At 57.9% G+C, this 55,883-nt stretch carries 53 protein-coding genes and 1 pseudogene (1 of these 54 running past the window's edge); 25 read left to right on the plus strand and 29 right to left on the minus strand.

The window, feature by feature from the left end:
- Nucleotides 1–634, plus strand: a 634-nt coding sequence (locus ACIPLA_RS16445; protein ID WP_401174199.1) for a ribonucleotide-diphosphate reductase subunit beta, incomplete at its 5' end; no start/stop codon positions are given.
- A 162-nt stretch (nt 635–796) separates the two neighbouring features.
- Here the strand turns inward: ACIPLA_RS16445 and ACIPLA_RS16450 are convergent.
- A complete protein-coding gene (locus tag ACIPLA_RS16450) occupies nt 797–2,446 on the minus strand; it encodes a DUF6119 family protein (RefSeq protein ID WP_401174202.1) in 1,650 nt (549 codons plus the stop codon).
- A 506-nt stretch (nt 2,447–2,952) separates the two neighbouring features.
- Between ACIPLA_RS16450 and ACIPLA_RS16455 the strand changes: the two genes are divergently transcribed.
- Nucleotides 2,953–3,489: a Bro-N domain-containing protein gene (locus ACIPLA_RS16455; RefSeq protein WP_401174205.1), complete on the plus strand. Its 537-nt coding sequence runs from the start codon at nt 2,953–2,955 to the stop codon at nt 3,487–3,489.
- Nucleotides 3,490–3,622: 133 nt separating this feature from the next.
- On the opposite strand, the gene ACIPLA_RS16460 is transcribed toward ACIPLA_RS16455, so the two are convergent.
- Nucleotides 3,623–4,717, minus strand: a complete 1,095-nt coding sequence (locus ACIPLA_RS16460; protein ID WP_401174208.1) for an HNH endonuclease — start codon at nt 4,715–4,717, stop codon at nt 3,623–3,625.
- Nucleotides 4,718–4,839: 122 nt separating this feature from the next.
- Here ACIPLA_RS16460 and ACIPLA_RS16465 point away from each other — a divergent pair.
- Nucleotides 4,840–5,166, plus strand: a pseudogene (locus ACIPLA_RS16465) (phage antirepressor protein); the annotation flags it as partial.
- Nucleotides 5,167–5,236: 70 nt separating this feature from the next.
- Here the strand turns inward: ACIPLA_RS16465 and ACIPLA_RS16470 are convergent.
- Both ACIPLA_RS16470 and ACIPLA_RS16475 read right to left on the minus strand, forming a co-directional pair.
- Nucleotides 5,237–5,650, minus strand: coding sequence for a helix-turn-helix domain-containing protein (locus ACIPLA_RS16470; RefSeq protein ID WP_401174211.1), 414 nt, complete (start codon nt 5,648–5,650; stop codon nt 5,237–5,239).
- Entirely contained in the window at nt 5,647–6,963 is a 1,317-nt protein-coding gene (locus tag ACIPLA_RS16475) for a type II toxin-antitoxin system HipA family toxin (protein WP_401174214.1), read from the minus strand. Before ACIPLA_RS16475 ends, ACIPLA_RS16470 begins: the two co-directional genes overlap by 4 nt.
- Nucleotides 6,964–7,223: 260 nt before the next feature.
- Here ACIPLA_RS16475 and ACIPLA_RS16480 point away from each other — a divergent pair, with 260 nt between their 5' ends.
- Nucleotides 7,224–8,213 (plus strand): hypothetical protein, encoded by a 990-nt coding sequence (locus ACIPLA_RS16480; protein WP_401174217.1) that lies wholly within the window; start codon nt 7,224–7,226, stop codon nt 8,211–8,213.
- A gap of 7 nt (nt 8,214–8,220) precedes the next feature.
- Here ACIPLA_RS16480 and ACIPLA_RS16485 read toward each other — a convergent pair whose 3' ends face one another.
- Nucleotides 8,221–9,387: a hypothetical protein gene (locus ACIPLA_RS16485; RefSeq protein WP_218398072.1), complete on the minus strand. Its 1,167-nt coding sequence runs from the start codon at nt 9,385–9,387 to the stop codon at nt 8,221–8,223.
- Between the two features lie 114 nt (nt 9,388–9,501).
- Entirely contained in the window at nt 9,502–10,320 is an 819-nt protein-coding gene (locus ACIPLA_RS16490; RefSeq protein WP_401174220.1) for a sulfite exporter TauE/SafE family protein, read from the minus strand.
- 271 nt (nt 10,321–10,591) lie between these two features.
- Here ACIPLA_RS16490 and ACIPLA_RS16495 point away from each other — a divergent pair, with 271 nt between their 5' ends.
- Nucleotides 10,592–11,359, plus strand: a complete 768-nt coding sequence (locus tag ACIPLA_RS16495) for an AraC family transcriptional regulator (protein ID WP_401174223.1) — start codon at nt 10,592–10,594, stop codon at nt 11,357–11,359.
- A gap of 131 nt (nt 11,360–11,490) precedes the next feature.
- Here the strand turns inward: ACIPLA_RS16495 and bglX are convergent, their stop codons facing one another.
- Nucleotides 11,491–13,719, minus strand: coding sequence for a beta-glucosidase BglX (bglX, locus tag ACIPLA_RS16500; RefSeq protein WP_401174353.1), 2,229 nt, complete (start codon nt 13,717–13,719; stop codon nt 11,491–11,493).
- Nucleotides 13,720–14,057: 338 nt separating this feature from the next.
- On the opposite strand from bglX, the gene ACIPLA_RS16505 reads away from it, so the two are divergent.
- Complete coding sequence (locus tag ACIPLA_RS16505; protein WP_123495775.1) at nt 14,058–14,375, plus strand: helix-turn-helix transcriptional regulator; 318 nt, start codon at nt 14,058–14,060, stop codon at nt 14,373–14,375.
- A gap of 11 nt (nt 14,376–14,386) precedes the next feature.
- Entirely contained in the window at nt 14,387–14,641 is a 255-nt protein-coding gene (locus tag ACIPLA_RS16510; protein ID WP_192344413.1) for an XRE family transcriptional regulator, read from the plus strand.
- Between the two features lie 215 nt (nt 14,642–14,856).
- On the opposite strand, the gene ACIPLA_RS16515 is transcribed toward ACIPLA_RS16510, so the two are convergent.
- On the minus strand, nt 14,857–15,915 hold the full coding sequence (locus tag ACIPLA_RS16515; protein WP_401174227.1) for an MBL fold metallo-hydrolase: 1,059 nt from the start codon (nt 15,913–15,915) through the stop codon (nt 14,857–14,859).
- 216 nt (nt 15,916–16,131) lie between these two features.
- Between ACIPLA_RS16515 and ACIPLA_RS16520 the strand changes: the two genes are divergently transcribed.
- Both ACIPLA_RS16520 and ACIPLA_RS16525 read left to right on the plus strand, forming a co-directional pair.
- A complete protein-coding gene (locus ACIPLA_RS16520; RefSeq protein ID WP_192344412.1) occupies nt 16,132–16,740 on the plus strand; it encodes a TetR/AcrR family transcriptional regulator in 609 nt (202 codons plus the stop codon).
- 140 nt (nt 16,741–16,880) lie between these two features.
- Nucleotides 16,881–17,426, plus strand: a complete 546-nt coding sequence (locus tag ACIPLA_RS16525; RefSeq protein ID WP_192344411.1) for a DUF1003 domain-containing protein — start codon at nt 16,881–16,883, stop codon at nt 17,424–17,426.
- Here the strand turns inward: ACIPLA_RS16525 and ACIPLA_RS16530 are convergent.
- Nucleotides 17,390–18,373, minus strand: a complete 984-nt coding sequence (locus ACIPLA_RS16530; RefSeq protein WP_401174232.1) for a LysR family transcriptional regulator — start codon at nt 18,371–18,373, stop codon at nt 17,390–17,392. The two genes, ACIPLA_RS16525 and ACIPLA_RS16530, sit on opposite strands and share 37 nt — an antisense overlap.
- Before the next feature lie 15 nt (nt 18,374–18,388).
- Between ACIPLA_RS16530 and ACIPLA_RS16535 the strand changes: the two genes are divergently transcribed.
- Together ACIPLA_RS16535 and ACIPLA_RS16540 are read left to right on the plus strand one after the other, a co-directional pair.
- Nucleotides 18,389–19,096, plus strand: coding sequence for a CTP synthase (locus ACIPLA_RS16535; RefSeq protein WP_401174235.1), 708 nt, complete (start codon nt 18,389–18,391; stop codon nt 19,094–19,096).
- Entirely contained in the window at nt 19,093–19,416 is a 324-nt protein-coding gene (locus ACIPLA_RS16540) for an antibiotic biosynthesis monooxygenase family protein (protein WP_401174238.1), read from the plus strand. Before ACIPLA_RS16535 ends, ACIPLA_RS16540 begins: the two co-directional genes overlap by 4 nt.
- Nucleotides 19,417–19,562: 146 nt before the next feature.
- On the opposite strand, the gene ACIPLA_RS16545 is transcribed toward ACIPLA_RS16540, so the two are convergent.
- The gene (locus tag ACIPLA_RS16545; RefSeq protein ID WP_030132586.1) at nt 19,563–19,889 is read right to left on the minus strand and encodes a DUF2025 family protein; all 327 of its coding nucleotides are present in this window, start codon (nt 19,887–19,889) and stop codon (nt 19,563–19,565) included.
- Nucleotides 19,890–20,124: 235 nt separating this feature from the next.
- Between ACIPLA_RS16545 and ACIPLA_RS16550 the strand changes: the two genes are divergently transcribed.
- Together ACIPLA_RS16550 and ACIPLA_RS16555 are read left to right on the plus strand one after the other, a co-directional pair.
- A complete protein-coding gene (locus ACIPLA_RS16550; protein ID WP_401174241.1) occupies nt 20,125–21,252 on the plus strand; it encodes a glycerophosphodiester phosphodiesterase in 1,128 nt (375 codons plus the stop codon).
- Nucleotides 21,253–21,936, plus strand: a complete 684-nt coding sequence (locus ACIPLA_RS16555) for a helix-turn-helix domain-containing protein (protein ID WP_401174244.1) — start codon at nt 21,253–21,255, stop codon at nt 21,934–21,936.
- 1 nt (nt 21,937) lies between these two features.
- On the opposite strand, the gene ACIPLA_RS16560 is transcribed toward ACIPLA_RS16555, so the two are convergent.
- The gene (locus ACIPLA_RS16560) at nt 21,938–22,825 is read right to left on the minus strand and encodes a sterol desaturase family protein (protein WP_401174247.1); all 888 of its coding nucleotides are present in this window, start codon (nt 22,823–22,825) and stop codon (nt 21,938–21,940) included.
- Nucleotides 22,826–22,983: 158 nt separating this feature from the next.
- Between ACIPLA_RS16560 and ACIPLA_RS16565 the strand changes: the two genes are divergently transcribed.
- Nucleotides 22,984–23,289: a PepSY domain-containing protein gene (locus ACIPLA_RS16565; protein ID WP_123495750.1), complete on the plus strand. Its 306-nt coding sequence runs from the start codon at nt 22,984–22,986 to the stop codon at nt 23,287–23,289.
- A 159-nt stretch (nt 23,290–23,448) separates the two neighbouring features.
- Nucleotides 23,449–24,624 (plus strand): ATP-binding protein, encoded by a 1,176-nt coding sequence (locus tag ACIPLA_RS16570; protein ID WP_401174251.1) that lies wholly within the window; start codon nt 23,449–23,451, stop codon nt 24,622–24,624.
- 86 nt (nt 24,625–24,710) lie between these two features.
- On the opposite strand, the gene ACIPLA_RS16575 is transcribed toward ACIPLA_RS16570, so the two are convergent.
- The gene (locus ACIPLA_RS16575; protein ID WP_218398099.1) at nt 24,711–26,336 is read right to left on the minus strand and encodes a methyl-accepting chemotaxis protein; all 1,626 of its coding nucleotides are present in this window, start codon (nt 26,334–26,336) and stop codon (nt 24,711–24,713) included.
- A 275-nt stretch (nt 26,337–26,611) separates the two neighbouring features.
- On the opposite strand from ACIPLA_RS16575, the gene ACIPLA_RS16580 reads away from it, so the two are divergent.
- On the plus strand, nt 26,612–27,634 hold the full coding sequence (locus ACIPLA_RS16580) for a transporter (RefSeq protein ID WP_008071907.1): 1,023 nt from the start codon (nt 26,612–26,614) through the stop codon (nt 27,632–27,634).
- 123 nt (nt 27,635–27,757) lie between these two features.
- Here the strand turns inward: ACIPLA_RS16580 and ACIPLA_RS16585 are convergent, their stop codons facing one another.
- Nucleotides 27,758–28,654, minus strand: coding sequence for a LysR family transcriptional regulator (locus tag ACIPLA_RS16585; protein ID WP_218398101.1), 897 nt, complete (start codon nt 28,652–28,654; stop codon nt 27,758–27,760).
- Nucleotides 28,655–28,774: 120 nt separating this feature from the next.
- Between ACIPLA_RS16585 and ACIPLA_RS16590 the strand changes: the two genes are divergently transcribed.
- Nucleotides 28,775–29,533: an SDR family NAD(P)-dependent oxidoreductase gene (locus ACIPLA_RS16590; RefSeq protein ID WP_218398103.1), complete on the plus strand. Its 759-nt coding sequence runs from the start codon at nt 28,775–28,777 to the stop codon at nt 29,531–29,533.
- Nucleotides 29,534–29,576: 43 nt separating this feature from the next.
- Here ACIPLA_RS16590 and ACIPLA_RS16595 read toward each other — a convergent pair whose 3' ends face one another.
- Nucleotides 29,577–30,014: a multidrug/biocide efflux PACE transporter gene (locus ACIPLA_RS16595; RefSeq protein WP_218398105.1), complete on the minus strand. Its 438-nt coding sequence runs from the start codon at nt 30,012–30,014 to the stop codon at nt 29,577–29,579.
- Nucleotides 30,015–30,103: 89 nt separating this feature from the next.
- On the opposite strand from ACIPLA_RS16595, the gene ACIPLA_RS16600 reads away from it, so the two are divergent.
- Complete coding sequence (locus ACIPLA_RS16600; RefSeq protein ID WP_401174258.1) at nt 30,104–30,958, plus strand: LysR family transcriptional regulator; 855 nt, start codon at nt 30,104–30,106, stop codon at nt 30,956–30,958.
- A 123-nt stretch (nt 30,959–31,081) separates the two neighbouring features.
- Here the strand turns inward: ACIPLA_RS16600 and ACIPLA_RS16605 are convergent, their stop codons facing one another.
- The 3 genes from ACIPLA_RS16605 to ACIPLA_RS16615 form a co-directional block, all read right to left on the minus strand.
- Nucleotides 31,082–32,317, minus strand: coding sequence for an RNA polymerase sigma factor (locus ACIPLA_RS16605; RefSeq protein ID WP_401174261.1), 1,236 nt, complete (start codon nt 32,315–32,317; stop codon nt 31,082–31,084).
- 76 nt (nt 32,318–32,393) lie between these two features.
- Entirely contained in the window at nt 32,394–32,738 is a 345-nt protein-coding gene (locus ACIPLA_RS16610; protein ID WP_192344398.1) for a YciI family protein, read from the minus strand.
- 113 nt (nt 32,739–32,851) lie between these two features.
- The gene (locus ACIPLA_RS16615; RefSeq protein ID WP_218398111.1) at nt 32,852–33,277 is read right to left on the minus strand and encodes a nuclear transport factor 2 family protein; all 426 of its coding nucleotides are present in this window, start codon (nt 33,275–33,277) and stop codon (nt 32,852–32,854) included.
- Nucleotides 33,278–33,418: 141 nt separating this feature from the next.
- Between ACIPLA_RS16615 and ACIPLA_RS16620 the strand changes: the two genes are divergently transcribed.
- From ACIPLA_RS16620 to aqpZ, 3 genes are all read left to right on the plus strand, one after another.
- On the plus strand, nt 33,419–33,904 hold the full coding sequence (locus tag ACIPLA_RS16620) for a GNAT family N-acetyltransferase (protein ID WP_218398113.1): 486 nt from the start codon (nt 33,419–33,421) through the stop codon (nt 33,902–33,904).
- Between the two features lie 18 nt (nt 33,905–33,922).
- The gene (locus ACIPLA_RS16625) at nt 33,923–34,528 is read left to right on the plus strand and encodes a pyridoxamine 5'-phosphate oxidase family protein (RefSeq protein WP_401174266.1); all 606 of its coding nucleotides are present in this window, start codon (nt 33,923–33,925) and stop codon (nt 34,526–34,528) included.
- 279 nt (nt 34,529–34,807) lie between these two features.
- Nucleotides 34,808–35,506, plus strand: coding sequence for an aquaporin Z (aqpZ, locus tag ACIPLA_RS16630; RefSeq protein ID WP_192344394.1), 699 nt, complete (start codon nt 34,808–34,810; stop codon nt 35,504–35,506).
- A gap of 20 nt (nt 35,507–35,526) precedes the next feature.
- Here aqpZ and ACIPLA_RS16635 read toward each other — a convergent pair whose 3' ends face one another.
- The 7 genes from ACIPLA_RS16635 to aceK all read right to left on the minus strand — a co-directional run bounded on the left by ACIPLA_RS16635 (nt 35,527) and on the right by aceK (nt 46,676).
- Nucleotides 35,527–36,651: a GNAT family N-acetyltransferase gene (locus ACIPLA_RS16635; protein WP_401174269.1), complete on the minus strand. Its 1,125-nt coding sequence runs from the start codon at nt 36,649–36,651 to the stop codon at nt 35,527–35,529.
- 149 nt (nt 36,652–36,800) lie between these two features.
- Nucleotides 36,801–38,144, minus strand: a complete 1,344-nt coding sequence (locus ACIPLA_RS16640; protein WP_401174272.1) for an OprO/OprP family phosphate-selective porin — start codon at nt 38,142–38,144, stop codon at nt 36,801–36,803.
- Nucleotides 38,145–38,376: 232 nt separating this feature from the next.
- A complete protein-coding gene (locus tag ACIPLA_RS16645) occupies nt 38,377–38,613 on the minus strand; it encodes an anti-sigma factor (protein WP_123501124.1) in 237 nt (78 codons plus the stop codon).
- Nucleotides 38,607–39,221: an RNA polymerase sigma factor gene (locus ACIPLA_RS16650; protein WP_401174276.1), complete on the minus strand. Its 615-nt coding sequence runs from the start codon at nt 39,219–39,221 to the stop codon at nt 38,607–38,609. The genes ACIPLA_RS16645 and ACIPLA_RS16650 overlap by 7 nt, the downstream gene beginning before the upstream one ends.
- Nucleotides 39,222–39,383: 162 nt before the next feature.
- A complete protein-coding gene (locus ACIPLA_RS16655) occupies nt 39,384–40,505 on the minus strand; it encodes a beta-ketoacyl-ACP synthase III (RefSeq protein WP_401174279.1) in 1,122 nt (373 codons plus the stop codon).
- Between the two features lie 315 nt (nt 40,506–40,820).
- Nucleotides 40,821–44,732, minus strand: coding sequence for an ATP-dependent RNA helicase HrpA (gene hrpA / locus ACIPLA_RS16660; RefSeq protein WP_401174282.1), 3,912 nt, complete (start codon nt 44,730–44,732; stop codon nt 40,821–40,823).
- Between the two features lie 222 nt (nt 44,733–44,954).
- Nucleotides 44,955–46,676 carry a bifunctional isocitrate dehydrogenase kinase/phosphatase gene (gene aceK / locus ACIPLA_RS16665; protein WP_218398121.1) on the minus strand — a complete coding sequence of 574 codons (1,722 nt, stop codon included), beginning with the start codon at nt 46,674–46,676 and terminating at the stop codon, nt 44,955–44,957.
- Between the two features lie 129 nt (nt 46,677–46,805).
- Between aceK and ACIPLA_RS16670 the strand changes: the two genes are divergently transcribed.
- Nucleotides 46,806–47,717: a DMT family transporter gene (locus ACIPLA_RS16670; RefSeq protein ID WP_401174285.1), complete on the plus strand. Its 912-nt coding sequence runs from the start codon at nt 46,806–46,808 to the stop codon at nt 47,715–47,717.
- Nucleotides 47,718–47,924: 207 nt separating this feature from the next.
- Here the strand turns inward: ACIPLA_RS16670 and ACIPLA_RS16675 are convergent, their stop codons facing one another.
- The 4 genes from ACIPLA_RS16675 to cysK form a co-directional block, all read right to left on the minus strand.
- The gene (locus tag ACIPLA_RS16675) at nt 47,925–48,788 is read right to left on the minus strand and encodes a DMT family transporter (protein ID WP_401174288.1); all 864 of its coding nucleotides are present in this window, start codon (nt 48,786–48,788) and stop codon (nt 47,925–47,927) included.
- 107 nt (nt 48,789–48,895) lie between these two features.
- Complete coding sequence (locus ACIPLA_RS16680; RefSeq protein WP_218398126.1) at nt 48,896–49,060, minus strand: hypothetical protein; 165 nt, start codon at nt 49,058–49,060, stop codon at nt 48,896–48,898.
- Nucleotides 49,061–49,321: 261 nt separating this feature from the next.
- Nucleotides 49,322–50,260, minus strand: coding sequence for an aspartyl/asparaginyl beta-hydroxylase domain-containing protein (locus ACIPLA_RS16685; protein WP_401174291.1), 939 nt, complete (start codon nt 50,258–50,260; stop codon nt 49,322–49,324).
- A 321-nt stretch (nt 50,261–50,581) separates the two neighbouring features.
- Nucleotides 50,582–51,556 carry a cysteine synthase A gene (cysK, locus tag ACIPLA_RS16690; RefSeq protein ID WP_123501108.1) on the minus strand — a complete coding sequence of 325 codons (975 nt, stop codon included), beginning with the start codon at nt 51,554–51,556 and terminating at the stop codon, nt 50,582–50,584.
- Between the two features lie 126 nt (nt 51,557–51,682).
- On the opposite strand from cysK, the gene ACIPLA_RS16695 reads away from it, so the two are divergent.
- The 3 genes from ACIPLA_RS16695 (at nt 51,683) to ACIPLA_RS16705 (ending at nt 54,952) form a co-directional block, all read left to right on the plus strand.
- On the plus strand, nt 51,683–52,759 hold the full coding sequence (locus ACIPLA_RS16695) for a DUF748 domain-containing protein (protein ID WP_401174296.1): 1,077 nt from the start codon (nt 51,683–51,685) through the stop codon (nt 52,757–52,759).
- A gap of 143 nt (nt 52,760–52,902) precedes the next feature.
- Nucleotides 52,903–53,748 (plus strand): MoxR family ATPase, encoded by an 846-nt coding sequence (locus ACIPLA_RS16700; RefSeq protein ID WP_218398133.1) that lies wholly within the window; start codon nt 52,903–52,905, stop codon nt 53,746–53,748.
- Nucleotides 53,749–53,773: 25 nt separating this feature from the next.
- Nucleotides 53,774–54,952 carry a VWA domain-containing protein gene (locus ACIPLA_RS16705; protein WP_038979369.1) on the plus strand — a complete coding sequence of 393 codons (1,179 nt, stop codon included), beginning with the start codon at nt 53,774–53,776 and terminating at the stop codon, nt 54,950–54,952.
- A gap of 108 nt (nt 54,953–55,060) precedes the next feature.
- Here ACIPLA_RS16705 and ACIPLA_RS16710 read toward each other — a convergent pair whose 3' ends face one another.
- Nucleotides 55,061–55,883, minus strand: the 3' portion of a protein-coding gene (locus ACIPLA_RS16710; protein WP_401174300.1) for a biotin-dependent carboxyltransferase family protein. 104 nt of this gene lie beyond the right edge of the window; the window shows 823 of its 927 coding nt (coding positions 105–927); the start codon falls outside the window, past its right edge; the stop codon is at nt 55,061–55,063.

A 55,883-nucleotide genomic window follows, 5' to 3' on the forward strand; every position in this document is an offset into this window, starting at 1 on the left:
AGGCGAGATCTTCAACATGTACCACGAGATCCCATCGGTCGCGAAAAAAGCCACCTGGGGCCTGAAATACACCCGTTCGATCTCCGATCCGAAGTTCGAAACCGGCACCGTCGAAACCGACAAAGAGCTGCTGCGCAACCTGATCGCCTACTACTGCGTTCTGGAAGGCATCTTCTTCTACTGCGGCTTCACCCAAATCCTCTCCATGGGCCGCCGCAACAAAATGACCGGCGTCGCCGAGCAGTTCCAGTACATCCTGCGCGACGAATCCATGCACCTGAACTTCGGCATCGACGTGATCAACCAGATCAAAATCGAAAACCCGCATTTGTGGGATGCCGAGATGAAGGAAGAGGCTTCGCAGATGATTCTGCAGGGGACTCAGCTGGAGATCGAATACGCACGTGACACCATGCCTCGTGGCGTGTTGGGCATGAATGCGGCGATGATGGAGGATTACCTCAAGTTTATTGCTAACCGTCGTTTGAGCCAGATTGGGTTGAAGGAAGAGTATCCGGGGACTACGAACCCGTTCCCTTGGATGAGCGAGATTATGGACTTGAAGAAAGAGAAGAATTTCTTTGAGACTCGGGTTATTGAGTATCAGACTGGTGGGGCGTTGAGCTGGGATTGATTATTAGCTGATCTGAGCTTTCCGATTTATGATTAAAATCGGTCAATCGAAAATCTAAAAAGCCCTGACTTGTTCAGGGCTTTTTTATGGTTCTTCCCGGCAATCCGTGATGAACCTTTTTTATTACACCCCATTAAAATCAAACCATATATCTTTAGAAAACTACAGCTTTTCGATCAAGTGAACTTCTACCGGATACCCCATAAGCTCTATACGCTTAGCAACTGCTCGCAAACTTACCTTACTAAAAAAAGGCAAGCCCAGTAGCCCTGAACTTTTATATCTATGCCTCATTATCCCAAAAACCACCTTATAGTCTTTTGCTTCTGGGCGCGTCCCACCGGTGGGTAACAATGTATGAAAATTTGACTTAGACGTCGCCCGCTGCCTCTGGACAGCCGCCGCACGTAAATCCCTTCTAAACTTATCATCCCTTACAAATGACTCTGCGGAAACCAAGCCCTGATTCCATAAATGACTTATAGGAGCCGACGAGTGACCATCTTTTAAATGAATAAATCTTTTAGTACGGCACAGAAAATCGCAAGGTTCAAGATTCGAATTCGTTGCGCCCAAAGGAGAAAGCTTAACTTGATCTAAATTTAGCAAATTTACATCGGCATCCAATTCAGCAATAAAATCACGCTCATTTTTTGAATACGTACTAGCAACGAATGGCGCTAGAGACACCAGCCTTCTAAATTCAGCTTCAACTGCATGATAGAATCCTCCATCAATCAAATACCAGTCCCCACCAAACAACACATACGTATTACCATTCAAAACAACCTCATAAACAAAACAATCATAAATCTTACGCTTTTGCCGTCTATCACCTTCACCGTTTATAACAACCCGAATTTCATGCCCATGCTTTATTACATCCATACTAGACAGTTCGGATGGGCGACCAGCTTGAATTTGGCCAATATAATCCTCTATAGAAACCTCTAAAAAGACATCTTTTTTTCCAGATTTCAAACCAACGCCAAAATACCCTATTTCATATCCATCTTCCGGCCCGATGATATCCGGCAAGGCAATATGCAAATCTGACGCACGCCCATCTAAAAGCTCAACAAGTTCATTATAAACAAGCACATCCAAATCACTCACAAGATTTTTATCTGTCACCGGCGAAATAAGATCAACCCAAGCGTAATCTCTTCTATATTCAAGACTCTGAAAAAGTTCTAAAGCTTTTTTACATTTGCCAATAACACTACTTGGAGACGTTACAGTACTTATATTCAGAGCATCTCTACCTGTAAGAGCCCTAGCGAAAGTAGTATCACTAGGGATACCGGCGGCTAGACGTAACAAATCCCGCTCAATATCGAGGCCGAAGCCCCCAAGATCAGCTTTTCTACTTGCCTGGATACGTTTCTGGAATGTTGTAGCATCTAGTGTTGCTACGTCTACTCCACGTAAGCTCGAGCGTGCAATACAATTTAGTGCTACACGCAATCCAAACCCACGTTCACAAGCATCTAGATCCAAAGAATGATGACCAGTACCAAACGTCAGCACCATTGTCCTACAAGAAGCTGGAACTGAATCAGACTGTATTTGCAAAAATAATACTGCTGCGCAGCTTTGATTTTTTAAAGAAAGAAACTCAGCAGATGCAAATTCACCTATAAATTTATACCACCCCGGCGTTTTCTCTGGACTTTGATCGACAAAAAGCACGCCATTCTCTGAAGGAACGGACTTTAGAGAATGTCCCTCCCTCAATGCTTCTATGTGAGTTTTACCATTTTTCAAAAGCCGAATAGACAAACTCATTGATTTTTGTTGATCATCATCCATAAGACCTGCTCCCAGAATGCGTCTTTTCATCGTAATGATTTACAGCGCACGAGCAAATTCAATTTGTCTACTCCAGAGCATAGTAGACATCTTAAAAAAAGCATGGCCAATGGAGATTATCTGTTGGTTTTCGGACAGTTCCTACTTGAACAAATGCGCTTTCTAGCTTGACCTAGCTACCCAACAACCATAACCTTTGCTCCGGTGCCTAAGAAACACCTCACACAGCGGACTGACCGCCCCCGACAGTAGCGGCTTTTTTGTGCCTACGGTTTCTCCGTGCGCATCAAAAAATCTCTGTTATGCCGGGAGTGGGCGAATACAAGACCCGAAAGGGGAATATGTCCGGCCCTCTGTGTGGGGTTTCTTAACTCCCGGCACCCAGCCCTAAGAAAGCTGACATCACACAGAGGTAAAGGATATGCCTAAAAATGTCTCCTTCTCTCCGAAGGAAATCTGCTTTAGCCGCTTCGTTGTCTATGCGCTTCCATTCCTGGAGGCTCGCCATGTCTGATCCCTTCATCTCCACAGTCTTCACACGCCACAACCTCCACCTTCACGCCCTCCTTCTGGAAAACCAACCATGGTTCTGCGCCCGCGATCTGGGTCGATTAATGGGCTTCCATCTGAATGATCGTGTGGTCAGCAAGCTGGATGAGGATCAGCGACATACGTTGTTGATTGAGTACCACGGCCAACCCGAGAAGCGGCTAATGCTCAGCGAGTCCGGTGTGTATGCGTTGTTGGTGTATCACTACGCGCCGGGGCATCGGTTGTTGCGTGAGTGGTTGACTCATCAGGTGGTGCCGGCCTTACGTGATGCGGGGCAGTCGAAAAATGCGGATCGGCCAATGTTGAGCTTGTTGGATTGGCCGGAGATGTCATTGAGTCTGTTGCATTGGCAGGATGAAGGTTGGATTCGGCTGCGGGACATGCCTTATCTGTTGCTCAATCGCACGCGGCGGCGGGTGCCGGTAGTTAAGCCTTGGTGGCGGAAGGTCGCGGAAGTGGTGTTTCAGTCTTCGAAGCATTCGGTGGGTTAGAACGTATTTATAGGATCGCTTTAGCGATGCGTCGGTCTTTTCTGAGGAATTTTCGTAGACAATCGTAATGGCCACTCAGTGTCGCCGAGGGTTTTCAACCCTCGGCGACATGAGCGTAACGACGAAAGCTCAATCAACCTTCAATTGCTTTCAACCGTTGCTTCAGCCTCTCATTCACCAACGCTCCGTGCACTCCAGAATGAATTTCCCGATGGCAACTTGGGCACACGGCCCCCACGTAGCGTGGGTGATCTAACCCACCATCTGAGAGCCGGTTTACGTGATGTGGCTCTAAGTAGGGTGTGCCATCCTTTTTCATAAAAGGAGCCGGCATCTTACAGCTCTCGCATTCCCCCTTAGCGCGCATCAGTACATAGTGCGCAACCTTTCGGCTGCGCTGATAGATATTACGCGGAGCGGATTGCCCTAACTCACCACTGCCAGGCTTACATGCAGCCAGCGCAGCCAACCGTGCAGCAGCCAGAGAGTCGGGAAGGTCAGCCTTATCCTCATCTACTTCAGCCTCAATCATTCCACTTGGAACACCCACAGGGACTAACCGAAAAACAATCGCCGTCCGCTCCTGGCCGCTCACATCCGGCTGGGTCCGATTAAACATGTCGGCGCACGAAAATTCGCCCTCGTAAGCGTAGCCATTACCTTTGCCGAGGGACTTAAACAAGTGCAGCGCTCGGCCATCCTCCGCATGCTTGGCAATGGCTCGGTTACCACGGATCAAAGTCATGGGCCCGCGTTGTCCTTCACCGGTGTAAAAGTACGCGCCGTCTTCCCAATGGTCGGCATATCCGTATTGCTCACCACTATCGCCGGTGAACAAAAAAATCACAGGATGGGTAGCGGACGCTGCAATGCCGCTTTGCAGGCTTCCGCCGAACGGTCCATTGATCTCAGTTTTTCGGTCGTAAACAGCTCCTGGCGTGAACTGCAACACCGGCTCGCCCTCCCCGCGAGGTAACTCCACAATTGTGAAGCCTCGTTTTTCTAGGTAACTGTTGGTCGGATACCCACCAGAGAACTCGCCTACAGCAATGCCGGTAGCCAGAGAGACGATTTTTTTCGCCGGATACAGCTCACCGCCCGTGTGAATGGCATATCGGTGAGCTAAGTTATTTTCCCAGCCCTGCCACTCACGCCTACTCCGGAATTTACGATCAAACTCCAACATCGCTTTGTCTACTCGTTCCTTCGAAACCGCTTTGATCGCCACGAGTGCTGCCCTTCATCGACAATTGCCGTAGGAAAATTCCTACAGCAACCAAAGTACCAAAGGGTTTCAATGCGTAACAAGGCGAAAAACCACTGTTTCTAAGCGCTAATGCTCAATATGCCCACGGCGCTGTGGAAGAACGCTTGATGGTGAGCGAGTCCGGTGTGTATGCGTTGCTGGTTTATCACTACTGCCCGGAGTATCGATTGCTGCGCGAGTGGCTGACGCATCAGGTGGTGCCGGCGCTGCGTGATGCTCGACCATCGCGGGCTGTCGAGCGTCCGACGTTGAGCGTGCTGGATTGGCCGCATATGTCGCTCAGCATGCTGCACTGGCAGGATGAACCCTGGATTCGTTTGCGGGATATGCCTTGTGTGTTGGCAGATGGTCCATTCAATCGGCGTGAATCCTGGTGGCGGAAGGCTTCTAGGGTGTTGCGTGGGTTCTGATTGTTTGTCGTGACATAAGAAATCCGCTGTTTGAAGTTCAAGCAGCGGATTTTTTTCATTCGGTCGAGCCCTAATCGCCATCCTTGGTCTTCGTTGTGGCTCGCAACGTAGCCACTCTATTAAGCTGTCCTGCGGACTTGCGTTTAGGATTGGCGCCGCGAACGGGCGCTTTGGAAACCGGCTTTTGCTGCCCAAGCGGCGGCGTGTATAGGGTTGTGGCAGCCATGGTCAGCCCCAGGCGCAACCCGAATTTCCTCAAAATAGCGTCGATGGTGCTGATGGTCGGATTACCCTTGTCCTTCTCGATCTGGTACAGGGCCTTGGTCGACATGTTGCACATGGCAGCAAAGGTTTCCTGATCCAGACCGGTCACCTCAAGCCGTAGCCGGCGAATAGAGGTTCCCAGGGGTTCGGTCCCTGTTACGTGCTGCGTCACGATGTCGTCAATGAGCTCCCTGCGTCGCTCGTTGCTGTTCTCTTTCATCGCAGGCCCCATTCAACCAGGCGCTTATCCAAGTTGTTCATTGGAATAGACTGGGCGCGCCTCACTTCCTCTGGAAGATCGACCAGCAGATCCGGCAAAGCTCTAAATGTCTCAGCGGCTTCGAGCAGACGCTCGAAGAGCACGTCAGGGCTCACCACGTCCTGGAAGTATCCGCAGATCGTTCTCCAGTCAGGACTTCCCATATGCTCGGGTTTCCACTTGGTGACTCGAGTAACGCCTTCCGGATCGAGCACCATCGGTGCAAGGTCGTATATCGGCGCCAGCTCGAATTTGTCCCGATACCTGAAAATGGCCATATTGCGCCCATGGTTATCCGAATTCCCCAGGATACGGTTCAGAAGATCACGGCGCAGGTATTCAAATACCAGTTCCTCAAGCTCTCCCTCCTGCCCATTCGTACGCCACAGGTGGATCAGGCGGCTGAGCACATCCTCATGATTCATCTTCGAACCAGGCTCGGTGTTCCCACACACTGAATAAATCGACTCGACCGGAATCCTCTCCACCACGCCGTTAGCGACTCGTCGATCAAAGCGCGGCATCCACAGACTTGGCTTAGCGGCTTCCTCCAGTACCAGTTCATCTGTGGATATCGTGTTCAAACCGAGCTGGGATATCGCTTTGTAGTAGTGGTACTCGGCCCGCAGGATGTTCTTGTCGCGCTCAGTAGCTTGGTTGCGAGCAAACTTCACCAACCAATGGCGACGCGCAAGCTCGTCAGAAAGCATCGCATCGGCATGAAGCGCTCCATCCTCATCCTCAACCATAATCAGCTTTGGAGCTTCCCCCTGAGCGCCCGTAGCACCGCCTAGCGCAGCGCCAGATTCATAGGCGTATTCGAGGAAGTCATTTGTTCTGTCTACGACTTCTTTGCGCGCAAAGGCCTCCTTGCGAGTCTGATCGATATGCTCGAAAGACTCCTTCACGCGCAAGTGCCCAATGGGCGAGGGTGTGCAGCGACTCAGGAGGAAAAAGCTCATGTCCATGCCATCAGGCTTTTCCCCACCGAATCGCTTCTGCAACGATTTACGAGCAGCGCCGGCCGGTATGATGTCGTAGACAAATGGGGGATAGCCTTTGCTATCGACAGGGTTCCAGCTCAGCGGAAGGTTCACGCTGATGGCGGGCTCGAACGGCGTCTCTAGTTTATTGATGAAATCGACCAAGTAATGCTGGTCGTAAGAGGCGCTGCATCGCGACTCATCAACCTTCTGAACGTTCGACACAGAAAGCGTCATTGCATCGTGCCAATGGCCTTCAATGAAAGTCTGGATCGTGAGTTTTCCTAACATGGCGCGCCATACAATCGGAACTATGATACCGACTACTGTGGCTCAACCCTTCGCTTTCAGCAATATAATTCTGATTATCCAGGAAACCCAACTCACAATCGGCATTATCATGCCGACTACATCGGATTTGGTGGCTGCGTTGGTTTTGGGAATCGCGAGCAGGCTCGCACAGATTTTGCAGCGCGTCGAAAACAGTCAGTGCAACCCGCCTCGCCTCCCGCTATTAATACCCTTCCCCACTCAAGGACCCGAGCCCCGCCATGAAATTCGACCTCGCCTACTGCCTCAGCCTCGACGACAAGCTGTCGATCTATGACGTGCGCGATTTGAATTTCGACGAGACGATGGAGTTCGATTCCGCCAAGGAGCATTTCCAGTGCCCCAACGATGCCTGCCGCTTGGCGTTCGACGCGACCAACGTGTTGGGAACGTTCAACGCAAAGAACGTGAATTACGTGCGTACGCCGCACTTCAAGAACATCCCCAGCACGCGGCATGTTGAGGGTTGTCCTTATGTCAGTCTGAAGACGCCGGCGTCGGGCCTGGAGGCGGATGGTGCGGAATCGGATGACAGTCGCGAGGAGCATTTTCCATCGGAGTTGTTGCTGACTCGGCGTGAGTATGTGCGTAAGCCTGCGAGCCCGGCGGTGGCGGCGGATGTCATGCGGGATGACCCAAAAACAACTTCAACGGCCAGTAACGTCGAACATCCGAGCCGGGAGTCGGCGCCGGACAAGACCAGTGTCTTCGCCCATCCGGTGGAGTGTTTTGTGTCGAACTTCGAGGACAAGGAGCTGCTCAAGCGCATGCCGCTGAAGATTGGCGAGCACTCGGCGCCTTATGGGTCGTTCTTCAAGAAGATTGAGTATCTGCAGGACAACAAGGGGCTGATTTACTGGGGCAAGATCAAGGAGATCAAGGATTACACCCAGAGCTTTCGCATCGATTTCGAGCAGAAGGTCTGGTTCAAGCAACCGGACGAGGCGAAGAAGAAGCCTTATTCGGTGAACGTTTACTTGAGCAAGAAGCTGATCGACAACTACCGCAAGCGCAAAGCGTTTCTGGAAGAGATCAAGCACGCGGTCGACAGTGACGCCGAGTTGTATTGCTTCTTTTATGGCGTGACGCCGGAGTTGAAGCAGGTGCCGAGCAAGAAAAACCCCGAACAGACGTTCGGGGTGTTCAGTGCCAATATCGAAAACCTGGATCACTTCATAATTCGTGAAGCACCGGGGTTGGCGGAGAAGTAAATTCGCCTCAGGGCAGTTGCAGCGCTACGCCGCCGGGGTGTTGTTTGATGAGGTTGTAGGGCAGGACGCTCCATTCAACATACCCACACGAAGCGGCTACATGAGGAAATGATGGCTCTAGCTTGATGCCGTTTTCGGCGAAATGCCAAGACAGGAAACGCCACGGATCTACATCACTGTAGGCACATTCCTCATCACTGGTCATTTGATCGGGATAAAGCTTACTGAGCTGGGCCACCAACCATGGCGCGAATTCGTTGGAGCGGTACGCAGAAAACGCGGTGAACGTGTCAGGTGACTGATCGCTTTCACCGTAGAGTTCTTCGTAATGCAGTGGTTTCCCCTCTCCCACCCAAAGAATATCTTCAAGTACTAAAGGCTTGCCGGTCTTGGCATCCAGGTTGAGCGGCACATCGTTCTGATCCGGGTAAGCGCCGCCACAGCTGTACTCAGTACCGATGTTCACGCTGATGACCGAAGGCGTCATCAACAACGGTTTGATCGTTTGGTGATAGAAATTCACGCCACCGCCGGCGAGACATCCGTAATAACCCACTACTTCCAGCCACAAGCGCCCCATCAACTGTTGATTGATCCGCTGACGCTCTTCGGCGGTGTAGCCCGAAACGACTTCAAACAGCGTCGTCTTTGTTTGCGGTTCGCTCCACCATTGCAGTGAGTAGCCATTGAACGTTTCTGTCTTTCCTTGTTTGAGCTTCATACCTTGAAGGCGCAGATATTCGTACGGCTCAGTTTCATGGAGTTTGGCGAGGTAAGGCAGAGTACCGGCAGGCATTACCGGCAGTTTGGCTTCCACCAATTCTATCTTCAGAGTTTTTCCTTCGTCGTTGCTCCAATCCCCCCAAAATCTATTGGGCTCGATATTCAGATGAATTTGAGGCCTTGGGGTTTTCTCTCCATAGCGCTGTTCACCCTCATCGAGTACCAGCATCTCTCCATTCTTGATGCCGCTGAGCACCAGGTCCTTGCGGTATTTCTGATAGAAATAGCGACCACTTATGTTTTCAGCGTTAGAAGTATTCAGTTCCAGCACGATCGGCATCTTGCCCAGCGTGCCGGTGAACACTCGTCTTCCGTCCTCGGCATGAGCAGTGGAACACAACATGAGTAGCAACGCGGCGACTGGCGCCAGGCGTAACAATCCTTTGAGCATTGATCGATCCCTGAATGAGTCGGAAGCAGCGCCGGGCAGATTGAAGGCGGCGCAGGTTGAACGAGGACGGATTATGGCGAGGTTGCAGGAGGGAATCGAGCCTCATTGCACGTCTCACTTCATCGCCATGCTGAGCATCACCACCACCAGCAAACCAATATAAACACGAGCATGCACCCGATCCGGTATCCGCCCGATCCACGGCGTCGCCAGGCGAATCCCCACCAGCGATCCAGCCGTCAACACCGCAAACGCCAGCACATCCACATAACCGACAAACCACGCTCCCAGATCAAACCCGGCAAACCCCGCCATCGCCATGTAAGTCAGTGTTCCAGCCAGCGCAACCGGCAGACTCAACGGATTGGCCATGGACGTCGACTGGGACATGCTCAGCCCACAACGCCGCAACAACGGCACGGTCATGACGCTGCCGCCCACGCCGAGAAAGGTGGCGATGGTGCCGATGCCTACACCGCCGCCCGACACTTCTGCCCTGCCCAATCGCCGTGGGATGACGGCGTCGGGCTGTGTGAGAAAACCGCGTCGGAACAAGCAGTCCAGAGTCGTCACGCCGAGGTAGGCGATGAAGGCAAAACGAATCAACTCGCCACTCGCCCACATCGCTGCAACGGCGCCGATGATCGCGCCCAAACCGATGAACCCGCCCAACGGCCACAGGTAATGGCGAATGAGATTACCGGCGCGGTGATGCTTTCCGGTAGCGATCAGGGCGTTGACGATCATTACGCAGGTCGAGGTGGCTACGGCGATGTGCATTGCCGATTGACTGATGGGATCGTCGGCGCCATGGCTGGCCGTGAGCATGCGGTACAGCAAGGGCACGACGACGAAGCCGCCGCCGAAGCCGAACAGCACGGCGGTGACGCCGGTCATGCAGCCGAAGAGTGCCAGCAAGAGGTAGAAGAACATCGCGCATCGTCCGTTGGTTGAGAGTGATCGACGATAGAGCGATGGGGTTTGGCCTATCGCCGGTAAGTTAAGTAAGAGCACTCCATTGTGGGAGCGGGCTTGCTCGCGAAAGCGGTGTGTCAGGCGACATTAATGTTGGCTGTGCCGCCGTCTTCGCGAGCAAGCCCGCTCCCACATGGAGTGCTCTTAACTTACTGGTATTAGGGCTTGGCCTGCTTCAGCAAGTCAGCCAATAATGTTTGCGTTTACGCCAACCGCTGGGTACCGCTCGATGCGCAATGTTTCGATTGATCTGCTGGACGACACGCCACGCTCGGTGGTGGCCCTCGGCACGGATTACCCCGACGGTCATCGGTTGCCGCGCCATACCCATCGGCGGGCGCAGTTGTTGTACGGCGCCACGGGGGTGATGCAGGTGAGTACGCACGACGGCAATTGGGTGGTGCCGCCGCAGCGGGCGGTGTGGATTCCGCCGGGGGTGGCGCATGAGGTGTTGATGTTGGGGGTGAGCACTTGCAGTTTGTACATCGAACCGGGAGCGGTTGATTTGGGCAATCGCTGTCAGGTGATCAGTGTTTCGCCGTTGATGCGGCATTTGCTGATGGAGGCGGTGGAGGTTGCGCTGGAGTACGACGAGGCCGGGCGCGACGGTGCGCTGATCGATTTGCTGCTGCACGAGTTGGCCCGTAGTGCTCGCTTGCCGTTGCACATTCCGTTGCCTATGGATTCGCGGCTGCTTGGGTTGTGTCAGATGTTTCTCCAGCAACCGAACGCTCACCAATCGCCGCAACACTGGGCTGATCAGTTGCATATCAGTTTGCGTACGTTTAATCGTCTGTTCCGCCAACAGACCGGGCTGAGTTTCAGCCAATGGCGGCAGCGGGCCTGTGTAGTGCTGGCTTTGGCGCGGCTGGCGGTGGGCACGCCGGTGACGCGGATTGCGCTGGATTTTGGCTATGACAGCCCGGCGGCGTTCTCGACGATGTTTCGTCGTGTGTTGGGGCAGGCACCGTCCGTTTGGTTGGAGGGGGCGAAATAGCGAGCTCGCGGGCAACCGCAGAACCTGTAGGAGCGAGGCTTGCCCGCGAAGAACGATAACGCGTAATACCTGAAAAACCGCGGTGCATTCTTCGCGGGCAAGCCTCGCTCCTACAGGTTCTGCGCTTGGCCTTAGCCACTGCCTTGTTCCGACAGCAACTCAAAACTCTGCTCCTTCACATCCTGAGAATCCAGACCGATTTGCACCCGGAACTCACCCGGCTCGGCGGCGTATTCCAATTGGGTGTTGAAGAACTTCAAGTCGTTCTCATTAATGCTGAAGTGGACCGCTTTCTCTTCTCCGGCCTTGAGCATGATTTTTTGAAAGTTCTTCAGTTCTTTGACCGGACGGCTAACGGATCCCACAACATCGCGGATATACAGCTGAACCACCGTTTCGCCGTCGCGCTGGCCGGTGTTCTTCACCATGACGCTGGCGACGAGGTTGTCGGTCTTGCTCAGTGTGGTCGACGACAGGGCCATGTCGGTCAGGCTGAAGTCGGTATAGCTCAGCCCATAGCCGAAGGGATAAAGCGGACCGTGGGATTGATCGAAATATTGCGACGTGTAGTTGCGAAGCGCACCCGCTATGTAGGGGCGACCGGTGTTCAAGTGGCTGTAGTAATTGGGGATCTGCCCCACGGAGCGTGGAAAGGTGATGGGTAATTTGCCGGATGGGTTGTAGTCGCCGAACAACACATCGGCAACGGCGTTGCCTCCCTCGGAGCCGCTGTACCAGGTTTCCAGAATCGCATCGGCCTGTTTCTGCTCCTTGCCGATGGACAGTGGCCGGCCGTTCATCAACACCAGTACCAACGGCTTGCCGGTGGCTTTCAGGGCGGTGATCAATTCACTCTGGCGCCCAGGCAGGTCGAGGCTGGTTCGACTGGCCGCTTCATGAGACATGCTGCGGGGCTCGCCCACCACCGCAATCACAACATCGGCTTGCTGTGCAGCCTTGACCGCTTCATCAATCATTTCTGCCGCCGGGCGAGGGTCGTTCGCGATTTCGGACACTCCCTGGTATTCCAGGTATTTAACGACCTCCTGATCCTCCTCGAGATTGGCGCCTCGGGCATAGATCAGCGAACCCTGGGTCATTGCGTTTTTCAGGCCGTCGTAGATCGTCACCGATTGCGCGGGCACGCCGCTTGCGGACCAACTGCCCATGATATCGACGGTACTTTTTGCCAATGGGCCTATGAGCGCGATCACGCCCTCTTTTTTCAGCGGCAAGAGGCCGTTTTCATTCTTCAGCAGCACCAATGTCTTGCGTGCCACCTCACGGGCCTGGGCTCTGTGCAGACGGTATTCGGCATTGTTGTCAGCGGGGTCTTCACTGGCAATGCCGATGCGCCGGTAAGGGTCTTCGAACAGCCCCATGTCGTACTTGGCACCCAGCACTTCCCGCACCGCGTTATCGATATTGCTCTGGGAAATAGCGCCCGACTCAAGCAGCCCCGATAGCTCCGGACCATAGGAGAAGTCGTTCATGCTCATATCAACGCCGGCCTTGATCGCGAGCCTGGCCGCTTCTCGGTGATTCTTCGCCACGCCATGCTGAACCAGATCGTTTATCCCGTTATGGTCGCTGATGACCAGCCCCTTGAAGCCCCATGCCTTGCGCAGCAGGTCTTGCATCAACCAGGCGTTGGAAGCGGCTGGCACGCCATTTATCGAGTTAAGCGCCACCATCATCGCCCCCGCACCACCTTCAATCGCCGAACGATAAGGTGGCAGGTAATCCTGGTACATCCTGGCCAGGCCCATGTCGACGCTGTTGTAGTCGCGCCCACCCTCGACAGCCCCATACAACGCAAAATGTTTGGCGCTGGCCATGATGCTGTCGGGTGCATTCGGGCTTGCGCCCTGGTAGGCCTGAACCATCGCTTTGGCAATGCGCGAAACGAGGTAGGTGTCTTCACCAAAGCCTTCGGAGGTGCGTCCCCAGCGAGGATCCCGGGCGATATCTATCATCGGGGCGAAGGTCATGTCGATACCGTCCGCGCTGGCTTCTTTTGCCGCTATCCGACCACTTAGCTCAATAGCGCCAATGTCCCAGCTGGAGGCTAACGCCAGGCCAATGGGAAAAATGGTTCGATGGCCGTGTATCACGTCCCAGCCGAAAAACATCGGGATTTTCAGGCGGCTTTGTTGAGACGCGTCCTGCATGGGTCGGTTTACGTAACGGCTCACAGAGTTATACGTACCCCCGATTCGCCCGGCGGCGATCTCTTCGCGTATTTTTTCGGGCGTCATCTTTTCATCAATAGCGATCAGCCGCAGTTGGCCGATTTTTTCCTCCAGGGTCATTTGATTTATCAGGTTGCCGACAAAGGCCTCTTTGCTCAACGATGCCATATCAGCCGCGACGGGCAAGCTTGTAAAACCGATCAGGGCACATAACAGACGTAGTCTTTTCATGATTCCCTTCCCTGCATAACGCTGTGGCGCACTGCGTCATAAACGCCACCTTCCCTGTATTGAAGATCAGAAAGCTGACGTTCAATCATTGCTGCTAACGGGCGTTGAAAGCCTTGAGCTTTCAGGTGCCCGCATAGAAACAGCGTAGTCGCTCCCAAGCGCCTGCCGGAGCGAAAAACAGAATCGATCAAAAAAATGAGTTTGATCCGGGATCAAAACAACTGTACAAAAACACAGTACATTTTGAATCAGCACTCTCGAGCCCGGAGAACACCATGGCCACTCTTGCGATGAAAATCACCCTGGAACGTATCGCCCTCTTCCAGTTCACCCCCGCCCACTGTGCCCAGGCCCGAGCGATGCTGGGCTGGAGTGTTGAAGAGCTGTCCGAGGAATCCGGGGTTTCCGTTGACGCCATTCAGCGCTTCGAGGCAGAACGCGAGGTGCTCGATGTCACCCGGCTGGCGTTGGCGTATCGGTTTGAGTCGCAAGGCCTGGTGTTCTTCCCGGGATTTGCACCGGGCAGAGGGATGAATGTGAGAGGGTCGACACCGGATCCGGTGGGGCGGGCGGATTATGCAATGGTTGAGTGAGGTGTCAGCAAATGAATGAAATCGATGGAAGCAACCGCTGCGTTCATGAGGCGCCGGGCTACCCCGAGGCGGGTGAGATGCGGGCCAAAGCCGAATACGTCATGAAGATTGGCCTGCTCCTCCAAAACGGTCGGCTGAGCAAGACTGAGGCCGCGCAAAGGCTCGGACTGTCGCAGGAAGAACTGGACGAATTACTGAGTGGAAAATTTCGCGATTTGACCGTGGCAAAAATCTCGGAATATCCAAATTTGGGCGAACGCAGATAGATGGGGGCTGCACACATCCTCTTTGTAGCAGCTGGCGAAGCCTGCGTTCGGCTGCGCAGCAGTCGTGAATCCGGCTGACGCGGTCTGCCTGACATACCGCAATCTCTGATTTTACGACTGCTGCGCAGCCGAACGCAGGCTTCGCCAGCTGCTACAGATTGCATTCGGCATCACTTACCGGCCGCTCCCACGGCAAGCGGCCCGGCAGCACAACATCAAGCGTTCTGAGGCGCCGCCTGATCGCTTTCACCTTCCACCTCAAACCACCACGCACTGCCCCGTTGCGGATACATCACGTTGAACGCTTCGCCCATCTGCGGCGTGGTGATCGACACGCTCCGCTCCCAGGCCAATGCCAAAATACGATCGAAGGGTTCGTACCAGGCGTGCATCGACAGGTCGAAGGTGCCGTTGTGGATCGGCAGCAACCAGCGCCCTTTAAGGTCGATGTGCGCTTGCAGGGTTTGCTCGGGCTGCATGTGAACATGCGGCCACTCGACGTTGTAGGCGCCGGTTTCCATGAGCGTGAGGTCGAACGGGCCGTACTGTTCGCCAATGCGTTTGAAGCCGTCGAAGTAGCCGCTGTCGCCACTGAAGAAGAGCCGCGTGTCACCGTCGATCATCACCCACGATGCCCAAAGGCTGCGGTTACCGTCGAACAGACCACGGCCGGAAAAGTGCTGCGAAGGGGTGGCGACGAATTGAAGGCCATCGACCTCGGTGCTCTGCCACCAATCCAGTTGGCGCACTTTGCTGGCATCGATGCCCCATTTGATCAGGGTGTCGCCCACACCCAGCGGGGTGAGGAAGTATTGCGTTTTGTCCGCCAGTTTGAGCACGGCCTGATAGTCGAGGTGGTCATAGTGGTCGTGAGACAGGATCACCGCTTCAATCGACGGCAGGTCTTCGAGGCTGATCGGTGGCTGATGGAAACGCTTCGGGCCGGCCCATTGCACTGGCGAGGCGCGCTCGGCGAAGACCGGGTCGGTGATCCAGAATTTATCTCGCAGTTTCAGCAGTACAGTGGAATGACCAAGGCGATAGACGCTGTGGTTGGGCGCAGCGATCAACGCTGCCTGGGTCAGGGTTTGCACCGGGACGGGAGCAGACGGACGGGTGTCGCGCGGTTTGTGGAAGATAAAGTCCCACAGAATGCGCAAGGTTTTGCGAACGCCTTGGCGCTTCACCGGTACATGATTTCGATATTGCCCTTGCGCCTGTCGTGAAGCTTCAGGCGTTGCGGCGTTATCCGCTGGAGAAGTTAAAGTGGCCATGACTGAATGACTCCAGGAAAACCGCAGATTCGCGATTTCCCCCCTTGGGGACGATAGATGGCCAAAGCACGCACGCATCAGCCGCAGATTCTATTTTTTACTGGGCAGGATTAACAAAACATTACACTGCACAGTGTAGTTTCAAGGTTGCATCAAAGCCGTTCGCAAGTAAACTGCCAAGTGTAGTTCTCCCCTTATTTTTGCCTAAGCGTATTTATGACAGCTCCACAACGCCTCACCGATCGTAAACGCGAAGCCATTATTCAGGCGGCGATTGCCGAATTCCGTGCCAACGGTTTCGACATCACCAGCATGGACAAGATCGCCGCCACCGCTGGCGTGTCGAAGCGCACCGTGTACAACCACTTCCCGAGCAAGGAAGAGTTGTTCGCCGAAATCCTCAATCAATTGTGGGCGCGGGTAACGGCCGAACAGGAAACCGCCTACCGCCCTGACCTGCCCCTGCGCGACCAGTTGCGCCTGATGTTGCAGGCGAAATTGCAGATGCTGGCCGATGACAATTTTCTCGACCTGGCACGAGTGGCGATCGCCGCCACCATCCATTCTCCCGAGCGCGCGCAGAACATGGTCACCCGAATGGGCGAGCGCGAAGAAGGCGTGACTGTATGGATTCGAGCTGCTCAGGCCGATGGCCGATTGAAACCGGTCGCACCTGAATTCGCCGCACAACAGGTCCAGGGATTGCTCAAGTCCTTTGCGTTCTGGCCGCAGATCTCCATGGGCCAGCCAGGCTTGTCGCCCGAGATGCAGCACACCGTTGTGGAGTCTGCCCTGGACATGTTTCTGGCCTGTTATCAGCTCTGAATCGGGTTGCAAAAAATGACAATGTCCGCCGCGTTATCGCTGACAGGTCGCTCTGAGTAGAAACACCGAAATGTGTTTCAGAATGAAACTGGCGCTGGAGCTATAGTGAGCCTCAGTCCCAGCGCCATGCAGAGAGCACCATGAGCACCCCGACCCGCGAAACCGAAACCGAAAAAACCGGCCCCGTCGATCACCTGCGCTTCCATCGCCCTCACGCTCATCTGGCACCTACTTTTGGTACCGACCGTTTTGCCCTGCGCGCCGAGGCCTTTGCACGATTCTTCGGCACGCCGACTTTTCTCGGCGCCCAGACCCTGATTGTGGTGGTCTGGATTTGCCTGAACTTGTCCGGCGTGACCGATTTCGATGTGTACCCGTTCATCCTGCTTAACCTGGCGTTCAGCCTGCAAGCGGCCTATGCCGCGCCGCTGATTCTGCTGGCCCAGACGCGCCAGGCGGCGCGGGACAAAGCCCACTCAGACGCCGATGCGCGACATCGTGAAGCCTTGGCCGTCGCCAACAGTGAACGTCAGGCCCAAGCCGCGCGACACACCGCGCAACTGTTGGAACTGCTGGAGCAAAACACCCGGCTTACCGAAATCACCAAAACCCTGACCGAGCGTATCGAAAGTCTGACGTCGGAAATGCATCAACACTTCGTAGGCAAAGAGCCACCGAAGGCGTGATCCGACTCAGGCAACTTCAGCGCGCCCCCCAATTCATCGAACAATGTCACCACCGAGCGCAACGCGCGGCAGTCCGGGCGTGTGAGCAACCACAGTGCCGTGTCGTAACCGTGCAAGGGCTCAGTCAACGGTTGCAGTCCATCACCGATCAAAAAGTCCGGCAACGCCGCGACACCCAGCCCGGCCCGCACTAACTCTGTCACTGACAACATGCTGTTACAGCGATAACCAGGCGTCACGCCAGGCAACTGCTGACGCCGCCATGCGACGGTGGGGTGATCGGGCAGGAAGTCGTCCGGGGCGATCCAGGTCAATGCAGCCAGGTCGTGGGAATCGACTGATTGCAGATAGGCCGCGCTGGCACAGACCCGGTAGGAAATATCCGCCAACCGCCGCCCCACCAAATGTTCGGGCGGTGTGCGGGTCAACCGCAAGGCGATGTCGGCGTCGCGACGGCTGAGGTTGGCGAAGTCGTTGGAGGTGCAGAGTTCAATGGTCAGCGCCGGGTAAGACGGCATGAACCGCGCCAGCGCCGGCAACAACAAACTTTGCAGGACCGAATCGGTGCAGGTCAGGCGCACCGTGCCGCTGATGATTTCACCGCCCTGCTCCACGCCAATACGCGCCGCCTCCAGCGCTTGTTCGGCGCGTTCAGCCTGCTCGGCCAAGGTCTGCGCCAGCGTGGTCGGCAGGTAACCGGCGCGGCTCTTCTCGAACAGTTGCTGACCCAACGCGGCTTCCAGTCGGCGGACGGCGCGAAACACCGTCGACACGTCGACCTTCAACAACGCCGACGCCCGGGCCAGAGAGCCGCCGCGCACCAGGGCGAGGATAAGGGACAGGTCCGGGTAGTCCAGTCGATAGTGCATCGGTGCATTGATCACTTGGGATAACGCCAATATTGATTGCGTGAACGCCAATTTATAGTGGGTGCCAGGAATCAACAAGCGTCGAGATCACTCATGGAAACCAGCGCCATCCGCATCGCCCTGATCGGCGATTACGACCCACAGGTCACCGCCCACCAAGCCATTCCCATCGCCCTCGGCATGGCTGCCGAACACTCAGGCCAAGACATACAGTTCCAATGGTTGGCCACCGACCGCATCAACGCCGCTACGCCGCTGAATGACTTCGATGGTTTCTGGTGCGTGCCCGCCAGCCCTTATCGCGACATGGACGGTGCATTGCGGGCGATCCGTTTTGCCCGCGAGCAGCAGCGACCTTTCCTCGGCACTTGCGGCGGTTTTCAGCACGCGGTGCTCGAATTCGCCCGCAACGTTCTGGGCTGGAGCGATGCCGAACACGGCGAGACCTCGCCCGACGCGACGCCGGCGTTACTCTCGCCGCTGACGTGTTCGCTGGTGGAAGCCGTCGACAGCATTCATTTGGTTGAAGGCTCGTTGATCGCCAAGGCGTACGAAAACGCTGAAATTCGCGAGGGATATCGCTGCCGTTATGGTGTGAATCCCGAGTTTGAACAGGAGCTACTGAAACAACAGTTGCACGCGGTGGGCCACGATTCGACGGGAGGGCTGCGCGCGGTGGAGCTAAAAGATCATCCGTTCTTTGTCGCAACGCTGTTCCAACCGGAACGCACCGCGCTTAAGGGTGTTCTGCCGCCATTGGTCCGGGCGCTGATCGAGGCCTGTGCGAGGCCACAATCATGAGCGCCCAAACGCCTGCAGCGCCTTACTACGCGGTGATTTTCACCTCACTGCGCACCGACGGCGATCACGGTTACGAACAGGCCGCCGAACGCATGGTACAACTGGCCCGGGAGCAACCCGGCTTCCTTGGCCTGGAATCGGCCCGAGGTGCGGATGGGCTTGGAATAACAGTGTCCTACTGGAATAGCGAAGCGGCGATCCTGGCCTGGAAACATCATCCCGAGCACAGTGCGATTCGCGAGCGCGGGCGTTCGACCTGGTATTCGGCGTGTCATACGCGGGTGTGCCGGGTTGAGCGGGCGTATCTGTTTGAGCAGTGATTGCTGTGGTGTTTTTAGCATCGCCTTCGCGAGCAAGCCCGCTCCCACAGGGGGATCTCCTGCGCGCACAAGATTTGTGCCCAACAGGGATCAAATGTGGGAGCGGGCTTGCTCGCGAAGAGGCCCTGACAGCCAGTACAAAACCCTCAACCCCGCACCAAACTCCTCACCGCCGTAATCTGCGGCACTTCCCGCCGATTCATATACACCCGCAACGGTTCAGTGATGTTGATCCGGTCGTCGATGTTCTGGTCCAACAGCAACTGGATCAGTTCGCGCTTGAGCGTCATGGTCTGCTCGGGGCCAGGAGCCCAGACGAATTCACTGGTGGGGATGATGCCGTCATCAGCCACGTCCATGCCGAACGAGTCTTCGCTAAAACGAACGATGTACTGGCCGGTCTTGCGATTGAGGCCGACGAAGCCTTTGAGTTGGTCGGCGGCCTGGCAAATGAGCTGGGAAGTGATGCGCATGATAAACCTCACAAAAGGTCGCAAAGGACCGGTGATCGATGGTTTACACGCTGGGCAAGCGAACGGGTTTCCCTCTGCCGGGGAAATTGCCGGAGCCAAGAGTACTGCAAAGAACCGCACAAATGCGCTGAAAAAACTCCTTTAAACACGTTTATGTCGGTCTGGCGATAGCGCAAGCGGCGCTCAGTTGTTAAAAGATACGTCTTTGAAAACCCATCGCAAAAGGACTTCGAGCATGCCTGTCAACTTCACCAAGAGCGCCTTGCTGCTGAGCCTGATGCTCGGCCTCGGCCAGGCACAGGCCACCACCGAGCCAAGCCCCACCGCACTGGCGACCCGTTTGGGCATTCCGCACCCGGCGGTGATCGCTCACCGTGGCGCGTCTTTCGATGCACCGGAATCCACCGCTGCGGCCTACAAACTGGCCCGTGATCTGGGTGCCGATTACCTGGAATTGGACCTGCAACGCAGCAAGGATGGCGTGCTGTTCGCCCTGCACGACAACAACCTGCAACGCACCACGGATGTCGCCACCAAGTTCCCTGAGCGCAAGGACAGCCTGGCCAACGAGTTCACTATTGCCGAACTCAAAACCCTGGATGCCGGCAGCTGGTTCAACCGCGCTTACCCGGATCGCGCGCGTCCGGGCTACGCAGGTCTGAAGATCCTGACCCTGGATGAAATCATCGACATCGCCCAGGGCAACCCGCTGCACAAGCCGGGCCTGTACATCGAAACCAAAGAGCCGAAGCAGTTTCCCGGTATCGAGCGCGACCTCAAGGAGAAACTCCAGGATCGCGGCTGGCTGAGCCCGGTCGGTTCGAAACTGGCGAAGAGCGAACTGGCGGTCGGCCAGGGCAAAGGCAAAGTGGTGCTGCAAACCTTCGAGAAGAGCAGCCTCGAACTGCTCGAGAAGGAAATGCCGCAAGTGCCGAAAATCCTGCTGTTGTGGGTGGGCGAAGGCAGCATCGAGCCGAAATCCAAAGTAACGTTCGCCGAATCCGGTGACAAGGATAAAGCGAGTTACTACGCCAAACAGGAGCCAAAAGACAAAGCCGAATTCCAGCAATGGGTCGAGTACGCCAAGGCCCAAGGCGCTATCGGTACCGGCCCTTCGGCCGCACTGACCAAGGGTGGCGATCAGAGCTACTCGGATCTGGTGAAACCGTGGATGAATCAGTACACCCACGATCAGGGCCTGTTGGTGCACGTCTACACCATCGACGATGCGGTGGATTATCAGAAAGTGGCGGATGCCGGGGTCGATGGCATCTTCACCAACCGCGCCAGCGAACTGCTGAAGTTCTATAAGCGTCCGGCGGCGGCGAGTGTTGCGCAGTTGTTGCAGAACAACGGTTACTGAGTGACGCAAAATACCGAGTGGACAGGCCACCTGTGGTTAGGGCGTGATTATGGTCTGATCCACGGAAAGCTGGGGCGCACTGCGCCCCATGCCCATTACGCCCATCAACTGATCCTGGCCCCTGATCGACCGGTCACCGTCAATCTCGACGGCGTGAACCAAACGGCCCATCGCCTGTTCATCCCCTCTCAAATCTGCCACTCCATTGTCGAGGCGCCGGATGTGGTGTTCACTGTGTATGCAGAGCCACTCATGTTCGACAACCAGGTGCTGAACAACGTCGTCTTCAAGGCCGCATTGTCCCTTGAAAGCCTCGACCACGCCGTTCGCCATTGTCCACGCCGATCCCTTGGCGATCCTCGGATCGAGCGCGCCTTGTCCACCCTCGACGGGTTGCTGACGACCAAGGTGCTGGCAAGCGCATTGGCTGCCGAGGCACACCTGTCCTTAAGTCAATTGCAACGGCTGTTCGCCAGTCACCTCGGCCTGCCTGTGCGCAGGCTGGTGCTATGGCGGCGACTGCGGCTGTCGATGGTGCTGATCCTGGCCGGCAGCGCCGTGACTGACGCCGCGCACGAGGCCGGGTTTGCCGATTCTGCGCACTTCTCCCGGAGTCTGAAAAAGCTCTTCGGCGTGACCGCTCGCCAAGCGTTGCAACACATCGATCTGCGTTTACTGGCTTGATTCAGCGCCGCAACGGCTCAGGTACCGCGGGTTCTTTGCTCAACGACACCGGCCCGAACGGGTCCAGCAGTTGCGCTACGTAGTCCCGAGGGAAGTCTGGTCGGCTGCCGATGCCCAGGTCGCCCTGACGGATTTCATAATCCGCCGTGTAGAACCCGGTCCCCAGAAGCCAGTCCCACAGGTTGAAGAACAAGGCGAAATTCACGTCGCCGGCCCGTCCATATTTCATGTGATGAAAGCGATGCACCGGCGCCCAGGCGAATATCCAGCGCAAGTACCCCAGCTGCATATCGACATTGGAATGTTGCAGCAGCAACTGGATGGCGATGGCAAATGCCAGCAGTGCCGCCACGTCCAGCGGGATGCCCAGCAGCAACAACGGCAACAGCCCCGCAGAGGCTTCCAGCAGTTGATGCAACGGATGTTTCATCAAGCCATTGAAGCCGTATAGCCGTTGAACGCTGTGATGCACCGCATGCAGACGCCACAACCACTGCACGCGGTGGCTGGCGTAATGCATCAGGCTGAGACCGGCGTCGGCGATGAAAATCGCCAGCGCCAGTTGCAACCACAGCGGCCACCCCCTTGGCCATGCCCCATCGAACGACAGCAGCGCCACCAGGCCCGGTAACGCCAGCAAACCGAGAGCATTCAACGCCTCGTTGACCAACCCGTGAACGATGTCACGAGCGCGATCACCGACCGAGCGATTCCAGCACACCTCATAGGGTAAAGCCCATTCGGCCAGGAACGACAGGGCCAGGGCTGCGAGAAACAGCGGCAACAGCCACCCCTCTCTTAACCCGGCAACTCCCGTTAGCCAAAGGCTGGCCCCAATAAATCCGCCCCAGAACGCTGGGGCATAGATCCGCGCAAAGATGTATTTCATCACCACCTCCATTGATCGAGGTCGCAGCATGAAAGATTGTCGGGATGACGGAATTGAACAAACGGCGCAATCGAAGCCCGAAACGTTTTTTAAGGGTGAATTAAGTTGCGCGAGCTAACCTGATCCCACTTAAACAGTTCACCCAAGGAAAGAACTTCATGAAAACTTTAACTGCCCTGTTCACCGCTGCTGCCCTGACCCTCACCGCTGGCCTGGCCCAGGCTGACGTTCGCGTCGACCAGATCCCCGAGTTGGTCAAGAGTGGCAAGATCAAACCCCTGGAAGAACTGAACCAGGCTGCCTTGAAGTTGCACCCGGGTGCCACGATTACCGACACCGACCTGGATAACCACTTCAACGGTTACGAATATGAAGTTGAACTGCGCTTGGCTGACGGCACCGAGTGGGACGTGGACTTCGATGCCACTACCGGCAAGGTTCTGAGCAACAAACAAGACACGTGATTCAACTGCAAAAAAGCCGCACGACTTTCGGGTCGTGCGGCTTTTTTGCGTTCGGCGCCAGGCCGTTCGCTGAAGCGACGAACGAAGCCGCGACAATTCGCGCAAGCCCGCTAGAATCCCTCAAAACCATTTGGCATGTTGAAGTAGAGAACCAAGGATATGGGGCAAACAGCGGCAGCAGACATCGCCACAATCGGCCGGATCAGCGCGGTGCCGGCAATTCTTCAGGTGATCAGTGAGTTGACCGGTTTGCGGTTCGCCGCGGTGGCCCGTGTTACCGAAGACTCCTGGACTGCCTGCGCGGTGCTTGATCGACTGGATTTCGGTTTGAAGGTGGGCGATGAGTTGGACCTGGTTTCCACCCTGTGCCACGAAATCCGCCAGGGCCACTCGGTGGTCATCGACAAGGCCAGTGAAGACCCGCTCTACCGCGATAACCCCACGCCCCGCACCTATCAATTCGAAAGCTACATTGCCGTGCCGATTTTGCGCACCGACGGGCGCTTTTTCGGCACCATTTGCGCCCTTGATCCCAACCCTGCGCCGCTCAAGTCCAGCACGATCCTGAGTACCATGGAATCGTTCGCCCGAATGCTCGCGCTGCAAATAGAAGCAGAAGAAACCCTGCAACAGACCGAAGCGGCGCAGGTCAAGGAACGCCAAACCGCCGAACTGCGCGAACAATTCATCGCCGTGCTTGGTCATGATCTGCGTAACCCCTTGTTCGCCATCAGCGCCGGTGCCGAAATGCTCCTGCGTAAACTTTCCGACCCCGCGAATGAGCAGCGCGCCCGACACATCCTCACCAGCGCCCGACGGGCAACCAAACTGGTGGACGATGTGCTGGACTTTGCCCGGGGGTCATTGGGCCGAGGCATCCCGGTGAACATCGAGCCATGCCCAGACCTGGGAGATGCGTTGCGGCACGTGATTTCCGAGATCCAGAGCATTCACCCTAAACGCATCATTCAGTCGTCGATTGGCGACCTGAGCAATATCCATTGCGATCGCGAACGGGTGGCGCAATTGCTATCCAATCTGGTGGCGAACGCCGTTGTCCACGGAACTCCCGATAACCCGGTCGAGGTCAGTGCGCAGGTCGACGATGGACACTTTGTGTTGAGCGTTAAGAACCAGGGGCTGATTGCCGAAGATGCGCTGCCGCATCTGTTCCTGCCCTACTCGAAACCAGCCGGCGGCACACCGCAGGTCGGCCTCGGGTTGGGGTTGTACATTGCCAGTCAGATTGCGCAGTCCCATGGCGGGAAACTGGAGGTGCAATCGACCGAGCAACAGGGCACGACGTTCACCTTCAGCTTGCCCTCACGGGCTTAAGCAAATCCGTGATCGACGGGCACGGCACGAACTTGAGAGTGACTGTGTACCGACTCGGTGACCGAACCGATACACAGCCCATTTCACTAGGCGCTCAACCGCGCTGTCACTTCATTCAATTGCCCCGACAAGCCATGCAGATTGTGGCTGGCCGCTTCGGTGCGCTGCACGTTGTCCAGGTTGGTACTGGCGATGCTGGTGATTTCGGTGAGGTTGCGCGAAATGTCTTCGGCCACTGAAGTCTGTTCTTCAGCGGCGGTGGCGATCTGGCGGTTCATGTCGCGAATGGCTTCCACGGCATGGGTGATGCGCTCGAGCATGGCGCCGGCCTGGGTCACTTGCTCGACGCTTTCTTCGCTGCGCGACTGACCGCTTTCGATCGCCTGGGCCGCGTCCACTGCGCCGGTTTGCACGGTTTGAATGATCTGGTTGATCTCGATGATCGACGCCGCCGTGCGCTGGGCCAGGCTGCGTACTTCATCGGCGACCACCGCAAAACCACGCCCGGCTTCACCGGCACGGGCCGCTTCGATGGCGGCGTTGAGCGCCAGCAGGTTGGTCTGTTCGGCGATGCCGCGAATCACTTCCAGCACTTTACCGATGCGCCCGCTGTCGGCTTCCAGACGACGGATGACCGTGGCGGTGTTGGCGATTTCGCCGCGCATTTGGGTGATGGTGTGGATGGTGCCCTGCATGACTTTTTCGCCCTGCTGGGCGGACTGGTCGGCGTCATCGGCCGCACGTGCCGCGTCGGCTGCGTGACGCGCGACTTCTTGCGCGGTGGCGGACATTTCATTCATCGCCGTGGCCACCTGATCGGTGCGGTTGAATTGCTCGTTGGTGCCACTGGCCATGAGGCCGGCAATCGAGTTCAACTCGCCGCTGGCGCTGTCCAGATCCGTCGCACTGCGCTGCAAACGGCTGAAGGTTTCGGCGAGGAAATCGCGCAAGGTGTTGGCGGCTTTGGCCAGGTTGCCCAACTCGTCCTGACGGGTGCTGGCCACGCGCTCGGCGAAGCGCCCTTGGCTGAGCTGCGCCACGTAGTCGATCAGTTTGCGGATCGGCTCCACCAGGTTGCGGTTGACCAGCCACAGGCTCAACAGGCCAATCAGCAGGCCCGACACCAGCATCACGATGATCCCCAACCACACCGTCTGATCGGCGCTGGCGCTGATCAGCTTCGATTGCTCGGTTCCCTGCTTGCGCAACTCACTGACCAACTCGCTCATCTGCTCACTGGCTGCACGGTCCACGCCCTTGACCGCGTTGTCGCCGGCTGTTGGGTCGGCACCGGCCGCCACGTAGGCATCACGGCCCTTCTGATAGGCCGCACCTAATACACGATGCTCTTCACGCAGGCGTTCGATGCGGGTCTTGAGTTGCGGCTCGATGCCTTTCTGCCCGGCCAGTTCACCGAGGATATCCTGCACGTCGCGCTGGCGGTCCTCGAACTGCTTCCAGTATTTGTCCAGGTTCGCAGGTTCCTTGCCACGCAGCAGAACGTTCTTCCACTCCTGAACCTGCACCTTGAATTGCAGGTTGGCTTCATCGATCAATTGCGAGGTGTGCAACGGACCTTCAATCAGGTTCGCGTAGTTCTGAACGCCATTGGACAGGAAGTGAAAGCAGGACAAGGCGATCAGCAACATCGCCAACAGGCTGCCGCTCAACAGGGCGAGGATTTGCGCTCTCAGGGATTTTTGCAAAAACATCGAGTGATATCTCATGACAGGGAAAAGGCACGCCCAAGGGGTATGCAAGATGTCTGGACATCCCTGTCAGCGACACTGGTTCACCACCAGAATCGGAAGATCAACATCAGCCTCATCGGCGCGCCAGAGGCTTTCTTGAGCGCTCTCCGACGACCGGTAGAAGGTAGATTTGCGGCGCTGTCCAACCGTCACAAAACCTTCAAGTTGCGTTGCGATGATGAGGCTCAAGTGAACCTGTGAAACCCGCGACAGGCGCTTCCTCGCAGCGAGACCTCATGAACCACAGCATCGACCAGCGCCATCGCGATTCCGACCTGTTCGGCCTGCTTTACGGTTTCAGTTTTCGCCCTGGTGAGCGTGGCCGGGAGATCGACTCGGCCAAGGCGCTGCACTGCCTGCAACAACCGGACGACAGTGATGAATTCCTCTGGCTGCACCTGAATCTGGCCCATGCCGCCTGCGAGCGCTGGATGAAAAGTCATCTGGCATTGCCCGATGAATTTTTCGAAGCACTCCACGAAGGTTCTCGCTCGACGCGCATCGAGCATGTCGATTCGGCGTTGCTGGCGGTGGTCAACGACGTGGTGTTCAACCTCAGCAGCATGGTCTCCTCGGATGTCTCGACGCTGTGGGTCTGCGCTCGCAGTCGGCTGATCGTCAGCGCACGCCTGCAACCGCTGCACTCGGTGGACAAGCTGCGTTCTTCGGTGAAGGCCGGTGAATGCTTTCGCTCACCGCTGGAGCTGCTGGTGCATTTGTTGCGCGATCAGGGCGAAGTGCTAACGCAGATCGTGCGCAAAACCAGCCTCAGCGTCGATCAGATCGAAGATGAGCTGCTGTCTTCGCGCCTGTCCACCAACCGCGCTGAACTGGGCGCCAACCGCCGGGTGCTGGTGCGCCTGCAACGGTTGCTGGCGCTGGAACCAGGGTCGTTGCTGCGCCTGCTCAATCGCCCGCCGCAATGGTTGCAGAAGGAGGACGTCAAGGAGCTGCGCAAGTCCACCGAGGAGTTTGCGCTGATCATCAACGACCTCACGGCCCTCGGTGAACGGATCAAGCTGTTGCAAGAAGAGATCGCCGCCAACCTCAACGAACAGAGCAACCGCACCCTGTTCACCCTGACCGTGGTCACGGTGCTGGCGCTGCCGATCAACATCATCGCCGGCTTCTTCGGCATGAACGTCGGCGGCGTGCCGCTTTCCGGTGATCCGGAGGGGTTCTGGATTCTGGTGGCACTGGTCGCGACGTTTACCCTGATTGCCGGGCGCTGGGCGTTTCGCAAGCGGCAGGATTATTGATCACTGCCATGACCACCACCGCCCCTGTAGGAGCGAGGCTTGCCCGCGAAGAATGCGCTGCGGTCTACCCGAACGACCGCGTTATCGTTCTTCGCGGGCAAGCCTCGCTCCTACAAAGGCGGGTCAGGTTGTGGATTGGATGACTTGACCCAGCCAGTCCATGAACGCTCTGACCCGCAACGGTAAATGCCGTTGTCGGGCATAGAGCAGCGAGACTTCCATGGACGGTGCATTGAACTGCGGTAGCACCGCCATCAGTTCGCCGCTTTGCAAATAGGGCCGCATACCCATCATTGGCGCCTGGATCAAGCCGAAACCTCCCAGGCACGCCGACTCATAACCGTCGGTGTTGTTCACCGTGATGCTGCCCGCCATCGGCAGGCGATGCAGCTTGCCCTCCTCTTCGTACAGAAAACCTTCCGACCGCGCGCCCAATACACCAACGTAATGGACCAGCCGATGCTGTGCCAGGTCTTCGAGTCGTTCGGGCACGCCATAGCGCTGCAAATAGGCGGGGCTGGCGCAGTTGACCATGGCGAAGTCGCACAAGTGGCGCGCGACTACCGATTGATCCGGTTGCGCACCGACCCGCACCACACAGTCAAACCCTTCGCTGAGTAAATCGACCCGGCGATCGGTGCTGCTGATTTCGAGCTCCAGATGGGGGTGCTGCGCCATGAATTCGGGCAGACGCGGCATGACCACCCGACGGGCGAGGATGTTGGGCATGTCGATACGAATCCGCCCGACGAGCGAGGCCTCGTCCTGGCGAAACAGCCCTTCGATTTCGTCCATGTGCGAGAGCAAATCCTTGCTGCGCTCGTACAACACCAGACCGTCCTGCGTCGCCTGAACCTTGCGCGTGGTGCGCTGCAGCAGACGCGTGCCCAGTAGCGTTTCCAGGGCCTGGACGTGCTCGGACACCGTGGACCTGGGCAAGCCCAGGCTTTCACCCGCCAGGGTAAAACTCGACATTTCGCTGACGCGAACGAAGGTGCGCAGCAGTTCCAGTTTGTTCATGGGCCGACCTTCTATTGTTCGGATTAACCGACCAGTGATTCCGATTCCAGCCTGTTTATCACCATGAGGCGGATAAATAAACTTTCTCCACATCATCACTCACTGCTCTGAGGACATCCCATGAACCGTAAAATCGCATTGATCACCGGCGCCAGCCGCGGTCTTGGCAAAAGCACCGCCCTGCATCTGGCAGCGCAAGGCATCGACATCATCGGCACCTACAACAGCCAGGCTGGCGATGCGCAGGCACTGGTCGCGGAGATAGAAAAACTTGGTGGCCGCGCCGCCATGCTGCAACTCGACGTCGGCCAGAGTGAACACTTCGCCGATTTCAGCACCCGGGTTGGAGAGGTGTTGCGCGAACACTTCGACCGCCAGCATTTCGATTTCCTGATCAACAACGCAGGCGTCGGCATTCACGCGAACTTCGTCGACACCACGGTGGCGCAGTTCGACTTGTTGATGAACGTCCATTTGAAGGGACCGTTTTTCCTCACTCAAAGCCTGCTGCCGTTGATGGCTGACGGTGGGCGCATCATCAATATTTCCAGCGGCCTGACCCGCTTCAGCCTGCCGGGTTATGGCGCCTACGCGGCGATGAAGGGCGCGATGGAAGTGCTGACGCGCTACCAGGCCAAGGAACTCGGTGCGCGCAATATTGCGGTGAATACGCTGGCACCGGGCGCCATCGAAACCGATTTCGGCGGTGGGACAGTGCGCGATAATAACGACGTGAACAGCTACGTCGCCGGCAATACAGCGTTGGGTCGTGTAGGTAAACCTGACGATATCGGGGGCGCGATTGCGTTGCTGTTGGCGCCGGGTGGCCAGTGGATCAACGGGCAGCGCGTCGAGGCTTCGGGGGGGATGTTTCTGTAAGCAAAGATCAAAAGATCGCAGCCCCAGGCTGCGATCTTTGCTTTTACCCTTCCAAAGCCCTGCGCACCATCAACCGCTCACGCACCACGTCGTAGCCCCAGTGATAGACGTAGGTGTATGGCAGGAAAAACAGCAGCACACCGATATCCAGCAGGAACGCCTGCCACAGGCTGACCTTCAGCCACCAGGCAATCAACGGCACGCCGAACGCGACCAGGCCGCCTTCGAACAACAGCGCATGGACCACACGCACCCAAGCGTTATGCACAATCGCAAAGCGTTTGAGCAACCGGTCGAACAGGCCGTTGAAGACCACGTTCCAGGCCAGCGCAAGGGCTGCAATGGCCATGGTGACCGCGCCCATTTCCAGCATGGGCTTGTCCATGATCCAGGCCAGCAGCGGAGTACAGATCAATATCGCCAGCAGTTCGAAACCGATGGCTTGGAAAATTCGTTCAGTGATGGATTTGTTGGCGTTCATGGCCAGGCTCCCTGAGTGACTATGGTTGCCATGATCCGTGATCACACCGATACTTCATAACCAATAACCATCGATCAAGGCGATAGTTAATGGCTTCCCACGAAGTGCTGCTGGCGTTTGTCCAGGCGGCGACTCAAGGCTCGTTTTCTGCTGCGGCGCGCAAGCTCGGCCGCAGTCAGTCGACCATCAGCGCCGCCGTGGCCAGCCTGGAAATCGACCTGAACCTTACCCTGTTCGACCGCAGCAGCCGCAAGCCGAGCCTCACCCCAGCCGGGCACGTCATGTTGCAGCGGGCCGAAGAGATTCTGGCCGCCACCAGCCGTCTGGAAATGACCGCCAGCCAACTGTCCCAAGGCGTCGAGCCGAAGCTGACCGTGGCGATTTCCGACACTTACCAGTCCGACCGTTTTGAAGCGGCGCTCAGTGCTTTTGAGCAGCGCTATCCAGACCTGGAATTGGAATGCCTGATCGCCGAATGCGATGACCTGGTGGCACTGGTGCAACGCGGCCGAGCGCATGTTGCCTTCGCCGAGATGCAGGACAGTTACCCACCAGACCTGGTCAGTTCGACGGTGGACGAGCGCACGGAAATCGCCCTGTTCGTGTCCCACGCTCACCCGTTGGCGAAACTGAACGACATCGATCAGGACGTGCTGCAACAGCACCGCGAGCTGCGTCTGGCGACGATCGTCAATCCGTATGAAAACCGGGCGAAGGGGCGTGTCTGGTCGGCACCGAGTTACCTGATGTTGCTGGAAATGGCCCAGGGCGGGTTCGGCTGGGCACCGTTGCCTCGGTGGTTGGTGGGGCGGTTCGGGGCCGGGTCATTGATGGAACTGAATGTGCGCGGCTGGCCGAAAGCGGTGTACGTCGATGCCCTGTGGTCACGCCTGCATCCGCCGGGGCCGGCGGGGAGTTGGTTGCTTGGCAAGATGTTGGAGTGAAGGTCTTGCGGGCCCCTTCGCGGGCAAGCCTCGCTCCTACAGATTCGGGTCGAATCGCAGAGGTGTGATCAACTCAATCCTGTAGGAGCGAGGCTTGCCCGCGAAGGGGCCAGCAAGATCACATCACTCCAACGCCCGCAGCCGCCCCTCAATAAACCGTCGCTCCGGCACTTGCTGCGTCAATTCCAGCGACCGCTCATAAGCCGCTCGCGCCTCTTCCACCCTCCCCAACTGCCGGTAAAACTCGGCCCGCGCCGAATGCGCCAGGTGGTAATCCAGCAATTCGCCCCGCGCCAGAATCCCTTCGATCAGCATCAACCCCGCCAATGGCCCATCGCGCTTGGCCAGCGCCGCCGCGCGGTTGAGTTCGATCACCGGTGACGGCACGGCCCGCAGCAGCACGTCATACAGACCGACAATCTGCGGCCAGTCTGTCTGCGCGGCCGTGAGCGCTTCGGCATGTACCGCCGCAATCGCCGCTTGCAGACAATAAGGCCCGAAGCGCCGCGTTGTCAGCGCCCGTTCCACCAATGCACAGCCTTCGGCAATCAGCTCGGCGTCCCACAACGAGCGATCCTGTTCATCCAGCACAATCAGTTCACCGCTCGATGAGGTCCTGGCCGGGCGTCGGGACTCATGCAACAGCATCAGCGCCAGCAGCCCCATCACCTCCGGTTCGGGGAGCAATTCCATCAACAACCGACCGAGACGAATCGCTTCACGCGTCAGGTCTTCGCGGGTCAATTCGTTGCCGATAGACGCCGAGTAGCCTTCGTTGAACACCAGGTAAATCACCCGCAGTACGCTGTCGAGACGCTCGGGCAGTTCCGTCAGGGTGGGCACCTGATAAGGGATTTTCGCGTCACGAATCTTCGCCTTGGCCCGCACGATGCGTTGGGCGATGGTGGCCGGCGCCGAGAGAAAGGCCCGGGCGATTTCTTCGGTGGTCAGGTCACAGACTTCGCGCAGGGTCAACGGCACTTGAGCGTCCGCCGCCAGTGCCGGGTGACAACAGGTGAAGATCAGCCGCAGGCGATCGTCTTCCACATCTTCATCACTCCAGTCAGCCTGCTCCAGCGCTTCCAGTTGAGCGATCAACATCGGCCGGGACGCATTAAAACGCGCACGCCGGCGCAACACATCGATGGCCTTGAAGCGCCCGGTGGACACCAGCCAGGTGCGCGGATTGTCCGGCACACCGTCACGCTGCCAGCGCTCGACCGCGACGAAGAACGCCTCGTGCAGCGCTTCTTCGGCGAGGTCGAAATCTCCGAGCAGACGGATCAAAGTCGCCAGAATCCGCCGCGAATCTTCGCGGTAGACCTGCTCGACTCGCGCCTGTACCGACTCGCCAGGCATCAGTACGGCATACCTTCGACGGGCATTCGTTGCAGGGGTGGCAGACGCATGAAAGAACTCCTGTTGTGCTGGTTATTCAGGGATTGAGCTGGCGAACGGGCCGCACCTCGACACAGCCGACCCGGGCCGCCGGGATGTTGCCGGCGACCTGGAGGGCTTCATTGAGGTCCTTGGCATCGATCAAATAGAAGCCAGCCAATTGCTCCTTGGTTTCAGCGAACGGGCCATCGGTGATCGACATCTTGCCGTTGCGCATGCGCACGGTGGTCGCGGTCTGCACCGACTCCAGCGCTTCGGCGGCGAGCATCCGCCCACTGCCCTGGATCGACTCGGCGTAGGCCATGCACTCAGCGTCATTGGGGCTTTCGGGCAGCGAGTGCAACTCGTGCTCGTTGCTGTAGACCAGGCATAAATACTTCATGGGGGCTCTCCATTTCTTGGGGACTGTGCCCTGATCGAACGGATCAACTATGGCTGCAGATGGGCGCTTTGGCGCTGCTTTCCGATAAACAGCCCGGCGAATCGGACCGACTATCAAGGTTCCAGATTGAACAGCACCGCGCCGCTCGTCATGTCGAACGGTGCCGACCAGTGTTCGTGAACGATCTGCCATAGCCCCGCTTCCTGGCGGTAGCACGCGGTGACGCGCATCCAGCAGGCCTGGGTTTCACCCTTTTCATTGGTGCCGCCGCAATGCGCCAGCCAGTGCGCGAAAGCGATCTCCTGCGACGGCACAATGTCGATCTCGTGGAACTCGAAAATATGCGGGCCAGGGCACATCTCCATGCATTCCTGCCAATGCGCACGGTAGGCCGCCTTGCCCTTGAATTGCAGGGCTTTGACCGCGTCGAAGGAGACGATGTCGTCGGCGTACAGGTCCATGACCTTTTCCACGTCCTTGGCGATGACCGCCTGACGATAGTTCTCGATCAGGTTATGAATTTGTGTCCGAGCATTCATGATGGTTCTCCGTGGTTTTTTTGTTGAAGACACCCTTAGTCGTCTGGCGAACAGCCAAATCGACAACCGAAATAAAAATAATCCATGGGAGCAAATTCGCTAGAATCCGAGGCTCATTTCCGTTGGAAAAAGGACACTCCAGTGACAGCCCGACTCGTGCCTTACGAAAGCCTGAACGCCCTGCAGCGTGAACAGGTCGAGGCGATCGAAATCCACGCCGAACAAATCAAATTCTCCGGCGACATTCATGGTGCGTTGCATACTTTGCTGTCCAAGCCTGGCCCTGGCGTCAAAGGCTTCGCGCTGCTGGTGGAGGATGTTCCGGTAGCCTTCCTGCTGCTCAAGCGCCCGCCGGTGCTGCCGGCCTGGGCCGACGAACACAGCGCTACCTTGCACGCCCTGCAAGTCGATCGCCGCGCCCAGGGCAAAGGCTATGGCAAAGCCTGCCTGCAAGCCCTGCCCGAGGTTGCGCGCCAGGCCTGGCCGGAAATCAAAGGGCTGGAGTTGTCGGTGGATGCAGACAATGAGTCGGCCATCGCGCTGTATGCCAAATATGGCTTTGTCGACAGCGGCGAAGCGTACAAAGGCCGGATCGGTTATGAACGGCGGATGGGGCTGATTTTCTGATTCGTAGAGGGATGAACGATGTTGAATTCAATCGAAGCGCTGGAAGCGATCTACGGCCTGCCCCATGACCGCGCGGTGCGTAAGCAGATCCCGTTTCTGAACGAGGACTATCAGGCGATGGTCCGCGCCTCGCCACTGGTGATAATCAGCTCGGTCGGCCCCGACGGCATGGACGGTTCGCCGCGTGGCGATACGCCGGGTTTCGTGCGGATTATCGATGAGCGCATGCTGGCGATTCCGGATCGACCGGGCAACAACCGCATCGACACGCTGCGCAATGTCGTGCTCGATTCGCGGGTATCGCTGCTGTTCATCATCCCGGGGATCGGCGAGACACTGCGGGTCAACGGCACAGCGCAGATCAGCGCCGAGCGCGAGTTGCTGGAGAGTTTTGCAGTCAATGGCAAACCGGCGCGCACGGTGATGCTGGTGACGGTGCAAGCGGCGTATTTCCACTGCTCGAAAGCGATTGTGCGTTCGGATCTGTGGAACCCGCACAAACACCTCGAACGCTCTGCGCTGCCGACCGCCGGGGCGTTTCACAAGCGCCTGAACGATGGACAGTTCGATGCCGAAGCGTATGACCGGGAAGCACCGGCGAGAGTGCGGGACAGTCTCTACTGATCACCTGACACCACCATTCAATGTGGGAGCGGGCTTGCTCGCGAAAGGGCCATCACATTCAACATCAATGTTGGTGACAGACCGCCTTCGCGAGCAAGCCCGCTCCCACATTAGACCTGCGATAACCGCCACAACCCTTTAGACACAGGCTCCGGCGGTTTTTATGGTCACTGGAATTTCGTTAAAACCCTGCTGTACTCAGCCAAGGTACTGGAGATGGTTCTGTAGTCCATCTGCTGGATGCACAACGACAGTGTTATCTCGACAGGGAAACTCGCTATGTCTTTGTTCAAACGTTCGGCTACAGAATTAGTAGGTACGTTCTGGCTGGTGTTGGGGGGTTGCGGCAGTGCGGTCCTGGCGGCGGCGTTTCCAGACGTGGGGATCGGTTTGCTGGGGGTGTCCCTGGCATTCGGTTTGACGGTGCTGACGATGGCCTTCGCTATTGGCCACATTTCGGGCTGTCATCTCAACCCTGCGGTTTCGGTCGGGCTGGTGGTCGGCGGACGATTCCCTGCCAAAGAACTGCCCGCCTACATCATCGCCCAAGTGATTGGCGGGATCATCGCAGCGGCTCTGCTGTACTTCATCGCCAGCGGCAAACCTGGCTTCGAACTGGCCAGCGGCCTTGCATCCAATGGCTACGGCGAACACTCGCCCGGCGGCTACTCGATGGCGGCGGGGTTTGTCAGTGAACTGGTGATGACCGCCATGTTCATCCTGATCATTCTCGGCGCCACCGATAAACGCGCCCCGGCCGGGCTGGCGCCCATCGCCATCGGCCTGGCGCTGACCCTGATCCACCTGATCTCGATTCCGGTCACCAACACCTCGGTAAACCCGGCCCGCAGTACGGGCCCGGCGCTGATTGTCGGCGGTTGGGCGATTCAACAACTGTGGCTGTTCTGGCTGGCGCCGATTCTGGGTGCCGTCATCGGCGGTGTGATGTATCGCTGGCTGGGTAAAGAAGACAGCTGACAAGGGGCATAACGCGAAGATCAGCCTTGCCGGTAAGGCAAGGCAGTCTTCGCCTCTTCCGCATACCCCATGACCCCGACCCGCTCACGCTCAAGGAAGTCTTTCACCGCCGCCTTCAAGCCTGGGTGTCGCAGGTAATGCCAGGAATGGGTGATCACCGGTTCAAAGCCACGAATCAACTTGTGCTCGCCCTGAGCGCCAGCGTCAAAACGCTGAAAGCCGTTGGCAATCGCGTAATCCATGCCTTGATAGAAACAAGTCTCGAAATGCAGACGATCGAACTCCGCGAGGCAGCCCCAGTAACGACCGTAAAAGCTGTCGCCCCCGACCAGACTGAAGGCCATGGCCACCGGTCGTGAGCCCTGTTTAGCCAGCACCACACGAATCGATTCCGGCATGCGCTCGGCCAATAGACTGAAAAATTCCCGGGTCAGATACGGCGTTTGCCGACGCACCGCGTAGGTATTGGCGTAGCAGGCATACACAAAGTCCCACTGTGCCTGATCCAGTTGCCGTCCTTCCAGCCATTCGAAGTCGATACCCTGCCCCGCCACTTGCTCACGCTCCTTGCGCATTTGCTTGCGCTTGCGCGAACTGAGGGCGTCGAGGAAGTCCTGAAAATCCCGATAACCACGATTCTGCCAGTGGTACTGACAGCCAATGCGCTGCAACCAGCCTGGCTGTTCGGCCAATGCCGCGTCGGTGAATGGATCGGTGAAGTTGATATGGGCGCTGGAGAGCCCTTCGATCTCAAGGTAACCCGGCAGGCTCTGCAGGAGTTCGAAACCGTCCTCAATCGTCGCCGCCAGCAATCGCGGCCCGCTGACCGGGCTGAACGGCACCGCCGTCAACAGTTTGGGGTAGTAGTCGATGCCGGCACGCTCACAGGCTTCGGCCCATGCATGGTCGAACACGTACTCGCCGTAGGAATGCCATTTGCGGTAACTGGGCAGCGCGGCGATCAGACGATCGCCTTCGACATGCAGCAAATGCTCGGGCTGCCAGCCGGAATGCGGGCCGAGGCTGGCGCTGTCTTCCAACGCACTCAGAAAGGCATGGCGCAGAAACGGCTGAGTTTCCGGTACCAGCGCGTCCCAGGTGTGTGGCGCGATTTCGGACAGACTTTCCAGACGTTGCAGCGGCATTAGTATCCCCGACCATCATTTTCTACAGATGGGACGAGTATCGCTTATCTGATTGCCTAACCCGAAACAAAAAAACCCCGCCAAGGCGGGGTTAAAACGAGAGGAGCTTTAACGGATGAAGAAAGAGCTCTTACAGCGTTTACTGCAATTTAGAACACGTATTGAGCGCGGACCACGAAGCCGTCACCGCTGTCATCACCGGTGCGACGGGCAGGCGTCGTGCCGCTGGCTGCCGTGGCATTGGTCACGTTGTCCGTCTTGGCCTTGAGGTAGGCGCCAGTGATTTTCACCGCTTCGTTGGCGTACCAGTTGACGCCCAGGGTATGCACTTGGGCTTCGGCATCGCCGACATCGCGGGTCAGGCTGGCAGTGGTGATGTTGTCGTCTTCGACGGTCAGGCTGTCGTAACGATAGAACAGCTCCCAGGCGCCGATGGATTTGTTGGCTGGCTTGATCGCGTCGAACTTGCCAACTTTATAGCCACGGGCTTCGCCGGTGAGGGTGTAGGCACCCTGAACGTAGAAACCGTGACCTTTGATGTCTTCAAGGTTGCTGGCATCGGCCTTGGTTTTGCGGGCGATGTATTCACCCTGGATCGAGGCCGGGCCCATGGCGAATGCGGCTTCCAGGCCGTAAGCGTCATCACGGTCATAGGAGCCGGCAGCCGAAGTGGAACTGCCGCCCAGCACCGGACGGTTGCCGTTGGTACCGGCATCGTTGCCGCCGAGGGTTTCAACGCCACGCATGCCCATGCGGGTGCGATAACGCGAATCGAAGGCCGTGTCGGAGACATCACGGGACGCCACGTTCACGCCGAAGTGCAGCACGTTGCCGGCGTCATGCATCGGCGCGAATACAAAGCGGCCGTTGACCTGTTTAACGCTGTTGCCATCGGTATCGTCGGTGTCTTTGCTGAACACGCCGGCGGAAGCGTAGAACGAATCAGCGAAGGTGCTGGAGGCTTGCAGGCCCAGACCATTCTGGTGGCTGTTCGCCCAATCGACCATGTCGTACGCCATGTTGCGTTCTGGCGCAGTGACCCACTTGGAGCTGGTGGCTTTTTCCAGGCCGAAATCCGGGTCGAAACGACCGACTTTGATCGAGACCGGTTTGAAGCCGTTGTAGGCCAACGACGCTTCGTCGAAGTAACCGTTATCGGAATCACCGCTGTTGTGGGAGAAGTCGTAGTTGATGGTGTAAGCCCAATCTGTGTACAGCACACCGGACAGTTCCAGGAAGCCACGACGGATGTAGGCCGCGTCAGCGGTATCGCCGTTTTTGGTGTAGACACCATCGAACTGGCTGTAGTCAGCCTGCAAGCGACCGCCGAGTTTGAAGCTGAATTCTTTATCGGTGGTGGCGACTTCGAGGCCGCCCTTGGTTTTGACTACGATATCGGCGCCGTCAGTGGTGACGGTGCCAGCGAAAGCCTGGGCGGTTACTGCCATGGCCAATGCGCTGGCGGCAAAACCGGCGAAGTGCTTACGGATCATCGAAGAGTTCCCCTAATTGGTGGTCTGTAGCTTGGAAACACGCGGGTCTGGCCCGCTTGTGTTGGGAGGGAATCTTGGAGGCGGGGTATTTCAGCCGGGTTGCTGATAGATAAAGATTTTATGACAGGGGAACTTTTTTACTTCGAATCGAAATAACAGAAAAGCAGCGCCAAGGGATGAGCTGCAAGCCGTAAGCTAGAGCGGCTGAAGGGGTATGTTACGGGCGGAAAAACTACGGTTTGTTCTTCAGATGTTCGTTGGCAAGCCGTTCAGCCAGCGCATCCAGATCAGGTACAGGCGGCTCGGGCATCACTTTCAAGGTGGCCTGCATCAACCGCATCTGCCGAATGAACCGTCGGCAATTGGGGCAAAACATCAAATGATGTCGCATCATCAGCCGTTCTCGAAAACTCAGTTGGCCATCGAGATAATCACTGGAGCGCGCCACTTGTTCCTTGCAGGTCAACATTCGCCGGTTTCCTCAAAATGCTCCACGGTCGCAAAGACCTTCAACCGTGCCCGATGCAGCAGCACACGAACATTGGAGAGCGAGATCTCCAGAAGATTACAGATCTCCTCCAACTCCAGCCCCTGTCGCTCACGCAACAGCAAAACACTGCTTTGCAGTTCCGACAGGCTGAGCAGCGTGTGCTCCAGACATTCGCGCAACTCGTTTTCGGTCAACAGGGCCTCTGGCGTGTCCTGATGCCAGGCGTACGGCGCCACCAGCCAATGACCATCAGTGGATGAAAAACGATCGTCATCGAGGGTGCCGTGAGGCGATGGCAGGTCATCGAGCAGCACTTCCCGGCGGTTCTGCTTGTAGCGGCTCTTGGCCGAATTGGCGGTGATGGTCAGCAGCCAGGTCTTGAGGCTCGAACGCCCCTCGAACCCGCCGAGATTGCGCACCACCGACAGCCAGGCATCCTGTACCACTTCGTCGGCGTGTCGGTTGCCGACGATGGCATAGGCCACCGCGCGCATGGCGCTCTGGTAGGTGCTGACCAGTTCCTTGAAAGCCCTCTGCTCGCCCGCCAGCAGGCGTTCGAGTAGTAGGGTGTCGTCAGCTGCGGCCATGCAAACCTCGTTTCAGAACCATCGGTATTGTGGCGAGGGGCTTGCCCCACCGCCAGTGTAGGAGCCAGGCTTGCCGGCGAAGGCGTCCTTAAGAACGCCTTCGCCGGCAAGCCTGGCTCCTACGAAAAGCGGGGCAAGCCCCCTCGCCACAATCAGGCGCACTCAGCGCTTGCGCAGAATCACGCTGCCGATCGAGTAGCCGGCGCCGAACGAGCTGAGTACCGCCAGCGAACCGCTGACCAGATCGTCCTGATTCTTGTGAAACGAAATCACCGAACCGGCAGAACTGGTGTTGGCATAGGTGTCGAGAATCACCGGGGCTTCTTCTTCGGTGGCTTCGCGGCCCAGCAGCTTCTTGACGATCAGGTGGTTCATGCTGAGGTTGGCCTGGTGCAGCCAGAAGCGCTTCACGTCGCTGACGTTGAGCTGGTTTTCTTCCAGGTGCGTGGCGATCAGCTCGGCGACCATCGGGCAGACATCGCGGAACACCTTGCGGCCTTCCTGGACGAACAGTTTGTCGGGGGCACCGATGCCCTCTTCCGCAGCGCGGTTGAGGAAGCCGAAGTTGTTGCGGATGTTGTTGGAGAACTTGGTCAGCAGTTTGGTGCTGACCACGTCGAACTGGTAGTTGGACGTCGCGAGATCCGCACGTTCGATAATCACTGCGGTGGCGGCGTCGCCGAAGATGAAGTGGCTGTCGCGGTCGCGGAAATTCAGGTGACCGGTACAGACTTCAGGGTTGACCATCAGGATCGCCCGGGCCTGGCCCAGTTGCACGCTGTTGGCCGCAGCCTGGATGCCGAAGGTCGCCGAGGAACAGGCGACGTTCATGTCGAAACCGAAACCCTGGATGCCCAGCGCTTCCTGGACTTCGATGGCGATGGCCGGGTAGGCGCGTTGCAGGTTGGAGCAGGCGACGATCACACCGTCGATGTCGGCGGCGGTCTTGCCGGCACGCTGCAAGGCTTGTTCGGCCGCGCCGATGGCCATCTGGCAAAGCACCGACCACTCGTCGTTGGAACGTTCTGGCAGGCGTGGTGCCATGCGCTGCGGATCGAGAATGCCGTCCTTGTCCATGACAAAGCGGCTTTTGATGCCGGAGGCTTTTTCGATAAACGCCGCGTTGGATTCGGTCAATGCCTCGACTTCGCCGCGCGCGATGGCGTCGGCGTTGTCGGCGTTGAACTGCGCGACGTAAGCGTTGAAAGACTGCACCAGCTCTTCATTGGAAATGCTGTTGGCCGGGGTGTACAGGCCGGTGCCGCTGATGACGACGTTATGCATGGTCGTTTCTCTAATCCGTTCAGGCAGAAAGCGCTGGCACCGACGTACCAACACACAAAGGGTCTATTCCAGGTCAGGACGCAAACCTGGTATCGCTTTATTCCGATCCGCCCGGGCCCGTGGAGGCTCAAAACCGCGGGGCTGGCGTTTATAGGCGCGAAGTTTGCCATAAACGCTGGCTTTTGGCGCCTTTTGCAAGAACAAACGCCTGCCGCAGAGGCAACGAATTACCTGTAGGAGCCAGGCTTGCCGGCGAAGGCGTTCATGAGGACGCCTTCGCCGGCAAGCCTGGCTCCTACGAAAAGCGGTTCACGGTTATGGTTCGACCTGGCTCCATTGCTTGTTCAGGCGCTTGTCGGAGATCGGCACCTTGGTCCCCAATTGCTGCGCGAACAGCGAGACCCGGTATTCCTCCAACCACCAGCGATAGAGTTCCAGCTGCGGATCGCGTTTGCCTTCCTGGGCGTGTTTGTTGGCGCGGGTCTGGTATTGGGCCCAGAGGCCGGACAATTCTCCGCTCCAGACCCGGTCCCTCTGCACCTGAGCGCCGATTTTCTCGAAGCGCTGCTCGACCGCTTTCAGATAACGCGGCAATTCCCTGAGCCACTGCATCGGGGTTTCCCGGACGAACCCCGGATACACCAGATGGCTGAGCTGCTGCTTGATGTCGTTCAAAGCCACGGCTTGCGCCAGGTCGATCTTGCCCTTGAAGCGTTTTTGCAGGCCGTGCCAGAGCTTGAGAATCTCCAGCGTCAGCTTCGCCAGCCTTTCGGCGTGCTCGGTCCAGCCGCCACGTTTGCGCTCGGCCAGCGACGCCAGCCCGGCGCCATCCCGTGGCAACGGGTCTTCGCCCTCAAGAATGCAGCTGTCGAGACTGGCCAGCAGAATGTCTTCCACCAGGCTGTCGACTCGCCCCATGTCGCGGTACATCAGGCCCAACTCGGTCAGCCCCGGCAACTTGCCGCGCAGGAACTTCGCCGGTTCCGCCAATTGCTGCATCAGCAAGCGCTGCAAGGCCCGGCGATGCTGGAACTCGGCTTCGGCCGGGGTCGAGAATCGACCTTCCTTGACTGTGCCGCCCTCTTCCACCAGCGCCGGATACACCGTCATCGATAGCCCGGCGATTTTCTGCTGGGTTTTTTCGGCCACGGCGGCGAAGACTTTCGGCTCCACCGGCTGTTGGCTCTTCGCCGTTTGCGGTACAGCCAACGCAGCCTGGCTCGCCTCGGCAAAGCGTGCGGTCAGCTCGGCCAGGTCACGGCCTTCGCCGAGGAACTTGCCCTGACCGTCGACGATTTCCAGGTTCATCCGCAAATGACTGTCGACCTGTTGCGACGCTTCGGCCCAGGCTTCATCGCTGACCCGCGCACCGGTCATGCGCAACAGTTCACGGCCCAGCGCTTGAGGCAACGAGCCCTCGGCGAAAGTCATGCGCTGCAATGCGGCTTTGACGAAGTCCGGCACCGGCACGAAATTCTTGCGCAACGCTTTAGGCAGGTTGCGCACCAGCGCAATGCACTTGGCCTCGATCACGCCCGGCACCAGCCATTCCAGTCGTTCCGGCGGCAGCATCGGCAACAGCGGCGCCGGCACGCGCAAGGTCACGCCGTCGCGAGGATGGTTGGGTTCAAAGTGATAACTCAGCGCCAGTTCCAGATCACCGATGTGCAGGGTGTCCGGGTAATGCGCGGCGGTGACTTCACTGGCTTCGCGGGCCAGCACGTCTTCTTCGCGCATGATCAGCAGCTGCGGGTCTTTCTGACTGTTGACCCGGTACCAACTGTCGAAGGTCGCGGTCTGGTGAATCTCTGCTGGCAGTCGCGCATCGTAGAAGGCGAACAAGGTTTCTTCGTCGGCGAGGATGTCGCGGCGGCGCGCCTTGGCTTCCAGTTCATCCAACTGTTCCAGCAATTTCTGGTTGGCCGTCAGACATTTGGCTTTGGATTGAATCTCGCCGCGCACCAGACCTTCGCGAATAAAAAATTCACGAGACACCACCGGATCGATCGGCCCGTAATGCACCGGCCGGCGCCCGACCACGATCAGCCCGAACAGGGTGATTTGCTCGAAGGCCACGACCTGACCGCGCTTCTTCTCCCAATGGGGTTCGAAGTGGTTTTTCTTGATCAGGTGCCCGGCCAGCGGCTCGATCCAGTCGGCGTCGATCTTGGCGACCATCCGCGCGTAGAGTTTGGTGGTTTCCACCAGTTCGGCGGTCATCAGCCATTGCGGACGCTTCTTGCCAAGGCCCGACGACGGGTGAATCCAGAAGCGCCGCTGACGGGCACCGAGGTAATCGCCTTCATCGGTTTTCTGACCGATCTGGCTGAGCAGCCCCGAGAGCACGGCTTTGTGCAGTTTCGGGTAATCCGCCGGCTCTTTGTTGAGGCTCAACTGCATGTCGCGGCAGATCAGACTCAACTGCCGATGGGAGTCGCGCCACTCGCGCAGGCGCAGGTAATTCAGGAAGTTCTTGCGGCACCAATTGCGCAGCGGGCTGGTCGTCAGGGCCAGGCGTTGTTCTTCAAAACCACGCCACAGATTGACCAGCCCGGCGAAGTCCGAGTCCACGTCTTTCCACTGCGCGTGAGCCTGATCCGCCGCTTGTTGGCGCTCTGGCGGACGTTCGCGCGGGTCCTGAATCGACATGGCGCTGGCGACGATCAGCACTTCCTGCAAGCTGCCCAGTTTCGCCGCTTCCAGCAGCATGCGGCCCATGCGCGGGTCCACCGGCAACCGAGCCAGTTGGCGACCAAGCGGCGTCAGCTGACTGTTGCGGTCCACCGCCGAGAGTTCTTGCAGCAGGTTGAAACCGTCGCTGATGGCCTTGCCATCCGGCGGCTCGATAAACGGGAAATCGGTGATCTCGCCGAGGCGCAGATGGAGCATCTGCAAAATCACCGCCGCGAGGTTGGTCCGCAGGATTTCCGGGTCGGTAAATTCCGGGCGGCCGATGAAATCTTCTTCGCTGTAGAGGCGGATGCAAATACCCGGTTCGACCCGCCCGCAACGGCCTTTACGCTGGTTGGCGCTGGCCTGGGAAATCGCTTCGATGGGCAGGCGCTGAACCTTGGCGCGGTAGCTGTAACGGCTGATGCGCGCGGTGCCGCTGTCGATCACGTAACGGATGCCCGGCACCGTCAGCGAGGTTTCGGCGACGTTGGTCGCCAATACCACGCGACGCCCAGGGTGGGACTGGAAAATCCGCTGCTGCTCGGCCGGCGACAGCCGCGCGTACAACGGCAGAATCTCGGTGTGTTTGAGCTGGGCCTTGCGCAGCATGTCCGCCGCATCGCGAATCTCGCGCTCGCCGGGCAGGAATACCAGCACATCGCCGGGACTCTTGCGCTCACTGCGTTCGAACGCGGCAATTTCGTCTAGGGTGGCGAGAATCGCCTGATCCACGGTCAGGTCATCCTCGACGCGGTTGCCCTCCTCGTCCTGCTCCAGGGTCAGCGGGCGGTACCAGGTCTCTACCGGAAAGGTGCGACCGGAGACTTCGACGATTGGCGCATCGTCGAAATGCTTGGAGAAACGCTCCAGGTCGATGGTGGCCGAGGTGATGATGACTTTCAGATCTGGACGACGCGGCAGCAGGGTTTTCAGGTAACCGAGCAGGAAGTCGATGTTCAGGCTCCGTTCGTGCGCTTCGTCGACGATGATCGTGTCGTAGCGTTCGAGGTAGCGGTCGTTCTGGGTTTCCGCCAGCAGGATGCCGTCGGTCATCAGTTTGATCAGGGTGTTGGAATCGCTCTGATCCTCGAACCGCACCTGATAGCCGACCAGCGCGCCCAACGGCGTCGCCAACTCTTCAGCGACCCGGCTCGCCACACTGCGGGCGGCGATTCGACGGGGCTGGGTGTGGCCGATCAGGCCGTGCTGGCCGCGACCGATTTCCAGGCAGATTTTCGGCAACTGGGTGGTTTTACCCGACCCGGTTTCGCCGGCAATGATCAGCACCTGATGCTTGAGCAGCGCCGCTTTGATTTCGTCGCGCTTGGCGGCGATTGGCAGGCTGTCATCGTAACGAATCACCGGCAGGCTGGCGCGCCGCGCCAACACCTGATCGCAAGACGCCTGCGTGCGCGTCACCCACTGGGCCAGTTTGGCCTCGTCAGGTTTCTTGCGCAGCTCCAGCAACTGCCGCCGCAGCCGGTGGCGGTCGGCGAGCATGGCGTGATCGAGGTTTTTCAGCAGTTTGTCGATTGAAGGCGATTCGTCAGTCATCAGGTACGCAAAAGTCGTCTAGTGGCGCAGGGGGCGGATTGTCGCAGATTTAGGGGACGGAGTGACGCGCTTTTGTGGCGAGGGAGCTTGCTCCCGCTCGGCTGCGAAGCAGTCGTAATCCTGTCATCGCGGCTTGCCTGAAGCTTCGAGATGAATGGTTTTGGGGTCGCTTCGCGACCCAACGGGAGCAAGCTCCCTCGCCACAGTGTTCACTCAGGTGGGCTATTCGTTATCGAGGCCCTTGCGCCGATAAGGGAACACATCAATCACCTTCCCCGCCCGAATCGCCTCCTGCAAACTCTTCCAGTAATCGGCGTTGTACAACTCGCCATGCAACTGATCGAACAACTTTCGTTGCCCCGAATCGGCAAACAGGAACGGTGGAAATTCCTCGGGGAATACATCCAGCGGCCCGATCGAGTACCACGGTTCGGAGGCCATTTCGTCTTCCGGTGTACGCGGTTGCGGGATGTGGCGGAAGTTGGCTTCGGTGAGGAAACAGATCTCGTCGTAGTCATAAAACACCACACGACCGTGACGGGTGACGCCAAAATTCTTCAGCAACATGTCGCCGGGGAAAATGTTCGCCGCCGCCAGTTGCTTGATCGCCAGACCGTAATCCTCCAGCGCCTCGCGAACCTGCGCCTCGTTGGCGTGTTCCAGATAAAGGTTCAATGGCGTCATCCGGCGTTCGGTCCAGCAGTGACGAATCAGCACCGTATCGTCCTCCACCGAGACCGTGGACGCGGCCACTTCAAGCAATTCTTCCAGGCATGCCGGTTCGAACTTGCTCAAGGGGAAACGGAAGTCGGCGAACTCCTGGGTGTCGGCCATCCGCCCAACCCGGTCGACGCTTTTCACCAGGCGATACTTTTCGATCACCGTGGCGCGGTCGACGTTTTTCGACGGTGAAAAGCGGTCCTTGATGATTTTGAAGACGGTGTTGAAGCCCGGCAGGGTAAACACGCTCATGACCATGCCGCGCACGCCGGGGGCCATGATGAACTGGTCGTCAGTGTTGGCCAGGTGATTGATCAGCGCGCGATAAAACTCGGACTTGCCATGCTTGTAGAAGCCGATCGAGGTGTACAGCTCGGCGATGTGCTTGCCCGGCAGGATGCGTTTGAGAAAGCCGATGAATTCCGCCGGCACTGGCACATCGACCATGAAGTACGAACGGGTGAAGGAGAAGATGATCGACACCTCCGCCTCGTCGGTGATCAGCGCATCGATCTGGATGCCCCGGCCTTCGCGGTGCAGCAGCGGAATCACCAGTGGCCATTGCTCGTCGGGGGTGTAAATGCGCCCCACCAGATAGGCGCCCTTGTTGCGGTAAAGCACCGAGGAAAACAGTTCGACGCTCAGCTGCGGGTCCTTGCAGACCCAGTCCGGCAGGTTCTCGCGCAATTGCGCTTCGAGGCGACGCAGGTCGCCGGCCAGATCGGCGTAATCTTCGCTGAAGCGGTAGTCGGCAAAGATGCTCGTGAGCATGCCGGACAACTGCCCCTGCGGCTTGTAGATGCGGGTTTGCGCGGCCCGGGCGCGGCGCAGGCTCGGCCGCGTGGTGTGAATGAACATGCAGCCGTCGCTGATCAGGTCATGGCTGAACAGGCCGCAGAAAATCGAGTTGTACCAGGTCTCGGACAGTTCATCGTCGAAGCGCAGGTCGATCAGGCTAATATAAGCGCTTTTGACCAGCGGCCAGTTGCTGACGTCCATCAGCACATCGGTCGCGAACGACGCATGCAAGCGCCCTACCGTTTCGCCGACCTTTTCTTCATAGAGGTTGATCCGCGCCGCCGACGCGACTTGCGTCTCTTGCCATTGGGCCTGCTCGAAACGGGCTCGGGCGCCGTCGGTGATCTGACGGAAATGCTCGCGGTAATCGTCAAAGCCATCGAGGATCATTCGGGCGATGTCGGCGGCTGGCCATTGCTGCGGCATAGGTAAAACCTCGGCGGCTGTTCTTGTCGTTGGAGCCTGAGCTTAGTGGCCCTGTGTGACGCAACGCAACCATTGCCTTGCGCCCTGACTGGCGCGACACTTGCGCGCCAATCAAGGAAGGAAAGCGCTGTGAACCCCGTCGATATCCTGCGTATGTTGTCGCTTGCCGCCATTTGGGGAGCGAGTTTTCTGTTCATGCGCGTTATTGCCCCAGTGATTGGCACAATCCCCACTGCTTTTTTTCGCGTGTCGATTGCCGCCGTCGGGCTGCTGGTGATCCTTGGGCTGATGCGCATCAGCTGGGATTTCAAAGGCAAATTCAAGACGGTGATGCTGCTGGGGATGATCAACTCCGGGATTCCAGCGACCCTCTATTCCGTGGCCGCCCAGGTGCTGCCGGCCGGTTACTCGGCGATTTTCAACGCCACCACGCCGCTGATGGGTGTGCTGATCGGCGGATTGTTCTTCCATGAAAAACTCACCGCCGCCAAGTTGGGCGGCGTCTTTCTCGGCCTGTTCGGCGTGGGCATCCTCACCCGCGCCGGGCCGGTAGCGTTCAACATGGAACTGCTGATGGGCGCACTGGCGTGCCTGATGGCCACCACCTGCTATGGCTTTGCCGGGTTTCTCGCCCGGCGCTGGCTCGACCATGCCGGTGGCCTCGACAGTCGTCTTTCGGCGCTGGGCAGCATGCTCGGCGCGACGTTGTTGTTGCTGCCGCTGTTTGGCTACAGCGTGATCAGCCAGCCACCGGCGAGCTGGGGCGGCTGGAGTGTCTGGCTGTCGTTGCTGGGGTTGGGTTTGGTCTGCACAGCCTTTGCCTACATTATTTACTTCCGTTTGCTGACGTCGGTTGGCCCGGTGAAATCGATGACCGTGACCTTCATGATCCCGCCGTTCGGCGTGTTGTGGGGGGCGCTGTTGCTGGATGAGCCGCTGTCGATGGCGCACCTTTATGGCGGGGTGTTGATTGCGCTGGCGTTGTGGCTGGTGTTGAAGCCGGCGGTGGTGAAGGCGCGTGAGGTGGTTGCCCGGTCGTGATGTGGTGTTGCTGATGACGCCTTCGCGGGCAAGCCTCGCTCCTACACTGGAAATGCATTTCCCCTGTAGGAGCTGCCGAAGGCTGCGATCTTTGATCTTGCTCTGCGGCGGCCCCGAAAAGATCGCAGGCTACGCCAGCTCCTACATCGAATCGGTGTTACGACGAAGATCCAGTGCAGGAGCTGTGCCTGGAGCGGCCTTTCGGTTTCAAGCGCTCTTACGGAACACAAACACCAGGCCGACGATGATCAGCCCCATTCCCAGCAGGCTCAACGCCGCCAGTCGGTTGCCGAAAAACAGGTAATCCATTACCGCCGTCACCGCCGGCACCAGGTAAAACAGACTGGTGACATTCACCAGATTGCCTCGTGCAATCAGCCGATACAGCAGCAGCGTCGCCAGCACTGATACCACCAACCCCATCCACAACACCGGCACGATGAACCCGGTGCCGTGTTCGAAATGAAACGGCTGGAACGGCACGAATATCCCGCAGAGCAACAACCCCGCCAGATACTGCACCGGCAGTGTGCCGAGAGGATTATCGGTAATGCGTTTCTGCATGATCGAGCCGAACGTCATGCTCGCCAGCGCCAACAGACCGAAGAGCATGCCAGCCAATGACATGCCGGCCAGACCGATGCCTTGGTAAACCACCATGATCAACCCGGCCAGGCCCAGCGCCAGACCGAAGATCCGGCTTATTGACCGGTGCCGTTCCATGATCACTACGGTGAGAATCGGTTGCACGCCCATGATGGTTGCCATCATGCCGGGGGTGACCTTCAGGTCCAGGGCCAGCAGATAGAAAATCTGATAAGCCCCCAGCAATACCACGCCCGTGGCCATCGCATACAACATCGGCTTGCCGCCCTTGGGTAGTTTCAGCTTGAGCAACGGCATCAACAGCACCAGCCCGCACAAGGCAATGGCGAAACGAATCAGCAAAAAGGCGAAGGGTGATGCGTGCGCCAACCCCCATTTGGAGAAGATCGCGCCGCTGCTCCACAGCAAAACGAACAGGCTCGTGGACGCCGCCGCGAGCGCGGATTTTTTCGAAAGGACAAACATGAATACCACCTGTAGTCAGGCAAAAAGCCAACTCAGCCGAAGCTGAAATTCAGTAGTTTTTTCAGGCGCTTTTTCAGATGGGCACAGGAACAGCAGAAAAAAGCTGATCAGCCCGAGAAGCCAACGCCTGGCGGTGATACGACTGCGCACACCGGCGTGCTACTGACAGGTGGGGGGTAATGACTGATCTGCGCAGGCTGCTGATTCCCGCACGGCACGACGCCAGCGTTGACCGCTGAATCGACTACCGCGTTGATGGGGGAAGCTGGCATGGGCTGATCTTTTTTGATGGGTGAAAAGGTGGTTCGGGAAACCACCGAGGGCCGACTATAACCAGCGTGTGACATGGATTGCAATGACTAAGAGTCTGGCACGATCCCTGTGGGAGCGGGCTTGCTCGCGAAGGCGGTGTGTCAGGCGACATCAATGTTTACTGTGCCGCCGTCTTCGCGAGCAAGCCCGCTCCCACATGGATTGCGCTGAACTGACTGGCATTTACTCCCAAGGAGCTGCTTTTCATCCCGTGGCCGGTCTCAACCAAACAACCAATACCCCAACAACGTCAACACCACCACCGCCAGCACCGGCCGCAGTACGCGGTAGGCCTTGGGGTTACGACGTTTCCACTGTTTGACCATACCGCTGAATTTGTCGCTGAAGTTCTTGCTCCAGGCATAGGCCTGGTTGATCCCGCCAACGCGTTCATCATCAAGGTTCTGGGGTGCAGTGGCGCGCCCCAGCCAGCCGCTGATCGAGCGGTTGATGCGGGTCATCAGACGATTGCTCAGCGGCCGTTCGATGTCGCAGAACAGAATGACTCGAGTTTGCTCGGTTTCATTCTTGACCCAATGCACGTAGGTTTCGTCGAACATCACGTCTTCGCCATCACGCCAGGCGTAGACCTGACCGTCAACAAAGATCCGGCAATCGTCGGAGTTCGGCGTCGACAGCCCCAAGTGATAACGCAGGGAGCCGGCGAATGGGTCGCGATGCGGGTTGAGGTGACTGCCGCCTGGCAGCAACGCGAACATGGCGCCTTTGACGTTGGGAATTGTGCTGAGCAGTGCCACGGTTTTCGGGCATAGGGCTTCGGCTGATGGCAGTGGTTTGTCGTACCACTTGAGGTAAAAGCGCTTCCAGCCTTTCTTGAAGAATGAACCGAACCCGGCGTCGTTGTTCCTTTCTGCGGCGCGAATGTAGCCCTCGTCAAACAAATGCATCGCTTCGTCGCGAATAACTTCCCAATTGTCCCTGAGCACATCCAGTTCGGGGAACTTGCTGCGGTCCAGGTAGGGTTTGGATGGCACGCTGGAGAACAGGTACATCAGGGCGTTATAAGGTGCGAACAGGGCCGAGTGATTGACGAACTGACGCAGAACCGGCAAACGCGCCTTGCCACGCAAGTGCACATAGAGCGTGCTACCGAGAAACAGCAACAACACCGACGCCTTCGCGACAAAGGAAAAGTTCATCTACAACTCCTTGATAGTAGGTAACTTTGCACAACGCCATTTACCAGACGTGGCAATCAGCCATGATAAACATTACCGGCCTCGGGAAATACCCGCATCATTCAACATTCAGTGTTAAGGATTACGCAACAAACACTTATTAACACAAGGTTCCTGAACGGGGGCTGACCTGAATCAACCGCAGAACCTGTAGGAGCGAGGCTTGCCCGCGAAGAACGATGACGCGTAATACCTGAAAAACCGCGGTGCATTCTTCGCGGGCAAGCCTCGCTCCTACAGGTTCTGCGGCTTGCCCCGTTTGGCTGCGAAGCTCGCAAAATGTTACTGCTGATTTTCCTGTTCGGTAAACAGATCGCTGAACAGCATGCTCGACAGGTAGCGCTCGCCAGAGTCGGGCAGAATCACCACGATGGTCTTGCCCTGCATTTCCGGGGTTTCGGCCAGCCGCACAGCCACCGCCATGGCGGCGCCGCACGAGATACCGCTCAAAATTCCTTCTTCCTGCATCAGGCGCAGGGCCATCGCCTTGGACTCTTCGTCGCTGACCAGTTCGACCCGGTCGACCATCGACAGGTCCAGGTTCTTCGGCACAAAACCAGCGCCGATGCCCTGGATTTTGTGGGGGCTCGGTTTGATCTCCTCTCCAGCCATCGCCTGGGTGATCACTGGAGACACCACCGGCTCCACCGCCACCGAGATAATCGGTTTGCCCCGGGTATTCTTGATATACCGCGAAACCCCGGTAATGGTTCCACCTGTCCCGACACCCGCCACCAGTACGTCGACCGCACCGTCGGTGTCGTTCCAGATTTCCGGCCCGGTGGTCTTTTCGTGGATGGCCGGGTTGGCCGGGTTTTCGAACTGCGCCGGCATGAAGTAGGTCGATGGATCACTGGCGAGGATTTCGGCAGCTTTCTCGATCGCGCCTTTCATGCCTTTGGCCGGTTCCGTCAACACCAGTTCGGCGCCAAGGGCTTTGAGCACCTTGCGCCGCTCGATGCTCATGGACGCGGGCATGGTCAATACCAGTCGGTAACCGCGGGCAGCGGCAACGAACGCCAGGCCGATGCCGGTATTGCCCGAAGTCGGTTCGATGATGGTCATGCCGGGCTTGAGTTTACCGCTGCTTTCGCCCTCCCAGATCATGTTCGCGCCGATCCGGCACTTGACCGAATAGCCGGGGTTACGCCCTTCGATCTTGGCCAGGATGGTGACACCGCGCGGGGCGATACGGTTGATCTGAACCAGCGGCGTATTGCCAATGGAATGGGCGTTGTCAGCATAAATACGGCTCATGGCTGGGTCCTTATACAGCGTTGAATTAGCTGTCCAAGGTATGCCTGTTACCCGTGGTCGTCCAGTCAGTCGAACGTCCGCTTACCCCCGCAGTCAATCGCTTTATACCGCCAGAGATTTGCCGCCATGAAGCGTCGATACAGTTGGCCCCTGTGGACCCTCGCTGGCCTCGTTCTGCTGCTGGTTGCCCTGCACATTGCCCTGCCCTACGTGGTGCGCGATTACCTCAACGAAAGATTGGCGAACATGGGTGACTACCGCGGGCAGATTACCGACGTAGACCTGGCTCTGTGGCGCGGCGCCTACAAAATCAATGGACTGAAAATCGTCAAGGTCAATGGCAAGGTTCCCGTGCCTTTCGTCAACGCGCCATTGATTGACCTCTCCGTCAGCTGGCACTCGCTCTGGTATGACCACGCGGTGGTGGCCGAGGCGCAGTTCGACAAACCCGAGGTGAACTTCGTCGATGGCGGTGCCAACAAGAAAAACTCCCAGACCGGTGAGGGCACTGACTGGCGGGCACAATTGGAAAAATTGCTGCCGATTACCCTGAACGAAGTGCGGATCAACGACGGGCGGGTCACCTTCCGAAACTTCAATTCAAAACCGCCCGTGAACATGAATGCCACTCAGGTCAATGCCAGCATTTACAACCTGACCAACGTGGTCGACACCAAAGGCAAACGCGATGCCCGATTCGAGGGCAAGGCGCTGTTGCTGGGGCATGCACCGCTGGAAACCACGGCGACCTTCGATCCGCTGAGCGACTTCCAGGACTTCGAATTTCGCCTGCGCGCCAGGAACCTTGAACTCAAACGCATGAACGACTTTGCCTCGGCCTACGGCAAGTTCGACTTCAATGCCGGCCATGGCGACGTGGTCATCGAAGCCGAAGCCAACAAGGGCCAACTCACCGGCTACATCAAGCCGCTATTGCGCGACGTCGATGTGTTCAATTGGCAACAGGATGTGGAGAACAAGAACAAAGGGATATTCCGTTCCATCTGGGAAGCACTCGTCGGTGGCACCGAGAACGTGCTGAAGAACCAGCCGAAAAACCAGTTCGCCACTCGCGTCCAGCTCAGAGGCAGCGTGCATCAGCGAGATATCAGCGCATTCGAGGCGTTTTTGCAGATTTTACGTAATGGTTTCATCGAGGCGTTCAATGCCCAGTACGAGCGGCCCAAGCCGGATGCGGAATGAGTCAAGATGTGACGCCCCATTCAGAGACTGAATAAGCCGTCTGCGTTCACAGTCGACCGGGCAGCGCGTTATAGTCGGGTACTACAATTATTGCGCCCCGCCCTGCCTCGTTCAGGTCGGCGTTACCGTTCGAGGATTAGCAGATGAAGTTCGAAGGCACCCAGGCCTACGTCGCCACCGATGACCTGAAGCTGGCGGTCAACGCCGCCATCACCCTGGAACGGCCACTGCTGGTCAAGGGCGAGCCAGGCACCGGCAAGACCATGCTCGCCGAGCAACTGGCCGAGTCCTTCGGCGCCAAGTTGATCACCTGGCACATCAAATCCACCACCAAGGCGCATCAAGGCCTGTACGAGTACGACGCGGTCAGCCGCCTGCGGGACTCGCAGCTGGGCACAGAGAAGGTTCACGACGTTCGCAACTACCTGAAAAAGGGCAAGCTCTGGGAGGCTTTCGAGTCCGAAGAGCGGGTGATCTTGCTGATCGATGAAATCGACAAGGCCGACATCGAGTTCCCCAACGACCTGCTGCAAGAACTCGACAAGATGGAGTTCTACGTTTACGAGATCGACGAGACCATCAAGGCCAAGAAGCGCCCGATCATCATCATTACCTCCAACAACGAGAAAGAGCTGCCGGACGCCTTCCTGCGCCGCTGCTTCTTCCACTACATCGCCTTCCCGGATCGCATCACGATGCAGCGGATCGTCGACGTGCATTACCCGAACATCAAGAAAGACCTGGTCAGCGAAGCGCTGGACGTGTTCTTCGACGTGCGCAAGGTGCCGGGCCTGAAGAAGAAGCCATCGACCTCGGAATTGGTGGACTGGCTGAAATTACTGATGGCCGACAACATCGGTGAAGCGGTACTGCGCGAGCGCGATCCGACCAAGGCCATTCCGCCACTGGCCGGCGCCTTGGTGAAGAACGAACAAGACGTGCAATTGCTTGAGCGTCTGGCGTTCATGAGCCGTCGCGGCTCTCGCTAAGCCCCGATAGAGAGAGGCGATCGCCATGCTGCTCAACCTGTTCAATGAAATGCGTGCAGCCAAGGTGCCGGTCTCGGTACGTGAGCTGCTGGACCTGATCAACGCGCTGAAACAGCGCGTGACCTTCGCCGACATGGACGAGTTCTATTACTTGTCGCGGGCGATTCTGGTGAAGGACGAAAAGCATTTCGACAAGTTCGACCGGGCCTTCGGTGCCTACTTCAACGGCCTGGAAAAGCTCGACGATCACCTCCAGGCGTTGATCCCCGAAGACTGGCTGCGCAAGGAATTCGAGCGTTCCCTGACCGATGAAGAGCGGGCCGCGATCCAGTCCCTGGGTGGCCTGGACAAGCTGATCGAAGAGTTCAAGAAACGCCTGGAAGAACAGAAAGAACGCCATGCCGGCGGCAACAAGTGGATCGGCACCGGCGGCACCAGCCCATTTGGCTCCGGTGGCTTCAACCCGGAAGGCATTCGGGTCGGCGATGCCGGCAAGCGCCAAGGCAAAGCGGTCAAAGTCTGGGATCAGCGCGAGTACAAGAACCTCGACGATTCGGTCGAACTGGGCACGCGCAACATCAAGGTCGCCCTGCGGCGCCTGCGTAAATTCGCCCGTCAGGGTGCGGCGGAAGAACTGGACATCGACGGCACCATCGACCACACCGCTCGCGATGCCGGGCTGCTGAACATCCAGATGCGTCCGGAACGCCGTAACACCGTCAAGTTGCTGTTGTTGTTCGACATCGGCGGCTCGATGGACGCCCACGTGAAGATCTGCGAAGAACTGTTCTCGGCCTGCAAGACCGAGTTCAAGCATCTGGAGTACTTCTACTTCCACAACTTCATTTATGAATCGGTGTGGAAGAACAACATGCGTCGCACCTCTGAGCGCACCGCCACCCAGGACTTGCTGCACAAGTACGGCGCCGACTACAAAGTGATCTTCATCGGCGATGCCGCCATGGCGCCCTATGAAATCACCCAGGCCGGCGGCAGCGTCGAGCACTGGAATGAAGAAGCCGGGTACGTGTGGATGCAGCGTTTCAAGGAAAAGTACAAGAAGCTCATCTGGATCAACCCATATCCGAAAGACACCTGGGGCTATACCTCATCGACCAACATCGTGCGGGACTTGATTGATGACCAGATGTTCCCGCTGACGTTGCGGGGGTTGGAGGAAGGGATGCGGTTTCTTTCCAAATAATTGTGTTGTCTGGACGGACGCCTTCGCGGGCAAGCCTCGCTCCTACAGGTTTCGGTGTTCGTGCATCACGCATTGACCCTGTAGGAGCGAGGCTTGCCCGCGAAGCTTTTAGCGGTACAAAAACCGCCGCAAATACTCGACGTGTTCGCGATGAGCGACGTCTTGCACCACCGGCCTCAACCGCACCTTCGCCCCCGGCAAACACTGCGCCAATCGCGCCAAGGCCAATGGCGTCAACGCCCCCAGGCGCGGATAACCGCCAATGGTCTGCCGATCATTGAGCAGCACAATCGGCTGCCCGTCCGGCGGCACCTGGACCGCGCCCAGCGGGATGCCCTCCGAGATCATCGGCTTGCCCTGATACTGCAACGCCGTTCCCAATAGGCGAATGCCCATGCGGTCGGCGCGGCTGTCGAGGGTCCAGACGCTGTTGAATGCGTCGAACAAACTCTGTCCACTGAACTCGCCGATCTGTGCGCCGAGCACCAGGTCCAGCGGCGCATTGAGTTTGAAATCCGGCACTTGTTCGGGCGCCAACTCCCGCAGCAGTAGCAACGAGTTTCCCGAGTAGCTCAACTGCGCCTCTTTGGCCAACGCCCGACCCATGCCATCCAGCCCACCGAGCTCCTCACGGACCACCGTTGCGCTACTGCCCAACACCTTTGGCGCATCAAATCCGCCCGGGGCCGCCAAATAAGCCCGAGCGCCAAGCAGTGGCTGGGTGAATTGCAATTGCTGACCTTTGTTCAGCCTGAAACTGCGCCATGGCGTCAATGTCTCGCCATCCACTTGCGCCCCCAGATCCGCCCCGGCCAATGCCAGCACGCAATCTTCCTGAGCAACGACCGTAAACCCGCCGAGGGTGATTTCGATCACCGACGCATCCAGCCCATTGCCCAGCAGCCAATTGGCCCACGACATCGACCGCCAA

Source organism: Pseudomonas sp. NPDC086112 (genome assembly GCF_044746425.1).
Classification (GTDB): domain Bacteria; phylum Pseudomonadota; class Gammaproteobacteria; order Pseudomonadales; family Pseudomonadaceae; genus Aquipseudomonas.

Bases quoted from the DNA above. Each gene is read 5' to 3' on its own strand.
- ACIPLA_RS16625 (WP_401174266.1), top strand. From the start codon at position 33,923: ATGTTGAATTCAATCGAAGCGCTGGAAGCGATCTACGGCCTGCCCCAT.
- ACIPLA_RS16545 (WP_030132586.1), bottom strand. From the start codon at position 19,889: ATGCGCATCACTTCCCAGCTCATTTGCCAGGCCGCCGACCAACTCAAA.
- ACIPLA_RS16600 (WP_401174258.1), top strand. From the start codon at position 30,104: ATGGCTTCCCACGAAGTGCTGCTGGCGTTTGTCCAGGCGGCGACTCAA.
- ACIPLA_RS16580 (WP_008071907.1), top strand. From the start codon at position 26,612: ATGAACCACAGCATCGACCAGCGCCATCGCGATTCCGACCTGTTCGGC.
- ACIPLA_RS16565 (WP_123495750.1), top strand. From the start codon at position 22,984: ATGAAAACTTTAACTGCCCTGTTCACCGCTGCTGCCCTGACCCTCACC.
- ACIPLA_RS16685 (WP_401174291.1), bottom strand. From the start codon at position 50,260: ATGAACTTTTCCTTTGTCGCGAAGGCGTCGGTGTTGTTGCTGTTTCTC.
- ACIPLA_RS16515 (WP_401174227.1), bottom strand. From the start codon at position 15,915: ATGGCCACTTTAACTTCTCCAGCGGATAACGCCGCAACGCCTGAAGCT.
- ACIPLA_RS16615 (WP_218398111.1), bottom strand. From the start codon at position 33,277: ATGAATGCTCGGACACAAATTCATAACCTGATCGAGAACTATCGTCAG.
- ACIPLA_RS16655 (WP_401174279.1), bottom strand. From the start codon at position 40,505: ATGCATAACGTCGTCATCAGCGGCACCGGCCTGTACACCCCGGCCAAC.
- ACIPLA_RS16675 (WP_401174288.1), bottom strand. From the start codon at position 48,788: ATGTTTGTCCTTTCGAAAAAATCCGCGCTCGCGGCGGCGTCCACGAGC.
- ACIPLA_RS16535 (WP_401174235.1), top strand. From the start codon at position 18,389: ATGGAAACCAGCGCCATCCGCATCGCCCTGATCGGCGATTACGACCCA.
- ACIPLA_RS16495 (WP_401174223.1), top strand. From the start codon at position 10,592: ATGCGCAATGTTTCGATTGATCTGCTGGACGACACGCCACGCTCGGTG.
- ACIPLA_RS16490 (WP_401174220.1), bottom strand. From the start codon at position 10,320: ATGTTCTTCTACCTCTTGCTGGCACTCTTCGGCTGCATGACCGGCGTC.
- ACIPLA_RS16585 (WP_218398101.1), bottom strand. From the start codon at position 28,654: ATGAACAAACTGGAACTGCTGCGCACCTTCGTTCGCGTCAGCGAAATG.
- ACIPLA_RS16640 (WP_401174272.1), bottom strand. From the start codon at position 38,144: ATGATCCGTAAGCACTTCGCCGGTTTTGCCGCCAGCGCATTGGCCATG.
- hrpA (WP_401174282.1), bottom strand. From the start codon at position 44,732: ATGACTGACGAATCGCCTTCAATCGACAAACTGCTGAAAAACCTCGAT.
- aqpZ (WP_192344394.1), top strand. From the start codon at position 34,808: ATGTCTTTGTTCAAACGTTCGGCTACAGAATTAGTAGGTACGTTCTGG.
- cysK (WP_123501108.1), bottom strand. From the start codon at position 51,556: ATGAGCCGTATTTATGCTGACAACGCCCATTCCATTGGCAATACGCCG.
- ACIPLA_RS16650 (WP_401174276.1), bottom strand. From the start codon at position 39,221: ATGGCCGCAGCTGACGACACCCTACTACTCGAACGCCTGCTGGCGGGC.
- bglX (WP_401174353.1), bottom strand. From the start codon at position 13,719: ATGGCATCGTTGAGCAAAGAGGCCTTTGTCGGCAACCTGATAAATCAA.
- ACIPLA_RS16560 (WP_401174247.1), bottom strand. From the start codon at position 22,825: ATGAAATACATCTTTGCGCGGATCTATGCCCCAGCGTTCTGGGGCGGA.
- ACIPLA_RS16470 (WP_401174211.1), bottom strand. From the start codon at position 5,650: ATGAAAGAGAACAGCAACGAGCGACGCAGGGAGCTCATTGACGACATC.
- ACIPLA_RS16475 (WP_401174214.1), bottom strand. From the start codon at position 6,963: ATGTTAGGAAAACTCACGATCCAGACTTTCATTGAAGGCCATTGGCAC.
- ACIPLA_RS16700 (WP_218398133.1), top strand. From the start codon at position 52,903: ATGAAGTTCGAAGGCACCCAGGCCTACGTCGCCACCGATGACCTGAAG.
- ACIPLA_RS16480 (WP_401174217.1), top strand. From the start codon at position 7,224: ATGAAATTCGACCTCGCCTACTGCCTCAGCCTCGACGACAAGCTGTCG.
- ACIPLA_RS16635 (WP_401174269.1), bottom strand. From the start codon at position 36,651: ATGCCGCTGCAACGTCTGGAAAGTCTGTCCGAAATCGCGCCACACACC.
- ACIPLA_RS16645 (WP_123501124.1), bottom strand. From the start codon at position 38,613: ATGTTGACCTGCAAGGAACAAGTGGCGCGCTCCAGTGATTATCTCGAT.
- ACIPLA_RS16695 (WP_401174296.1), top strand. From the start codon at position 51,683: ATGAAGCGTCGATACAGTTGGCCCCTGTGGACCCTCGCTGGCCTCGTT.
- ACIPLA_RS16455 (WP_401174205.1), top strand. From the start codon at position 2,953: ATGTCTGATCCCTTCATCTCCACAGTCTTCACACGCCACAACCTCCAC.
- ACIPLA_RS16680 (WP_218398126.1), bottom strand. From the start codon at position 49,060: ATGCCAGCTTCCCCCATCAACGCGGTAGTCGATTCAGCGGTCAACGCT.
- ACIPLA_RS16595 (WP_218398105.1), bottom strand. From the start codon at position 30,014: ATGAACGCCAACAAATCCATCACTGAACGAATTTTCCAAGCCATCGGT.
- ACIPLA_RS16505 (WP_123495775.1), top strand. From the start codon at position 14,058: ATGGCCACTCTTGCGATGAAAATCACCCTGGAACGTATCGCCCTCTTC.
- ACIPLA_RS16520 (WP_192344412.1), top strand. From the start codon at position 16,132: ATGACAGCTCCACAACGCCTCACCGATCGTAAACGCGAAGCCATTATT.
- ACIPLA_RS16510 (WP_192344413.1), top strand. From the start codon at position 14,387: ATGAATGAAATCGATGGAAGCAACCGCTGCGTTCATGAGGCGCCGGGC.
- ACIPLA_RS16590 (WP_218398103.1), top strand. From the start codon at position 28,775: ATGAACCGTAAAATCGCATTGATCACCGGCGCCAGCCGCGGTCTTGGC.
- ACIPLA_RS16525 (WP_192344411.1), top strand. From the start codon at position 16,881: ATGAGCACCCCGACCCGCGAAACCGAAACCGAAAAAACCGGCCCCGTC.
- ACIPLA_RS16550 (WP_401174241.1), top strand. From the start codon at position 20,125: ATGCCTGTCAACTTCACCAAGAGCGCCTTGCTGCTGAGCCTGATGCTC.
- ACIPLA_RS16575 (WP_218398099.1), bottom strand. From the start codon at position 26,336: ATGTTTTTGCAAAAATCCCTGAGAGCGCAAATCCTCGCCCTGTTGAGC.
- ACIPLA_RS16605 (WP_401174261.1), bottom strand. From the start codon at position 32,317: ATGCCTGGCGAGTCGGTACAGGCGCGAGTCGAGCAGGTCTACCGCGAA.
- ACIPLA_RS16540 (WP_401174238.1), top strand. From the start codon at position 19,093: ATGAGCGCCCAAACGCCTGCAGCGCCTTACTACGCGGTGATTTTCACC.
- aceK (WP_218398121.1), bottom strand. From the start codon at position 46,676: ATGCCGCAGCAATGGCCAGCCGCCGACATCGCCCGAATGATCCTCGAT.
- ACIPLA_RS16610 (WP_192344398.1), bottom strand. From the start codon at position 32,738: ATGAAGTATTTATGCCTGGTCTACAGCAACGAGCACGAGTTGCACTCG.
- ACIPLA_RS16485 (WP_218398072.1), bottom strand. From the start codon at position 9,387: ATGCTCAAAGGATTGTTACGCCTGGCGCCAGTCGCCGCGTTGCTACTC.
- ACIPLA_RS16705 (WP_038979369.1), top strand. From the start codon at position 53,774: ATGCTGCTCAACCTGTTCAATGAAATGCGTGCAGCCAAGGTGCCGGTC.
- ACIPLA_RS16450 (WP_401174202.1), bottom strand. From the start codon at position 2,446: ATGGATGATGATCAACAAAAATCAATGAGTTTGTCTATTCGGCTTTTG.
- ACIPLA_RS16570 (WP_401174251.1), top strand. From the start codon at position 23,449: ATGGGGCAAACAGCGGCAGCAGACATCGCCACAATCGGCCGGATCAGC.